The sequence below is a fragment of the Paracoccus sp. (in: a-proteobacteria) genome (assembly GCF_047973135.1).
Lineage (GTDB): Bacteria > Pseudomonadota > Alphaproteobacteria > Rhodobacterales > Rhodobacteraceae > Paracoccus.
Window position 1 is genome coordinate 1 of the sequence record NZ_JBKEBL010000195.1, and the last position, 55,667, is coordinate 55,667.

General features: G+C 64.3%; 56 protein-coding genes and 1 pseudogene (1 of these 57 running past the window's edge). 32 read left to right on the top strand and 25 right to left on the bottom strand.

Translation table 11 applies throughout. The annotated features are described in order from the left end of the window. Positions 1-65 precede the first annotated feature (65 nt). Complete coding sequence (locus tag ACK5L9_RS15030; RefSeq protein WP_416912351.1) at positions 66-434, top strand: transposase; 369 nt, start codon at positions 66-68, stop codon at positions 432-434. Between the two features lie 9 nt (positions 435-443). Here the strand turns inward: ACK5L9_RS15030 and ACK5L9_RS15035 are convergent, their stop codons facing one another. From ACK5L9_RS15035 to ACK5L9_RS15075, 9 genes are all read right to left on the bottom strand, one after another. After that, a complete protein-coding gene (locus tag ACK5L9_RS15035; RefSeq protein ID WP_416912280.1) occupies positions 444-1,136 on the bottom strand; it encodes a FadR/GntR family transcriptional regulator in 693 nt (230 codons plus the stop codon). Positions 1,137-1,138: 2 nt separating this feature from the next. After that, a complete protein-coding gene (locus tag ACK5L9_RS15040; protein ID WP_416912281.1) occupies positions 1,139-1,972 on the bottom strand; it encodes a sulfite exporter TauE/SafE family protein in 834 nt (277 codons plus the stop codon). A gap of 3 nt (positions 1,973-1,975) precedes the next feature. Further along, positions 1,976-2,722 (bottom strand): DUF1028 domain-containing protein, encoded by a 747-nt coding sequence (locus tag ACK5L9_RS15045; RefSeq protein ID WP_416912282.1) that lies wholly within the window; start codon positions 2,720-2,722, stop codon positions 1,976-1,978. Between the two features lie 3 nt (positions 2,723-2,725). After that, on the bottom strand, positions 2,726-4,516 hold the full coding sequence (locus ACK5L9_RS15050) for a gamma-glutamyltransferase family protein (protein ID WP_416912283.1): 1,791 nt from the start codon (positions 4,514-4,516) through the stop codon (positions 2,726-2,728). A gap of 9 nt (positions 4,517-4,525) precedes the next feature. After that, positions 4,526-5,392 carry an ABC transporter permease gene (locus ACK5L9_RS15055; RefSeq protein ID WP_416912284.1) on the bottom strand — a complete coding sequence of 289 codons (867 nt, stop codon included), beginning with the start codon at positions 5,390-5,392 and terminating at the stop codon, positions 4,526-4,528. Beyond that, the gene (locus ACK5L9_RS15060) at positions 5,392-6,336 is read right to left on the bottom strand and encodes an ABC transporter permease (RefSeq protein ID WP_416912285.1); all 945 of its coding nucleotides are present in this window, start codon (positions 6,334-6,336) and stop codon (positions 5,392-5,394) included. Before ACK5L9_RS15060 ends, ACK5L9_RS15055 begins: the two co-directional genes overlap by 1 nt. A 63-nt stretch (positions 6,337-6,399) precedes the next feature. Beyond that, positions 6,400-7,902, bottom strand: coding sequence for an ABC transporter substrate-binding protein (locus tag ACK5L9_RS15065; RefSeq protein WP_416912286.1), 1,503 nt, complete (start codon positions 7,900-7,902; stop codon positions 6,400-6,402). Continuing rightward, the gene (locus ACK5L9_RS15070) at positions 7,899-8,987 is read right to left on the bottom strand and encodes an ABC transporter ATP-binding protein (RefSeq protein ID WP_416912287.1); all 1,089 of its coding nucleotides are present in this window, start codon (positions 8,985-8,987) and stop codon (positions 7,899-7,901) included. The genes ACK5L9_RS15065 and ACK5L9_RS15070 overlap by 4 nt, the downstream gene beginning before the upstream one ends. Next, on the bottom strand, positions 8,984-9,985 hold the full coding sequence (locus tag ACK5L9_RS15075; protein WP_416912288.1) for an ABC transporter ATP-binding protein: 1,002 nt from the start codon (positions 9,983-9,985) through the stop codon (positions 8,984-8,986). Before ACK5L9_RS15075 ends, ACK5L9_RS15070 begins: the two co-directional genes overlap by 4 nt. Positions 9,986-10,414: 429 nt before the next feature. Here ACK5L9_RS15075 and ACK5L9_RS15080 point away from each other — a divergent pair, with 429 nt between their 5' ends. The 3 genes from ACK5L9_RS15080 to ACK5L9_RS15090 all read left to right on the top strand — a co-directional run bounded on the left by ACK5L9_RS15080 (position 10,415) and on the right by ACK5L9_RS15090 (position 12,736). Then, a complete protein-coding gene (locus tag ACK5L9_RS15080) occupies positions 10,415-10,669 on the top strand; it encodes a hypothetical protein (RefSeq protein WP_416912289.1) in 255 nt (84 codons plus the stop codon). A gap of 189 nt (positions 10,670-10,858) precedes the next feature. Further along, complete coding sequence (locus tag ACK5L9_RS15085) at positions 10,859-11,740, top strand: LysR substrate-binding domain-containing protein (protein WP_416912290.1); 882 nt, start codon at positions 10,859-10,861, stop codon at positions 11,738-11,740. 102 nt (positions 11,741-11,842) lie between these two features. Continuing rightward, positions 11,843-12,736 carry a LysR substrate-binding domain-containing protein gene (locus ACK5L9_RS15090; RefSeq protein WP_416912291.1) on the top strand — a complete coding sequence of 298 codons (894 nt, stop codon included), beginning with the start codon at positions 11,843-11,845 and terminating at the stop codon, positions 12,734-12,736. Here ACK5L9_RS15090 and ACK5L9_RS15095 read toward each other — a convergent pair. The 3 genes from ACK5L9_RS15095 to ACK5L9_RS15105 form a co-directional block, all read right to left on the bottom strand. Further along, entirely contained in the window at positions 12,733-13,356 is a 624-nt protein-coding gene (locus tag ACK5L9_RS15095) for a glutathione S-transferase family protein (protein WP_416912292.1), read from the bottom strand. The genes ACK5L9_RS15090 and ACK5L9_RS15095 overlap by 4 nt on opposite strands. Before the next feature lie 2 nt (positions 13,357-13,358). Further along, on the bottom strand, positions 13,359-14,534 hold the full coding sequence (locus ACK5L9_RS15100) for a muconate/chloromuconate family cycloisomerase (RefSeq protein ID WP_416912293.1): 1,176 nt from the start codon (positions 14,532-14,534) through the stop codon (positions 13,359-13,361). Positions 14,535-14,627: 93 nt separating this feature from the next. Beyond that, a complete protein-coding gene (locus ACK5L9_RS15105) occupies positions 14,628-15,500 on the bottom strand; it encodes a dioxygenase (RefSeq protein ID WP_416912294.1) in 873 nt (290 codons plus the stop codon). Positions 15,501-16,068: 568 nt separating this feature from the next. Between ACK5L9_RS15105 and ACK5L9_RS15110 the strand changes: the two genes are divergently transcribed. Then, a complete protein-coding gene (locus tag ACK5L9_RS15110; RefSeq protein WP_416912295.1) occupies positions 16,069-16,929 on the top strand; it encodes a pirin family protein in 861 nt (286 codons plus the stop codon). Positions 16,930-16,999: 70 nt separating this feature from the next. Here ACK5L9_RS15110 and ACK5L9_RS15115 read toward each other — a convergent pair whose 3' ends face one another. From ACK5L9_RS15115 to ACK5L9_RS15145, 7 genes are all read right to left on the bottom strand, one after another. Beyond that, positions 17,000-17,503, bottom strand: a complete 504-nt coding sequence (locus ACK5L9_RS15115; RefSeq protein ID WP_416912296.1) for a bactofilin family protein — start codon at positions 17,501-17,503, stop codon at positions 17,000-17,002. Next, positions 17,493-18,797, bottom strand: a complete 1,305-nt coding sequence (locus ACK5L9_RS15120; protein ID WP_416912297.1) for a DUF5930 domain-containing protein — start codon at positions 18,795-18,797, stop codon at positions 17,493-17,495. Before ACK5L9_RS15120 ends, ACK5L9_RS15115 begins: the two co-directional genes overlap by 11 nt. A gap of 182 nt (positions 18,798-18,979) precedes the next feature. Next, entirely contained in the window at positions 18,980-20,377 is a 1,398-nt protein-coding gene (locus ACK5L9_RS15125; protein ID WP_416912352.1) for a helix-turn-helix domain-containing protein, read from the bottom strand. 175 nt (positions 20,378-20,552) lie between these two features. Next, positions 20,553-21,749 (bottom strand): multidrug effflux MFS transporter, encoded by a 1,197-nt coding sequence (locus ACK5L9_RS15130; protein ID WP_416912298.1) that lies wholly within the window; start codon positions 21,747-21,749, stop codon positions 20,553-20,555. Further along, complete coding sequence (locus ACK5L9_RS15135; protein ID WP_416912299.1) at positions 21,736-21,999, bottom strand: DMT family protein; 264 nt, start codon at positions 21,997-21,999, stop codon at positions 21,736-21,738. Before ACK5L9_RS15135 ends, ACK5L9_RS15130 begins: the two co-directional genes overlap by 14 nt. Further along, positions 21,990-23,474, bottom strand: coding sequence for a replicative DNA helicase (locus ACK5L9_RS15140; protein ID WP_416912300.1), 1,485 nt, complete (start codon positions 23,472-23,474; stop codon positions 21,990-21,992). The genes ACK5L9_RS15135 and ACK5L9_RS15140 overlap by 10 nt, the downstream gene beginning before the upstream one ends. A gap of 173 nt (positions 23,475-23,647) precedes the next feature. Further along, positions 23,648-24,070 (bottom strand): MarR family winged helix-turn-helix transcriptional regulator, encoded by a 423-nt coding sequence (locus tag ACK5L9_RS15145; protein ID WP_416912301.1) that lies wholly within the window; start codon positions 24,068-24,070, stop codon positions 23,648-23,650. Positions 24,071-24,153: 83 nt separating this feature from the next. On the opposite strand from ACK5L9_RS15145, the gene ACK5L9_RS15150 reads away from it, so the two are divergent. After that, positions 24,154-24,594, top strand: coding sequence for a hypothetical protein (locus ACK5L9_RS15150; RefSeq protein ID WP_416912302.1), 441 nt, complete (start codon positions 24,154-24,156; stop codon positions 24,592-24,594). Here the strand turns inward: ACK5L9_RS15150 and ACK5L9_RS15155 are convergent. Then, complete coding sequence (locus ACK5L9_RS15155) at positions 24,591-25,262, bottom strand: orotate phosphoribosyltransferase (protein ID WP_416912303.1); 672 nt, start codon at positions 25,260-25,262, stop codon at positions 24,591-24,593. The genes ACK5L9_RS15150 and ACK5L9_RS15155 overlap by 4 nt on opposite strands. After that, positions 25,259-26,302, bottom strand: a complete 1,044-nt coding sequence (gene pyrC / locus ACK5L9_RS15160) for a dihydroorotase (protein WP_416912304.1) — start codon at positions 26,300-26,302, stop codon at positions 25,259-25,261. Before pyrC ends, ACK5L9_RS15155 begins: the two co-directional genes overlap by 4 nt. Positions 26,303-26,533: 231 nt before the next feature. Between pyrC and ACK5L9_RS15165 the strand changes: the two genes are divergently transcribed. Continuing rightward, positions 26,534-26,761, top strand: coding sequence for an antibiotic ABC transporter (locus ACK5L9_RS15165; protein ID WP_416912305.1), 228 nt, complete (start codon positions 26,534-26,536; stop codon positions 26,759-26,761). An 83-nt stretch (positions 26,762-26,844) separates the two neighbouring features. On the opposite strand, the gene gap is transcribed toward ACK5L9_RS15165, so the two are convergent. Next, positions 26,845-27,846: a type I glyceraldehyde-3-phosphate dehydrogenase gene (gene gap / locus ACK5L9_RS15170; protein WP_416912306.1), complete on the bottom strand. Its 1,002-nt coding sequence runs from the start codon at positions 27,844-27,846 to the stop codon at positions 26,845-26,847. A gap of 123 nt (positions 27,847-27,969) precedes the next feature. Next, positions 27,970-28,815 carry a bifunctional DNA-formamidopyrimidine glycosylase/DNA-(apurinic or apyrimidinic site) lyase gene (gene mutM, locus ACK5L9_RS15175; RefSeq protein WP_416912307.1) on the bottom strand — a complete coding sequence of 282 codons (846 nt, stop codon included), beginning with the start codon at positions 28,813-28,815 and terminating at the stop codon, positions 27,970-27,972. Between the two features lie 74 nt (positions 28,816-28,889). Here mutM and ubiE point away from each other — a divergent pair, with 74 nt between their 5' ends. Both ubiE and ubiB read left to right on the top strand, forming a co-directional pair. Beyond that, entirely contained in the window at positions 28,890-29,636 is a 747-nt protein-coding gene (ubiE, locus tag ACK5L9_RS15180; protein ID WP_416912308.1) for a bifunctional demethylmenaquinone methyltransferase/2-methoxy-6-polyprenyl-1,4-benzoquinol methylase UbiE, read from the top strand. A gap of 1 nt (position 29,637) precedes the next feature. Then, positions 29,638-31,170, top strand: coding sequence for a 2-polyprenylphenol 6-hydroxylase (gene ubiB / locus ACK5L9_RS15185; RefSeq protein WP_416912309.1), 1,533 nt, complete (start codon positions 29,638-29,640; stop codon positions 31,168-31,170). Positions 31,171-31,675: 505 nt separating this feature from the next. On the opposite strand, the gene ACK5L9_RS15190 is transcribed toward ubiB, so the two are convergent. Next, positions 31,676-31,933: a DUF2312 domain-containing protein gene (locus ACK5L9_RS15190; protein WP_416912310.1), complete on the bottom strand. Its 258-nt coding sequence runs from the start codon at positions 31,931-31,933 to the stop codon at positions 31,676-31,678. Between the two features lie 98 nt (positions 31,934-32,031). On the opposite strand from ACK5L9_RS15190, the gene ACK5L9_RS15195 reads away from it, so the two are divergent. The 23 genes and pseudogenes from ACK5L9_RS15195 to ACK5L9_RS15305 all read left to right on the top strand — a co-directional run bounded on the left by ACK5L9_RS15195 (position 32,032) and on the right by ACK5L9_RS15305 (position 55,259). Next, complete coding sequence (locus ACK5L9_RS15195; RefSeq protein ID WP_416912311.1) at positions 32,032-32,259, top strand: hypothetical protein; 228 nt, start codon at positions 32,032-32,034, stop codon at positions 32,257-32,259. Positions 32,260-32,311: 52 nt separating this feature from the next. Next, the gene (locus tag ACK5L9_RS15200; protein ID WP_416912312.1) at positions 32,312-32,737 is read left to right on the top strand and encodes a YeeE/YedE family protein; all 426 of its coding nucleotides are present in this window, start codon (positions 32,312-32,314) and stop codon (positions 32,735-32,737) included. Next, the gene (locus tag ACK5L9_RS15205; protein WP_416912313.1) at positions 32,734-33,150 is read left to right on the top strand and encodes a DUF6691 family protein; all 417 of its coding nucleotides are present in this window, start codon (positions 32,734-32,736) and stop codon (positions 33,148-33,150) included. The genes ACK5L9_RS15200 and ACK5L9_RS15205 overlap by 4 nt, the downstream gene beginning before the upstream one ends. Continuing rightward, positions 33,147-33,596, top strand: coding sequence for a D-aminoacyl-tRNA deacylase (dtd, locus tag ACK5L9_RS15210; protein WP_416912314.1), 450 nt, complete (start codon positions 33,147-33,149; stop codon positions 33,594-33,596). Before ACK5L9_RS15205 ends, dtd begins: the two co-directional genes overlap by 4 nt. A gap of 353 nt (positions 33,597-33,949) precedes the next feature. Then, positions 33,950-35,200 carry a DEAD/DEAH box helicase gene (locus ACK5L9_RS15215; RefSeq protein ID WP_416912353.1) on the top strand — a complete coding sequence of 417 codons (1,251 nt, stop codon included), beginning with the start codon at positions 33,950-33,952 and terminating at the stop codon, positions 35,198-35,200. Between the two features lie 129 nt (positions 35,201-35,329). Next, a complete protein-coding gene (locus ACK5L9_RS15220) occupies positions 35,330-36,556 on the top strand; it encodes an argininosuccinate synthase (RefSeq protein ID WP_416912315.1) in 1,227 nt (408 codons plus the stop codon). A gap of 106 nt (positions 36,557-36,662) precedes the next feature. Continuing rightward, positions 36,663-37,193, top strand: a complete 531-nt coding sequence (gene mog / locus ACK5L9_RS15225) for a molybdopterin adenylyltransferase (protein WP_416912316.1) — start codon at positions 36,663-36,665, stop codon at positions 37,191-37,193. Positions 37,194-37,298: 105 nt separating this feature from the next. After that, entirely contained in the window at positions 37,299-37,925 is a 627-nt protein-coding gene (locus ACK5L9_RS15230; RefSeq protein WP_416912317.1) for a glutathione S-transferase family protein, read from the top strand. A 399-nt stretch (positions 37,926-38,324) separates the two neighbouring features. After that, positions 38,325-39,332, top strand: a complete 1,008-nt coding sequence (locus tag ACK5L9_RS15235) for a glutathione S-transferase family protein (protein ID WP_416912318.1) — start codon at positions 38,325-38,327, stop codon at positions 39,330-39,332. A gap of 160 nt (positions 39,333-39,492) precedes the next feature. Continuing rightward, a pseudogene (locus ACK5L9_RS15240) lies at positions 39,493-39,936 on the top strand (ATP-binding protein); the annotation flags it as partial. A 1,604-nt stretch (positions 39,937-41,540) separates the two neighbouring features. Continuing rightward, the gene (locus ACK5L9_RS15245) at positions 41,541-41,714 is read left to right on the top strand and encodes a 2Fe-2S iron-sulfur cluster-binding protein (RefSeq protein ID WP_416912354.1); all 174 of its coding nucleotides are present in this window, start codon (positions 41,541-41,543) and stop codon (positions 41,712-41,714) included. Next, positions 41,695-42,120 (top strand): response regulator transcription factor, encoded by a 426-nt coding sequence (locus tag ACK5L9_RS15250; RefSeq protein ID WP_416912355.1) that lies wholly within the window; start codon positions 41,695-41,697, stop codon positions 42,118-42,120. The genes ACK5L9_RS15245 and ACK5L9_RS15250 overlap by 20 nt, the downstream gene beginning before the upstream one ends. Before the next feature lie 250 nt (positions 42,121-42,370). Then, positions 42,371-43,015: a helix-turn-helix domain-containing protein gene (locus ACK5L9_RS15255; protein ID WP_416912319.1), complete on the top strand. Its 645-nt coding sequence runs from the start codon at positions 42,371-42,373 to the stop codon at positions 43,013-43,015. Further along, the gene (locus ACK5L9_RS15260) at positions 43,012-43,512 is read left to right on the top strand and encodes a GAF domain-containing protein (protein WP_416912320.1); all 501 of its coding nucleotides are present in this window, start codon (positions 43,012-43,014) and stop codon (positions 43,510-43,512) included. Before ACK5L9_RS15255 ends, ACK5L9_RS15260 begins: the two co-directional genes overlap by 4 nt. Beyond that, positions 43,509-45,590: a hydantoinase/oxoprolinase family protein gene (locus ACK5L9_RS15265; RefSeq protein ID WP_416912321.1), complete on the top strand. Its 2,082-nt coding sequence runs from the start codon at positions 43,509-43,511 to the stop codon at positions 45,588-45,590. Before ACK5L9_RS15260 ends, ACK5L9_RS15265 begins: the two co-directional genes overlap by 4 nt. Beyond that, positions 45,590-47,242, top strand: coding sequence for a hydantoinase B/oxoprolinase family protein (locus tag ACK5L9_RS15270; protein WP_416912322.1), 1,653 nt, complete (start codon positions 45,590-45,592; stop codon positions 47,240-47,242). The genes ACK5L9_RS15265 and ACK5L9_RS15270 overlap by 1 nt, the downstream gene beginning before the upstream one ends. Before the next feature lies 1 nt (position 47,243). Then, complete coding sequence (locus ACK5L9_RS15275; protein ID WP_416912323.1) at positions 47,244-48,347, top strand: M24 family metallopeptidase; 1,104 nt, start codon at positions 47,244-47,246, stop codon at positions 48,345-48,347. Further along, positions 48,347-49,924 (top strand): hydantoinase B/oxoprolinase family protein, encoded by a 1,578-nt coding sequence (locus tag ACK5L9_RS15280; RefSeq protein ID WP_416912324.1) that lies wholly within the window; start codon positions 48,347-48,349, stop codon positions 49,922-49,924. The genes ACK5L9_RS15275 and ACK5L9_RS15280 overlap by 1 nt, the downstream gene beginning before the upstream one ends. A 25-nt stretch (positions 49,925-49,949) precedes the next feature. Next, on the top strand, positions 49,950-51,542 hold the full coding sequence (locus tag ACK5L9_RS15285) for an ABC transporter substrate-binding protein (protein WP_416912325.1): 1,593 nt from the start codon (positions 49,950-49,952) through the stop codon (positions 51,540-51,542). Between the two features lie 74 nt (positions 51,543-51,616). Further along, a complete protein-coding gene (locus tag ACK5L9_RS15290) occupies positions 51,617-52,651 on the top strand; it encodes an ABC transporter permease (protein WP_416912326.1) in 1,035 nt (344 codons plus the stop codon). Then, entirely contained in the window at positions 52,648-53,496 is an 849-nt protein-coding gene (locus tag ACK5L9_RS15295) for an ABC transporter permease (RefSeq protein WP_416912327.1), read from the top strand. Before ACK5L9_RS15290 ends, ACK5L9_RS15295 begins: the two co-directional genes overlap by 4 nt. A gap of 3 nt (positions 53,497-53,499) precedes the next feature. Next, positions 53,500-54,390 (top strand): ABC transporter ATP-binding protein, encoded by an 891-nt coding sequence (locus ACK5L9_RS15300; RefSeq protein ID WP_416912328.1) that lies wholly within the window; start codon positions 53,500-53,502, stop codon positions 54,388-54,390. Further along, complete coding sequence (locus ACK5L9_RS15305) at positions 54,387-55,259, top strand: ABC transporter ATP-binding protein (protein ID WP_416912329.1); 873 nt, start codon at positions 54,387-54,389, stop codon at positions 55,257-55,259. The genes ACK5L9_RS15300 and ACK5L9_RS15305 overlap by 4 nt, the downstream gene beginning before the upstream one ends. Here ACK5L9_RS15305 and ACK5L9_RS15310 read toward each other — a convergent pair. Beyond that, positions 55,208-55,667 carry the 3' portion of a LysR family transcriptional regulator gene (locus ACK5L9_RS15310; RefSeq protein WP_416912330.1) on the bottom strand. The gene runs 449 nt beyond the window's last position, so 460 of the gene's 909 nt are visible here — the last part of the coding sequence; the start codon falls outside the window, past its right edge — the gene reads right to left on this strand; the stop codon is at positions 55,208-55,210. The genes ACK5L9_RS15305 and ACK5L9_RS15310 overlap by 52 nt on opposite strands.

Genomic DNA, 55,667 nt, shown 5'->3' on the forward strand with positions numbered 1-55,667 from the left:
CCACAACCAAGCGCGCGCCGGACTTGGCACCCGTGGAGGGATGATCTGTCGACTATGCCCATATCCTGCGCGATCTGGCTGACATCCATTTCCCGGATGCCGAAAAGATCGTGCCGGTGCAGGACAACCTCAACACCCACAAACCGGCCTCGCTCTATCAGGCGTTCTCACCCGCAGAGGCCCGCCGCATCGCAGTACGGTTCGAATGGCATTTCACCCCAATACACGGGTCCTGGCTCAATATCGCTGAATGTGAACTCAGCGTTCTTTCCAGGCAATGCCTCGACCGGCGCATCCCGGACCCGGCCACGCTCGACGCCCAAATCAGTGCATGGACCCGAAACCGAAACACCGCAAACGCAAAGGTCAACTGGCAATTCTCAACCGAAGACGCCCGTGTCAAACTCATACATCTCTATCCGCAAGTAAGCTGAATCAAGGGACTAGCCTTCCGATGCCGGAGGCCTGCGGATTCGGCGGGCGACATAGTCCAGATGCTGACGGAGCTCGGCCCCGGCGGCGGCTTCATCGCGCGAGGCGATGGCGTCGAAAATCCGCCGGTGCTGTTCCGCAAGCACGCTGATGACCTGCGGAGAGTGAGTTTTTTCGCGCCTTTCGCGCCAGCCGGTATCGCGGCGCAGATCGCGGATCAGGTCGTAGATTTCCTGAAACAGCGGATTCCCCGCCAGTTCGGCGATGCGGAAATGGAACACCTCGTCGGCAAGATCGTAATCGCGGGCCGAACGGGCCTCGACCGTCTTGCGCATCAGGCGTTCCAGCTGTTCCAGATCCTCGGCCGTGGCAAAGCGGGCGGCAAGCTGGGCAAGATGCGGCTCGATTTGCAGGCGCACATCCATCACCTGTTCGGGGCTGGTGCGCCCGGCCAGCAGCCGGTTGCGGCCCCGGTCGGGATGCGGGGGCGGCGCGATGAAAGTGCCCTGCCCGTGGCGGCGAAAGATCACGCCGCGCCGTTGCAGGTGATCCAGCGCCAGACGCAGCCTGCGACGCGGCACGCCCAGCCTTTCGGCCAGCGCCCGTTCCGGCGGCAAGCGCGCGCTGCCCTGACTGGCGGCCTCGGTCAGGACGGGCTCCAGCGCTGCCAGAACCCCGGACAATTCGTCGGCATCCCGCGTCATTTTCATCCTTTCAGCAGGTCGATGAACATGCGGATCGAGGTCAGCAGCAGAAACGCGCCAAAGGAAAGCCTCAGCGCGCGGCGCGGGATCGAATGGGCCAGCCTGACGCCAAGCTGCGAGAAGGTCGTGGTCAGCGGGATGATCACGGCAGCGGCGACCAGATTGACATAGCCCAGGGACAGCGGCGGCAGCCCCTGAACCCCCAGCCCGGTCCCGGCATAGATGATCGCGCCGGGCACGCCGATCAGAAACCCGATGGCAGCCGAGGTGCCCACCGCGCGGCGGATGTCATAGCCCAGAAAGTTCAGCAGCGGCACACAGATGGTTCCGCCTCCGATCCCCATCATCGCGCTCAGCGCCCCGGCGATCACGCCGAAAAACGCCCAGACCGGTCGGGAAAAGGATTTCGGCTGCGGTTCCGCCTTGCCACCGCGCAGGATCATGTCCGCCGAGACGATCAGCGCCACACTCGCAAAAACCGCGACCAGCAACCGGCCCGAGACATATCCCCCCAGCAGACTGCCGCAGACGACACCCAGCAGGATCGAGGGTGCCCACAGCTTCAGCAGGACCAGGTCGATGGCCCCCCTGCGGTAATGACCGAGGCCGGATGACAGCGAGGTAAAGACGATGGTGGCCAGCGAGGTGCCAACCGCGACCTTCATGGTCAGATCAGGCTCCATTCCCACCAGCGTCAGGGCGAAATACAGCGCCGGCACGATCACGATGCCGCCGCCCACCCCCAGCAGCCCGGCAAGGATACCGCCCGCGATACCCGCGCCAACGGCGACGGCGGCCAGTTCCAGCAGCGCGAAAGACGAGGCGACTTCCTGCATGGATCAGGCCCCCGATGTTGCGAAAGAGGCGCTGATACGTCCCTCGGCCCGCCGCCGTTCCTCGGCCTCGGCGATCTCGCGGTCGATACCGCTGCGGTCGGGCGCGCCGGAAAAGCGCGCCTCGGTCGGCAGCGCCCTTGCCATGATCAGATAACGTTCCCCGGCCACGGCCAGCAGGCGGCGCAATTCGGCCAGAGGATCGGAATGGTCGTCGGCGCGCAGGTCCAGCCAGGGATGGGCCTCGCCGCGATGAATGCGCAGGGCCGCCGACTGCCTGCCCCGCTTGTCCCCGCCTGCGGCCTCGCCCGCCTCCATCGCGGTCAGCATGCGCTGCGGCAGGTCCAGATCGCGCCGTTCGGCAAAGACCTGCGCGGTTTCGGCCACGACTTGCGGCCCGGCCAGCATGTTGCCCGCCACCGACCAGTCATCGCCGGTCAGATGCCCCGCCCAGTCCACGCAGTCGCTGCCCGTATGCACCGCTATGCGGCCCTGGGCGTCGATCATATGTGCCTGCCGCTGCGCCGCGCCCGCGTCGCGAACCGCAAGATCGGCAATCACCGTCGCGGCGTCCTGCCCGGCCTCAAGCCGCGTCAACCCCTCGGTTCCCCAGACCGGGTTGACAAAGGCCTGTGTCGCCACCGCTGCCCGCCGTCCGATATGCACGACCAGCGAACCGCAGGCAAAAAAGCGGGTGGCGACAGCAATGCCGATGGCACCCGATCCGTCCCGCGCGATCAGAGACCATGTCATCGCCTACCGCCCCACCGCATAAGCCTGCATCAACCGGGGGGTTGCCGCCGCCGTCAGCATGCCGTCGGCTTCGCGCCGCGCCGCCGTCAGGCGGCCGATGGACCATGGCTCGGCCACCGTGACCTTGTGACCGCGCGCGCGCAGATCGGCGATGACCTCGTCGCCGAAATGCGGCTCTGCCAGCATCGCGCCGGGGCTGGCCTCGCGCGGGTAAAAGCTGCCCTGAAAATGCAGGCTGTGAAACAACGGGGAATCCATGCCCTGTTGCATCGGGATGCCGTGATTGACGTAGCGCAGGAACCAGATCAACTGCCACTGGTCCTGCTGATCGCCGCCCGGCGTGCCAAAGGCAATGCGCGTGCCGTCCTTTTCCGCCATGGACGGGGTCAGCGTCGTGCGCGGGCGCGCGCCGGGACGCAGGGACGAGGGCAGACCGTCGCGCAGCCAGAACATCTGCGCCCGGCTGTTCAGCGGAAAGCCAAGGCCCGGCACGACCGGGTTCGATTGCAGCCATCCGCCCGAAGGCGTGGCGCTGACCATGTTGCCCCAGCGGTCGATGACATCCAGATGAACTGTATCGCCCCGCCGCTCTGTCAGATGGGCCATGGTCGGCTCTCCGGCGCTGGCACCGCGCGCGGCCTGAAAGTCGGTGGCGGCGCGCCGGATCGCATCCTCGGCCAGATGTTCCAGCCCCGGCAGGCGTCCGGGACGCTGTTCCAGACTGGCGCGCGGGCCGATCAGCGCAGCCCGCCCGGCGGCGTAATCGTCAGACAGCAGCCGTCCCATCGGAATGTCGAAAAAGGCCGGATCGCCGTAATATGCCTCGCGGTCAGCATAGGCCAGCTTCATCGCCTCGGTCACGGTATGGACGAAATCGGCGCCATTCGGATCCATCGCCGACAGATCGAAATGCTTCAGGATTTGCAGCGCCTGCAACAGCACCGGCCCCTGCGACCAGGCTTGGGTCTTGTGGACGGTCCAGCCATGGTAATCCACGCTCAGCGTCGGTTCCCACGCGGCCCGCCAGCCCGCCAGATCAGAGCGGCTCAGCACAGCCGAATGCGCCGCGCCCGAGACATCCATGACGCAGGCATCGGCCAGATAGTCGCAGATCGCGTTGGCGACGAACCCCTCGGCCCAAATCGCGCGCGCCGCGTCGATCCGCGCCTCGCGCGTGTCGCCCTGCGCCTCATCGACGATACGCTGATACGCGGTGGCCAGGTCGGGGTTGCGGAACAACGACCAGGGCTTGGGCGCGACACCGCCCGGCATCCATGTCGCCGCGCTGCTTGGCCATTCGTCGCGAAAGAACCCGGCAATGCCTGCGATCGTGTTCGCGACGCGCGGCAGGACCGGGTGGCCGTCGCGCGCATAGGCAATGGCGGGGGCCATGACCTCGGACGGCTCCATGCTGCCATGGTCGCGCAGCATCAGCATCCAGCCATCGAACGCGCCGGGAATGACCGTGGCCAGCAGCCCGGATCCGGGGATCAGCCCCTCGCCGAAATGGCTGCGGTAATGGTCCATCGTCGCGCCCCGAGGGGCGGTGCCCTGCGCGCAAAGCACGCGGGTCTGGTCGCTGTCGGCCAGATGTACGATGGCGGGCAGGTCGCCGCCGGGACCGTTCAGATGCGGCTCGACCACCTGAAGGACCAACCCGGTCGCGACCGCCGCATCAAAGGCATTCCCGCCGCGTTCCAGCATCGCCATGCCGACCGCCGAGGCAATCCAGTGCGTCGAGGCAACCGTGCCGAAAGTGCCACGAATATCGGGGCGGGTCGTGAAATCTGTCATCTTAGCCTCTCAGTCTTCGCGGGGGTCAAGCGCGTCGCGCAGCCCGTCGCCCAGCAGGTTGAACCCCAGCACCACAAGAAAAATCGCGATCCCCGGCCACAGCGCCATCCATGGCGCCTGCACCATGAAACCCTTGGCCGTGTTCAGCATCGCCCCCCAGCTTGGCGCAGGCGGCTGCTGGCCCAGACCCAGAAAGGACAGCGACGCCTCGGCGATGATCGCGCCTGCGACGGTCAGGGTAGATTGCACCAGAACCGGCGGCAGGATATTGGGAAAAATATAGCGCGCAAGGATCACCGGCGTGGACAGGCCGATGGCATGGGCGCTTTCGACATAATCTTCGGCTGCGACATTGATCGCCTGCCCGCGCGTCAGGCGGATGAACACGGGCGTCGCGGCGATGCCGATGGCGATCATCGCATTGGTCAGCGACGGGCCAAGGAATGAGGCCAGCGCAATGGCGAGGATCAGGAACGGCACCGACAGCAGCGCCTCGGTGCAGCGGGAAATCGCCGCGTCGGTCCAGCCGCCGAAATAGCCCGCAACGATCCCCAGAGGCACGCCGATGACCAGCGCGATCAGCACCGACACAACACCGGCCAGCAAGGACGCCCGCGCCCCCCAGATCATGCGCGAGAACTGATCCCGGCCCAGTTCGTCCGTACCCAGCCAATGCGCCGCCGAAGGGGCCTGCCGGATCGCGCCCCAATCGGTCGCGGCGGGGTCGGCGATGGGCAGAACCGGGGCAGCCAGCGCCAGCGCAACGAAAACGGCTACCAGCCCCGCGCCGAACATGGCGGTACGATGCGCGCGCAGCTTGCGCCAGACCCGGCTTTTCGCGCGCGGCGGAACGGGATCGGTTGCGGCATCGGACATCAGCTTAACCTCAGGCGCGGGTTCAGCAGCGCGTTGGCGGTATCGGCCAGCAGGTTCATCAGGATGAACCCCAGCGCCGTCACCAGCACCACGGCCTGCACGACGGCGTAATCGCGGCTGAACACGGCATCGACCACCATCTTGCCGAAACCGGGAATGGTGAAAATCTGCTCGGTCAGGACGGCCCCGGCGATCAGTTCGCCGAACAGCAGCGCGGACAGGGTGACAACCGGGGTCAGCGCATTGCGAAAGGCGTGGCGCAGCACGACCTTGCGTTCCGGCAGGCCCTTGGCGCGCGCCGTGCGCACGTAATCCTGCCGCATCACCCCCAGCATGGCCGAGCGCGTATGCCGCATCAGCGATGCCGCAAGCCCCGTTCCCAGCACGAAGGCGGGCATCAGCATTGTCCGGATCGACTGCCATAAATCTTCCAGGGGAGGAACATAGCCGGATGCGGGCAGCAGGTTCCATTTCACCGAAACCAGCAGGATCAGCATGATCCCCAGCCAGAAATTCGGAATCGACAGCCCCGACAGCGCCACGACATTGGCCAGGTAATCCGTGACCGTCCCCTTGCGCACCGCCGAGACGATGCCGGCAGGAATGCCGATCAGCGCAGCAAAGATCATCGACATGACGGCAAGCTGGATGGTGACGGGCAACTTGGACAGGATCATCTCGCCGACGGGCACACCCGTGCGCACTGACATGCCCAGATCGCCCTGCACCACCCCCTTGGCCCAGATCAGATACTGCACCCACAGCGGATCGTTCAGGTGGTACAGATCGCGCAGCCGTTCCAGCGTCTCGGGGTCGCGATCCTCGCCCGCAAGGGCCAGAACCGGGTCTCCGGGCAGCATCTTTTGCAGCGCAAAGACAAAGACCGTGATCAGGATCAGCGTGGGAATCGAGATCAGGATGCGTCGGACAAGGTAAGACAACATGGGGTTCTCTGCGGCTCGGGTCGGAACGGGCCGGGCGGCGATGCACCCGGCCCCATGGTCACATCATTCGGTCAGGGTCACGCCCTCAAGGCGGATCATTCCGTCAGGCGTAGCCGTAAAGCCCTGCACCCGGTTCGAGACGCCATAGAGCCAGTCCAGATGATACAGATAGAACAGCGGCAGTTCCGCGTTCAGGATCACATTGGCCTGATGATACAAATCCTTGCGCGCCGCCTCATCGTTCCGGGTGCGCGCTTCGGCAAGGACGCGGTCAAGGTCGGGGTTGGAATATTTCCCGTCGTTAAAGCCGCCCCCGGTCGTCACGAAGCCGTAAAGATTGCCGTCAGGGTCGATCCGGCCCGACCAGCCGACCTGACTGGCCTGAAAATCGCCCGCCTTCTGATCGGCCAGTTGCGTCGCAAATTCCTTGGCAATCAGGTTGATGCTGATCCCCGCCTCGGCGGCCATGGCCTGAATCATCTGCACGACCTGCTGGCTTTCGGGCCGGTTCGGGAATTGCAGGTCCAGCGTCAGCCCGTCGGGATAACCGGCCTCGGCCATCAGCGCTTTGGCCTTCCCGACATCACGGGCGACCACCGGGAAGGCGGGGTCGTAATAGGGACTTGCGGCGGGCACGAACTGGCTGGCGGGCGCGTTCAGCCCGGAAAAGACCACCTGACTGATCGCCTGACGGTCGATGGACAACGACAGGGCCTGACGCAGGCGGGCGTCCTTGCCGAATGGGTTGTCGGCCTGCGTCCCGTTCATCGTGTTGAAGGTGATCCCCTGATAACCCAACCCGTCCGCCTTGGCGAAGGTCAGCCTGGAATCGGCCTCGACCGTCGGGGCATCGGTCGCCGCCAGCCGGTTGATCAGATCCAGATCGCCCGATTGCAGATTGGCCAGCCGCACGGTCGAATCCGGGATCGGCAGATAGGTGACAGCATCAACGCTGATCGCGTCGGCATTCCAGTAACCGGCGAATTTCTCAAGCTCGATCTTGTCCTGCGCGACGCGGCTTTTGAATTTGAACGGCCCCGAGCAGACCGGGTTCGCGGCCACATCGCCCGCAAAGCCGGCCGGCGACAGCATCATGCCCGCACGATCAGCCAGTTGCGCCAGCAGCGGCGCGTCGGCGGCGGACAGGTGCATGCGGATATGGGTAGGGTCCACCACCTCGACCGATTCGATGGAACTGATTTCCGATTTGCGGACACTGTCCTCAAGCATCTGCGAACGTTCGATATTCGCCTTGACCGCCTCGGCGTCAAAGGGGGTGCCGTCATGAAACACCACCCCCTCGCGCAGGGTCATGTCCAGCAGCTTGCCATCCTCGCTGAAGGACCATTCGGTCGCCAGTTGCGGCACCAGTTGCAGATCGGCGGTAACATCGATCAGCTTGTCGCACAGCGCGGTGAACACGATGCGGCCAACGAAGGTTCGGCTGCGGTCGGGGTCCAGCGCGTCGGGGTCGCTTTCCAACCCGATCCGCAGGGTCTGGGCCTGAGCACCAAGAGCCGTTCCACCCAGCAAGGCGGCAAGCAAAAGCATTCTGCCGGTGTTCATTCTGCAATCTCCTGTTGGTTCCGTTTGTCATGGGTTCCTGCCAGCGCCTGACGATACAGCCGGAACCGCGCCCCGGCGGCGGGGGTCCGGTCCGGGGGCGCGGGCAGCGCGGCGGGCGGGCCGTCGATCTCGCGCCAGCGCAGGCAGGCAACCTCGGCTCCGTCGCCGGTCTCTTCGACCAGCGGGCGGGTGGTGGCACAGCGATCCTGCGCATGGGGGCAGCGGGCGCGGAAATGACAGCCCGAGGGCGGGTCGATGGGACTGGGCGTTTCGCCCGGCACAGCGTCATCGTCGCGCTGACTGCCCGGAATCGCGGCCAGCAGCGTGCGGGTATAGGGATGGCGGGGCCGCGCAAAGACCTGATCGGTCGGCCCCGTCTCGATCACGCGGCCCAGATACATCACCGCCACGCGATCGCTTATCTGGCGAATGATCGCAAGATCATGGGCGATGACGATCAGTGTCAGACCAAGACTGTCGCGCAGATCCGAAAGCAGGTTGACCACCTGGGCCTGAACGCTGACATCCAGCGCGCTGACCGGTTCGTCGCCGATCAACACCCGAGGCCCCGAGGCCAGCGCGCGGGCAATGCCGATGCGTTGCCGCTGGCCGCCGGAAAATTCATGCGGATAGCGGTCCATATGCTCGGGCCGCAGCCCGACCTGTTGCAGCAGCCGCGCGACCTCGGCCCGGCGCTGGCGGGCGTTCATATCGCGGCGATGCGCCTCCAGCGGCTCGGCCACCAGCCGCGCCACCGTCAGCCGCGGGTTCAGCGACGAGAACGGATCCTGAAAGATGAACTGCACGTCACGCCGCAACTGCTGCAACTGTGCCCCCGAGGCCCCGGCAATGTCGCGCCCGTCGATCAGGATCTGCCCCGATGTCGGTTCCAGCAGGCGCATCAACAGCCGCGCCAGCGTCGATTTCCCGCAGCCGGATTCGCCGACGATGGCAAAGGTTTCACCCTCGCGCACAGACAACGAGACGCCGTCCACGGCATGCAGCAGCCGGGGCGTTTTGAGAAACCCGCCGCCGATCTCGAACCGCTTGGTCAGGCGGATGGCCTCGACGATGTCATGGCTCATGCGGCACCTGTCAGGTTCTGGTCCAGCGGCGCGAAATGGCAGGCGGCGGCATGGCCGGGGGCCAGCCGGGCCAGCGGCGGGGCGGTGCCGCGGCAGGGCGCGGCGGTAAAGGGGCAGCGCGTCGAAAAGCGGCAACCATCGGGCATGGTCTCGATCGAGGGCACGATCCCCGGAACCGTCGCCAGCCGGTCGCGGGGACCACTCAGCGCCGGGATCGAGGACATCAGCCCGATGGTATAGGGGTGTTGCGGATCGGCGAAGATCGCATCGACGGGGCCGGTTTCCACGATGCGGCCCGCATACATCACCGCCACCCGCGTCGCCACCTCGGCCACGACGCCAAGATCATGCGTGATCATGATCGTGCCCATGTCGCGTTCGGCCTGAAGCCGGGCGATCAGCCGCAGGATCTGGGCCTGAATGGTGACGTCCAGCGCGGTCGTGGGTTCATCGGCGATCAGCAGCGCCGGGTTGTTGACCAGCGCCATCGCGATCATCACCCGCTGCCGCATGCCGCCCGACATCTGATGCGGATAGTCGCGCATCCGCCGTTCCGGCGCCGGAATGCCGACCAGACGCAGCATATCCAGCGCCTGCACCTTGCCATCGCCGGAATTGTGCTGCCGCCACGCCTCGGCGATCTGGTCGCCGACGCGATAGGCGGGGTTCAGGCTGGACATCGGTTCCTGAAAGATCATCCCGATCCGACGCCCCCGCAATCGGGCCAGCGCCGCGTGATCGCGCATGTCGATTTCGGCACCCTCGAAAGTCAGCCTGCCCTGAACCCCGGCATTCAGCCCCGGAGCCAGCAGCCCCATGACCGCCAGCGAGGTCAGGCTTTTGCCGCAACCGGATTCACCCACGATGCACAGGGTTTCACCACGCGCGACGGAAAAGGACAGGGAATCCAGCAAAGGCGCGGAATGCCCGCGCACCCGCAAAGTCAGATCGTCAAGCCGTAGCAGCGTGTTTTCCGGATCCGATAAACCTGTATCCATACATCTGTACCAATTCGTGATTGGTTCACGATAGCCGATTTCACGTTTCTGTCAACGCGGTCCTGCCTCAAGGCCCTGCGCGACGGTTGCTGAATTCGGGTCATTCGGTACAGTTTTTAGGAGGCGACTTCCCCATGATGAGCTTTGAACATTTGGGTTTCACGGCACAAGTCTTTCCCGTTGTGGTTGTTTAATACCGCCGCCAAACTGTCGCGATGCGCCGCGCTAACCCTCTGCCGATCACGATTTCGACAAATGCCTGACAGAGTTAATATAAATTGACGCCGTCAAGACGGGCAACAATCTGTGATTGTCCCATCATCTCGAACAGAGAAAGCGACAAATTACATCTAATTGTCGGTTATCCACATCCCTATTTCTGATGAGACGAGACGTTACGTCACACCCCTCAAAGAAAGGTTAAATGTCATGAAACACGTTGCAGTTGCTTTGATTGCTCTGGGTCTGACAGCAGGAGCTGCCGCAGCCGCGAATTTCGACGGGCTGCCGGACCGGTCCGGTCCCGCGGCGCAGCCGGGGCAGGCACTGGAGACCGTCGAGGTCCGCGCCGATTCCGTGATGACCGCCACCGAATTGCATCGCGCCGGCCTCAAACCCGGCGACATGATCACCGTCACCAACTTTCCTTCGGCCGAGCGCAGCGCGCTGGTCTATGAACGGTGAGCAAAATCCGCCGAGGCGTCCGGGTCAGTCCGGGCGCCTCTTGAAGATCACGTCCCCAGACCCCAATCTTTCCATATGGATGCCGCCTTCCTGCATCGGGAAGGCGTTTTTCGTGTCGCTCCCGGCACATGGTGGCTGGCCTTTCCCAAGGTCGGTGTTACAGGTTTCAACACGATCCCAGATGGACAGATGGATATTCCCGCTCTACGCACTTTCGTCGCGGTCATTGAGGAGGGAAGCTTTGCGGCTGCGGCCCGGCGACTTGGCATCTCGCGCAGCATGTGCAGCAAGCATGTCGCCGATCTTGAGGCCGATCTGGGCACGCGCCTGCTGAACCGCACCACCCGGTCGGTACGTCCGACCGCGCTGGGGCTGGAATATGGTGACAATATCCGCGAGGTGCTTGACCGGCTGGACATCGCCAATGACTCCGTCCGGACGGCCGCAGGCAATCCCGCCGGGGTGCTGAAGATCGGGGCACCCATCTCTTATACGCTGAAGATTCTGCAACCGCATCTGCTGCGCTTCATGGAAGAATATCCCGGCATACGGCTGGAAATGGTGCTGGACGATGGCACCGCCGAAGTCGTGGGCGACGGGTTCGATGCGGTGGTCCGGATCGGCGATCTGGCCGATTCGACGATGTACGCCATCCATCTGCACGATGCGATGATCGTGATGGTCGCTTCGCCCGACTATATCGCCCGGCGCGGCCAGCCGCAGAAACCCGCCGACCTGCTGCATCACGATTGCCTGCACTATACCAATCTGCGCGGTGCCGAGACCTGGCCTCTGCGCCAGAATGGCGAGATTATCTATCAGAAAATCCAGCCGGTCTTTTCGTCGAACAATTCGGACATGTTGCATTCCATGGCCATCAACGGCCGGGGAATCACCCTGATGCCGGAACTGGCCATCACCGAAGATCTGACAAGCGGCAGGCTGGCCCGGCTGATGCCCGAATATAGCGTGAACAACCTGCCGGTCCATCTGGTCTATCCTTCGGGCAAGCTGATGACCGGGGCGATGCGGCACTTTCTGGACTTCTGCGCCCGCTTGCGCCTGACCTGATCCGCTGCACCATCTGCATGTCGTCCTATCTGATACCTAAAAGGTATCAGATACCGGTATATACGCCCTCAAGCCAGTTTAACGACCAGCAGAGGAACGAGGATGGAGATTCGGCGGCTGAAATATTTCCTTGCAGTAGCAGAAGAGCTGCATTTTGGCCGGGCGGCGGCGCGGCTGGACATGGCGCAACCGCCTCTGTCACGGCAGATCGCGGTGCTTGAGACCGATCTTGAGGTACAACTGTTCGACCGCAGCCGCAGCCAGATTCGCCTGACCCAGGCCGGCGAGGTGCTGCAAACCCATGCCCGCCAGATCCTCGACCGAATCGACGCCGCCACGCGCGAGACGCGGGCAGTCGGGTCTGGCGGCGCGGGACGGTTGCGGATCGCCTTTGTCGGATCCGCCTCGCACGGGGTGCTGCCTTCGCTGATCAAATCCTTCCGCTCGTACTATCCGGCGGTTGAACTGGCGCTGTCGGCGATGAACAATGCCGAATTGCAGCGGGCGCTGGTTCAGCGCGAGATCGACATCGCCGTCGCCCGCCCCGAGCTGCGCGACGATGAATTCCGGCGCGTACCGCTGTACCGCGAAAAGCTGATCCTGGCGCTGCCCGACAACTCGCCCCTTGCCAGCCGGTCCGAAATCCGCTTTGCCGATCTGGATGATCAGACCTTCATCCTGTACCCGCGCCATCCCCGCCCCAGCTATGCCGATGTGATCCTTGGGATCTGCGAACGCGAGGGGTTCACCCCGGCGGGACTGGAACTGACACAGGATTTTCAAAGCGCGATCTCGCTGGTCTCGGTTGGGGTGGGGTTGTCGGTGGTGCCGGAAACCGTGGCCGGAACGCAACGGCCCGGCGTCACCTACCGGCCCTATACGGGCGACAATCCGGGCACCGGGCTGACAGTCCATGCGCGGCTGGACAATCGCGCGCCGCAGGTGATGAATTTTCTGGAAGTCACCCGCAAATTCGCCCGCACCGCGCCGGGTTAGACCGGTCGCGGGTCATCACGAAAGGCGGTGGCCTGAACCGATGGCCGCGCACAGAACCCCTCGTGCCAGTCAGCCAGCCGGGGCCGGTCCCTGCGCCAGTCAAGCGTGCCAAAGCGGAAATCCAGATAACACAGCGCCACCCCGATGCTGAGATGGCCAATATCGAACCGCCTTTCCCGCAGCGCGGTGACGTGGCCCTCCAGCCAGTCGGCAATGCGCATCACCTTGCTGTGATAGACATCGATCATGGCATCCGAGCGCTGCGCCTCGGGGCGCATGTTGCGTTCGACCAGCCAGGGCAGCGCAATGTCCAGCAGCCCGGTCCCAAGCGCCTCGTCGCGTTCGGCCAGTTGGTCCTGCGGAAACAGCACCGGCCCCGAAGGGCCGGTACGGTCCGCCCAATGGCAGATCACATGGCTGTCGAACAGGACAGTGCCGTCCTCCAGCTCCAGCGTGGGGATCTTGGACAGCGGGTTGATCCGCATCAAATCCCGGTGCGGGATCATCGGGTCGGCATGGGTCCGCATCGTGCGGACGCTATCGGCCAGCCCCTTTTCATGCAGCGCGACCATGACCTTGCGGACATAGGGCGATCGCGGAGACCAGTGCAGCAGCGCCATGATCACGCCTTCCGCGCCAGCGAACGCAGCGCGTCCCGGTTGACCGTCACGCCAAGGCCCGGCCCATCGGGGCAGTGGATATGGAAATCGCGGAACAGGATCTCGCCATTGGTCAGGTCGGTCCTGACGATCCGCGGACCGAAATGTTCGCAACCCCATTCCAGCCGGGGCAACGTCCGGAACAGGGCCAGATGCGCGGCGGCGCCGATACCGGTTTCCAGCAGACAGCCGCCGTAAAGTTCCAGCCCGCAAGCCGAGGCGATGCCCGCCGCTCGCTTCATCTCGATCAACCCGCCGCTTTTGACCAGCTTCAGCGAATAGACGCTGCCGGCGGCGGCGGTCGCCTGTGCGACGATCTCGGGGCCGGTGAAGGCGGCCTCGTCGGTCATGATTGGAACGGTACTGCGGGCGGCAATCCGGGCGGTGGCCTCGACAAGGCCGGGGCGCAGCGGTTGTTCGATCAGCACCACGCCCAGTTCAGCCAGGCGCGGCAGAAAGCGGATCGCCACCGCCTCGGACCAGCCCTGATTGACGTCGCAGACGATTTCACAGCCGGGCAATGCCTCGACGATCCGCTGCAGACGGGCCATGTCATCGGCGGGCGCGTGAAAACCCAGCTTGATCTTGAAGCGCCGGTGCTGACGCGCCGCAAGCCGGGCGCGGGCCTCTTCGATTTCCTGATCGGCATCGCCCGAGGCCAGCGCCCACAGAACCTCGATCCGGTCACGAACCGTACCACCCAGAAGCTGACTGACCGGCAGCCCCAGCGATTTGCCCGCCGCGTCGAACAACGCGCTATCCACCGCCCCGCGGGCCGAGTTGTTGCGGCTGGCCGATTTCTGCATGGCCAGATTGTTCGCCTCAAAGGCCAGCGCGGAATGGCCCAGAACGGCGGGGGCAAGATAGCTGTCGATATTCGCCTTGATCGCCTCGACGCTTTCTTCGGCCCAACGCGGACCGCCCAGCGTCGCCGCCTCGCCATAGCCTTCGGTGCCATCGGCCAGCACGACGCGGACAATCACATAGGACTGAAAGCTGACCTCGGTATTGGACAGGCGATGCTTGCGGATCGTGGGAACATCGACGATCAGCGTCTCGACCGCCGCGACCGAATGTCCGGGCCGGATCTCTTGCGGATCCGCCACAAAGGCCAGTTCGCTGTTGCCGGGAGTATTCACGTTCAGGCTCCTTTTCCGGTGCTTCCCGGGGTGATTTCCGGTGCGGGCGGGGGCCCTGCCGCACGCTGACACGCGCGGCAGGACGGTTGCCGTTCACTCGGCGGCGACACGTGCGGCCTCGGTCCGGGGCAAAACAAAGTCGAAACGCAGGACCAGATCGGTATCGGCACCCTCGGGGGCCTTGCGGAATTCGCCGATCAGTTCCTCTTTCACCGCAAAGACGGAATCGTCATCCAGATGCGCGCTTTCGGAATCGAAAATCTGCGAGATCAGCGGACGATACCCCTCGCGCGTGACCATCATGTGCAGATGACCCGGACGCATGCAGTGATGGCCCATAAAGCGGATCAGCTCGCCCGCCGTTTCATCGCCGGGGATCGGATAGGCCACGGGGCGGATGCCGCGAAAGGCGTAGTGGCCATTCTCGTCGCTTTCGAACCGGCCGCGCAGGTTGTAGTCCGGCTGGCCGGGATCGTGGTTCTCGTAAAGCCCGTTGGGCGCATCCTCCCAGACATCGATAACCGCACCGGCGACGGGATTGCCATCCATGTCGCGGATGTAACCTTCGACATAGACAGTTTCCTGACCCTCGAATTCCTTCTGCACGGTCGAAGCCCCCTTGGGCATGACCGGCGCATTCTCGCGGAAGAACGGGCCAAGCACGGTCGAAATGGTCTCGTTCCCCGCAACGGGGTTCGACAGCATGTCCACCAGAACCTCGACGCCCAGAATATCGGCCAGAAGGATGAATTCCTGCCGCTTGTCCGAACAGATCGCGCCCGCCCGGCCAAGGAAATCGCAGGCGACAAGAAATTCGCTGTGGTTCAGGTTCACTTCCTTGCAAAAGCCGTGCAGATGCCGGATCAGCGATTCCATGATCTCGCGCTGGCGTGCCGGGATCTGCTGGTGCTGGCCAAGCGATCTGATGACGGTATCGGTGACATTGTCCACGGTGACGTTCCGCATGACGTTCTCCTCCTCACTGGTAATTTCGGGCCGCAGTGGCGGGCTGCACACCACGGGCATGAGCCTGAACCTGCATCTTCGCGGGGCCTCGCGCCAGTAGTGCCGGCGGTATGGTGACATACCCGCAGGCGCGGGCTGCGGAGGCGCTGCATCGGCTGTTCGCGCAACGGCTGTTCCGCCGGGGCGGGCGAAACGCCCGGCAAATTCCGGGGACGGGGCGCTCTGGCCCTGTAGCGCCGTCGCGCACTGCCGGGATCCGTGGCGTGATGGCACCGCCGGATGATTTGCGTCCCGCGATGGCCGGGGGGCTGTGCGCCCCCCGGACCCCCTGCAAAAGCCTGCGGCGAACCGGTAGCAGATGCGTTGTTATAGCTGACGGAAGCCAATTTGATCATCAGATTTGCTTTCGTCAGCTATCCGGTGCGATCCTTCATGCATCCACAAAAGCCGACGCCGCCCGGAACCGGCGTTCGGGAAAACCGAACGCCGCAAGGCTTGAGATTTCGCTGTCTGCAACCATCTTTCGGGCAACGGCGGCTGGTCCGCCCCCTCAGCAAGGAGCTTTTCGATGCGCAAGATCGTATCCACCTCTGCCGCGCCCCGTGGTCACTGGGTGGGCGACGGCTTTCCCGTTCGTTCGCTGTTTTCGCATATGTCCGGCGGGCGGGAACATTCGCCCTTCCTGATGCTCGACTATGGCGGCCCGCATCGCTTTGACCCGGCCGACCGGCCGCGTGGCGTCGATGTGCACCCGCACAAGGGGTTCGAGACCGTCACCATCGTCTATGATGGCGAGGTCGAGCATGGCGATTCCACCGGGCGCGGCGGCGTGATCCGCGAAGGCGATGTGCAATGGATGACCGCCGGCAACGGCATCCTGCACAAGGAGTTTCACAGCCACGATTTCACCGCGCGCGGCGGCGATTTCGAGATGGTCCAGCTTTGGGTGAACCTGCCCGCAAAGGACAAATCCGCCGCGCCCGGCTATCAGGGGATCGAGGCGGGGCAAATCCCCGCAGTCGATCTGCCGGACGGTGCGGGCACGCTGCGGGTGATCGCGGGCGAGTATGAGGGGGCGAAGGGTCCGGCAAAGACCTTTACCCCGCTGGATGTCTGGGATTTGCGGCTGAACGCGGGCAAGGTGGTCACACTGACCCCGCCCGAAGGGTACAACGTCATCGTCGTTGCCCTGTCGGGCGATGTCGTGCTGAATGGCGGAACGCGGCTGTCCGGCCCCTCGACCGCGCATCTGTCGCAGGATGGCGGCGCGGTTGTGATCGAGGCCACAAGCACAGCCAAGCTGCTGATCCTGGCGGGTCAGCCGATCGACGAACCCGTTGCGGCCTACGGCCCCTTCGTGATGAACAGCGACGCCGAAATTCGGCAGGCGATCACCGATTTCCAGTCGGGTCGGTTCGGCAGGCTGTGACACGGCGGCGGCATCGAAGAAACGACAAGGCCCGCGCTTGCGGGCCTTGTCACATGAACGTCCGGCAGGTTTACTCGGATGCCGGGGGGGCCGCCTTTTTCACACCGCCATTGGCCAGCGGATCCTCTTGCCGCTGAACCGAGCCTTCGAAATGCGCACCCGATTCGATGGCGATCGTCTTGTGGATAATGTCGCCCTCGACCCGCGCGGTCGCGGTCAGACGGACCTTGAGGCCGCGCAGGCGACCGACGACGCGGCCATTGACGATGACATCATCGGCAACGACCTCGCCCTTGATGGTGGCGCTTTCTCCGATGGTCAACTGATGGGCGCGAATGTCGCCCTCGACCGTGCCCTCGATCTGGATATCGCCCTGCGTCTTGACATTGCCTATGACCGTCAGGTCCGTCGACAGGATCGACGGAGCCGTACGCGCGCGCGCCGGGGTTGCCGCCGTCGGTGTTTCGCCGGTGCCGGAACGCTCGGTCGCCGGGGGGGCGCTGCCTTCCGGCTGAGGCGGCGTGGCGGGGGTTTGCTGAGGGCGGTTCTCAGTCACGCGGGTCTTAGAAAACATTGTTTGCTGCCTTGATGAAACGCATGGGATCCACAGCCCGACCATTCATGCGCACCTCGTAATGAAGATGCGAGCCGGTCGAGCGTCCGGTATTTCCCATATCACCGATCACGTCGCCTTGCGACACCCTTTGACCAACCTTCACGCGAATTCGTGACAAATGGCCATAACGGGTTTCGGTTCCCAATGCGTGCTGGATCTTGATCAGGTTGCCATAACCGCTTTGACGACCGGCAAAGGTTACGACACCATCACCCGGCGCATAAATCTTTGTGCCGACCGGAGCCGCCATGTCGATGCCCGCATGCATCCGCCCCCAGCGGCGGCCAAAACCCGAGGTATAGCGGAACGCGCTTTTGACCGGCATCGCCAGCGGCAGTTTCTCGATCGCGATGCGATAGGTGTTCATTTCGTCCAGTGTGACGATGATCTTCCTCGATTTCACGTCGCCCAGACTCAGCGAGGCATCGCCACTGGTCGAATGGGACAGGGGCGTCAGCGGGCCACCCTGACCGGAATAGCCGCTGCGGATGGTTTTCAGCACGTCATCCGGGTTCATCCCGACCGAGCGGAAGACATTGTTCAGCGGCGCGACGGAAACCGTCACCGCGTCTTCGATCTGATCCAGAATCTCGTCATTGCGGGCAATGATCAGGTCACGCTCGGCCTTGAGTTGCTCGGCGGTCTGCCGGGCCTCGTCAGCATCTTTCAGGGCGGCGCTGCGGGCCTCGGCGGTGTCGCGCAATTCGCCCGACAGAATGTCCAGCGCAACGGAAAATTCCTGCGACCGGTCACTGCCAGCCGCTGCACCTGCCGCCCCGGCATTGGCCTGAACCGCCGCCGCGTCACGGTCCGACATCGCGTCGCGCAGGCTGGACTGTACGATGCCAAGACCGGTCTGCAATTCGCGGCGCTTGTCCTCGGACGCCAGCAGTTGCGACTGCATGATGGAAACCTGTTCCAGCGCCACGGCAAAGCGATCCTGCGCGGCCAACGCCTCGGCGGCGCGGGCATCGCGTTCCTGCGACAGATGGTTCAGCCGATCCTCGAAGGACGATTGGGCACGGATCATCTGCTCTCGCGTGCTGCCCGAACTGATGGCGTCGATCACAAGGATCGAACTTGCAATCAGCGTCCAGCCAAAAAGCAGGGTCGCGCCGCCAATGCCGACAAGCTGGGTCAGGGGACGAAGACGAACAAAGCGGGTCGCCTCGTCCGAGCGCAGGAACAGGCGCTGCTCGGGCAGCCAGCGTTCCAGCGATGAGTTAAGGCTGTCCAGCAGTCGCTTCGGCAAAAGATGTCCCCCGGTTCGGCGCGTTCGTTAAGGCAGCCGCGCTTATGGTTTCGGTCGTCCATGCGTAATACTGCCCTGTGCCTTCTTGGCAACAGAAAGGCTGCCTCTGGTTGCGCAGGTGGGCGGATACGCGCCCCTTACGGCAACTTTCCGCCGAACCAAATGCCGGGAACGGCAAAACATCACGCAATTTCATACGGCAAGGGCCCATCCCGATCCGCCGGGATTCGCAGCGGCCGGTCGATGGGCGGAACGGATCGCTGATGGCAATCCACGCGCGGACAGATTCGGCAGGAAATACCAATCGGTTCAAAGACGCGGGGCTTGGTCAGGTCCAGTCCGTCGGCATAGACCATCTGATCGGCATGGGTGATTTCGCAGCCCAAACCAATGGCAAAGCGGCGCACCGGGGCATTGAACGCGCCCGCATGTTTCGACACATCCTTGGACAACAGCAGATAGCGGACCCCGTCCGGGGTTTCGGCAAGCTGACGCAGAAAGCTGCCGGGCTGTTCAAAGGCCTGATGCACATTCCACAGCGGGCAGGCCCCGCCGAATCGGGCAAATTGCAGCCGGGTGGCCGAATGCCGCTTGGTAATGGTGCCGGCCTGATCGACCCGAACAAAGAAAAACGGCACACCCTTGGCCGTCGGTCGCTGCATGGTTGACAGCCGGTGCGCGACCTGTTCCAGCGACGCGCCGAACAGATGCGACAGGCGTTCCAGATCGTGCCGTTCAGCCAGCGCGGCGGCCTGAAAGGCGCGATAGGGCATCAGCGCGGCACCCGCAAAATAATTGGCCAGCCCGATGCGGGCGATGTCTCGGGCGGTCGGGCTGCGGAATCGGGCCAGATCCAGTGTGGCATCCAGCAGATCCGCACGTGTCTCAAGCGCCACCAGGTGCAACAGTTGGAAAACGCGTGTCGGGGTTCCGGCTGCGGCATTCACCAGAAGCTGACCGCCCTCGCGCCGAAAGACGGAATGTGCGGGCATTTCGACCACCGAGACCCGGATGTCCCGGCGTTGCAGCGCAGCAACCGCCAGAAGCCACGGATCGCCACGCGTCCCATCGGGGCAGGCGAATCGTTCCGCAGCGCGATCCACCGCGTCGATGTAATTGTCGCAATAGTGGAAAAAGTCGCGCACTTCTTCCCACGGAGTCGAGATGGCGTTCTGGCCCGCCGCGCCAATCGCCTCGTCCAGAGCTGCCAGCCGTTCCTGCCCCTGCCGGTGGGCATGGTACAGATCCAGAAAGGCACGGGCCAGAATCGGCGCATTGGTCGCCGCCAGCCGCAGATCGGCCAGCGGCGGGGCGGCGTCGAACAGCGGATCGGCCAGCGCCTCTTGCATGTCGATGACCATACGCTCGGCATCGCCCGCCGACAGCGTGGTCAGATCGACACCAAATTCCTGCGCCAGCCGCAGCAATACCCCGGCGGAAATGGGGCGATGGTTGTTTTCCATCTGCGACAGATAGGGCAGCGACACGCCCAGCCTTTCGGCAAAGACCCGCTGCGTCAGATTCGTCCGCGCACGCGTTTCGCGCAGCGACGTGCCGGCATAGATTTTCTGCGTCGCCATGGCTTCCCTGTCGTTTTGCAAATCCTGCTGTACCTTTTGCAAAGCCATCGCCGCAAGTGTCAGCACAAGCGCGATGGTCAGGGCAAGCAAGGCAAGCGTGCGTGGCAAGAGGCTGCGGGTCAACATATCCACAGCCTGCGGCAAAATGCTTAAGATATGATTGATCCAGAAATGGTCAGCCGCTGCGGGCCAGATAAGCCTCGCGGCGCAGCACCCACAGGATCGCAAGCAAGGCCCCGAAGGCCGAAGCCGTCATGATCGCCAGCAGCGGCGTCGCGCCCGATTCCGGTGTCAGCAGCGCCCCTGCCAGCGCCGCCATCAGCGCCCCTCCGGCAATGGTCAGGGCACCGCCCAGACCGCTGGCGGTACCGGCAAGCTGGGGGCGCACGCTCATGATACCGGCGTTGGCGTTGGGCATGGTCAGCCCGTTGCCCAGCCCCATCGCGGCAATGGCACTGAAAAAGATCCCCTGATGCACCTGCCCCAGCAGTGTCGTGACCAGCGCAAAGCCCAGCGTCACGACGCAGACCAGCGACCCGACAAGGATCATCCGGTTCATGCCGAAACGCGCGGAAAAGCGCGCCGAGATGAAATTTCCGGCCATATAGCCGACCGAGGGCGCAGCGAAGAAATAACCGACTTCAGCCGGAGACAGGTCAAAGACATGTTCGCCGACAAAGGGCGCTCCGCCCAGATAGGCAAAAAAACAGCCCGAGGTCGTGGTCGCGGACATGCAGTAACCCCAGAACCTGACCGAGCGGAACAGCACCGGATAGGTGGCAATCTGCACGCGCATAGGCACGCCTCCGGCGCGGATCGTCTCGCCCAGGTCGCGCCATGACAGGATGCCGACCACGGCCGCCAGCCCTGCCATGACGGCGAAATTCGCGCGCCAGCCAAGGGTTTCGTCCAGCGTGCCGCCAATCACCGGGGCAATCATCGGCACGACCGCCATGCCCATCGTGACATATCCCAGCATCGCTGCGGCGCGGTTGCCGTCATAAAGATCGCGCACCACCGCGCGCGGCACCAGCATGCACACCGTGATCACCGACTGGATCATGCGGAACACCAGAAACGTCCCCGCATCCTGCGCCAGCACGGTACCGATCGAGGCCAGCAGAAAGATCATGATCGAGCCAAGCACCAGCGGGCGCCGCCCGAACCGGTCGCTGATCGGCCCGGCCAGCAACTGCAACGCCGCGCTGACCCCGATATAGGCCGAAACCGACAGTTGCATCACCGCGTAATCGACGCCGAAATCCCGTGCCATGCCGGGCAGCGAGGGCAGGAACATGCTCATCGACAGGGCCGAGGTGCCCGACAGCGCAACCAGCGTCAGAATATGCGGCGGTGTTTTAGCCCCAGTCATGAAAGACGAACCACGCACCCAGACAAATCAGAGAAAACCCCACCCCGTGCTGCCATGTCAGGCTTTCTCCCAGATAGACCCACGAGAACAGCGCGAAAACCGACAAGCTGATGACTTCCTGAATGGTCTTTAGCTGTGCCGCCGAGAAATGGCCATAGCCGATGCGGTTCGCGGGCACCTGCAATGTGTATTCGAAAAAGGCGATCAGCAAGCCGATGGTGACGACCGGGACCGGCAGGCTTAGTCCCATTGGCTTTGGCGATCCTTCGCAAGGTTGCCAAAGCGGGTGAACTGACCCTCGAAGGACAGTTCGACCGTTCCGATGGGGCCGTGGCGCTGCTTGCCCAGAATGACCTCGGCCTTGCCATGGCAGGCCTCCATCTTCTGTTGCCAGTCGGCCATTTTGTCCAGCTCGTGATCGGCGGGCTTTTCGCGTTCTTTGTAATATTCCTCGCGAAAGACGAACATGACGATGTCGGCATCCTGTTCGATGGACCCCGATTCGCGCAAATCCGAAAGTTGCGGGCGCTTGTCATCGCGGCTTTCGACCTGACGCGACAATTGCGACAGGGCGATGACGGGGATGTTCAGTTCCTTGGCGATGGCCTTCAGGCCCTGTGTGATCTCGCTGACCTCATTGACGCGGCTGTCCTTGGCGGATGCGGCCTTCAGAAGCTGAAGGTAGTCCACCATCAGCACATCCAGCCCGTGCGTTCGCTTCAGCTTGCGCGCGCGGGCAGCAAGCTGGTTGATCGGCAGGGCGGGGGTGTCATCAATATACAGCGGGCAGTTCTGCAACGCATGCGCCGCCTCGACAAAGCGGCGAAATTCGCTCTCGTCCATGTTGCCGCTGCGGATACGTTCGCTGGGAACCTCGGCCGCCTCGGACAGGATCCGGGCGGCAAGCTGTTCAGCCGACATTTCAAGACTGAAAAACCCGACGACGCCGCCTTCGACGGCGCCTTCGGTGCCATCGGGGCGTTCGCCGGTCTTGTGGGCCTTTGCGATATTGAAGGCGATATTCGTCGCCAGCGAGGTTTTCCCCATCGAGGGGCGCCCGGCCAGAATGATCAGGTCGGAATTGTTCAGCCCGCCCATCTTGCCGTCAAGATCGACCAGCCCGGTGGAAATGCCCGACAGCTTGCCATCGCGCTGATAGGCGGCGTTGGCGGCCTGAACCGCACCGGTCACGGCCTTGAGAAAGCTTTGAAAACCGCGCTCGGCGACGCCCTGCTCACCCAGCTTGTACAGGGTCTGTTCGGCGGATTTGATCTGTTCTTCGGCATCGTCCTCGACCTCGACGGTCGAGGCGCGGGCCGAAATGTCCTGCCCAAGCTGGATCAGTTCGCGGCGCAGGGCAAATTCACGGATCATCTGGGCATAATCCCGCGCCGCATAGGCCGAAATCGCTGCCCCTGCCAGCCGCGCCAGATAAGGCGCGCCACCCAGTTCCTTCAGCCCCTCGTCACCGTCCAGAAATGCCTTGATGGTGACAGGGCTGGCCAGCGCGTTGCGGCGAATCCGTTCGGAACATATCTCGAAGATGCGGGCGTGAACGGGGTGATAGAAATGTTCGGGCCTGATCACCTGGCTGACACGGTCGAACACGTCGTTATTCGTCAAAAGCGCGCCCAGAAGCTGTTGTTCGGCCTCTAGCGAATAGGGAACCGACTGCTTTTCGTCCTGAGCGCCCTGCCCCGGAATGATCGCGTGTACGCTGCTCATCTGCCCCAGCCTCTTTTGATTATCCCACTGTCATAGCCGAAACGCGCGCAACGGGGAACTGTGCACAGCCAGAAAGCGGGGGGCGATTCTGTGGACATGTTGTGGATAACTGCGGGCCGATCCGCCGGATATGGGGTGATGCGAACCGTTCCGTATTTCTGCGGGGCCGGACGCTATGCGCCGGAAATCACCCGTTGAACAAGGGTGATGAACTGCTGCTGCTCGACCATGGACAGCGGCGACAGGATCGCGGCATTCACATCGGACGCGGCGCGGGTCGCCTGATCGTGCAGGTCGCGCGCTTGATCGGTCAGCCAGATGCGCTGAACCCGCCCGTCCGTATCGTCCTTTTTGCGCCGGATCAGCCCGTCGCGCTCCATCCGGGTCAGGGTATTGGCCATGGTCGCCTGTTCGATGTCCAGCCGTTCGACCAGTTCCTTCTGCGTCAGCCCGTCGGTTTCCCACAGTTCAAGCAACGCGGGAAAGGTGCCGGTGGTCAGCCCCAGCGGCCCGATCCGAGCGGTCAGGGCCCTGGCGAACAGCCGCGCCATGTGGTTGGCCAGATACCCGGCGGATTGATCCTTTTTGAACGTCATGCCGGTTCCTAGCAGTTGCATAGCATGCTATGCAATATTACATAGCATGCTATATTAATATCCCCATGAGAAGGAGCCGATCCATGATCAAGGTGATCCATCCCCTTGCGGGCGCTGTCGCCCTGTTGATGATCGCGGTTTTCTGGCTGTCTACGGCGCTGTCCGAACTGTTCGCCGGGCCAGCCAGCATCACCGCCGTCAAAACGCTGATCCCGTGGGGTTTCCTGATCCTGATCCCGGCCCTGATGGCGGCGGGCGGAACCGGCTTCCAGCTTGGCAAGCGGATGCGGGGCACGCTGGTCGCGGTAAAACGCAAACGCATGCCCTTTATCGCCGCGAATGGCATCATGGTCCTGATCCCCTCGGCGCTGTACCTGTCGGCCAAGGCGCAGGCCGAAGCATTCGATACGGGGTTCTACGCCGTGCAGGCGATCGAACTGATCGCCGGAGCCATCAACCTGACGCTGCTGGGCCTGAACATGCGCGACGGATGGCGGCTGACACGCCGCCGCCACAGCACCTAACCGTTCGCTGCCTGCCAGGCGCGCGGGTCGGTCAGGAAGGTTTCGACCTCGGCCAGCGTCCGGTCGTCGAAATCCTGCCGCGCCCGCGCCTCGGCCAGAACATCCCACCAGGTGCATAGAAAATGCAGGGCTACGCCATGATCGGCAAGGCGCTGCGTGGTTTCCGGGAAGATGCCGTAATAGAAAACCACCGCCGTATGCGCGCAGCTTGCCCCCGTCTCGCGGATGGCATCGACAAAGGACAGCTTGCTGCCGCCATCGGTGGTCAGATCCTCGACCAGCAGCACGCGCTGCCCCTCGGTCATCACGCCCTCGATCCGGGCGTTGCGGCCATAGCCCTTGGGCTTTTTGCGCACATAGGTCATCGGCAGGGCCAGCCGTTCCGCCATCAACGCGGCAAAGGGGATGCCCGCCGTCTCGCCGCCTGCGATATTGTCGAACGCCTCGAACCCGGCATCGCGCATGACTGTCGCGGCCAGAAAATCCATCAGCGTCTGGCGCACGCGCGGAAAGCTGATGATCCGGCGGCAATCGACATAGGTCGGCCCCTTCAGCCCCGAGGCATAGGTAAAGGGCGTTTCGGCGTTGAAATCCACCGCCTTGATATCCAGCAGCATGCGGGCGGTCAGCCGGGCGATTTCCTCGCGCGCGGGGTAAGGCAGGGTCATGCGTTCTCCTGATGCCAGTACAGCGGAAAGCCGGGGTCAAAGACGGTCACGACCTCGTCCCCCGCCCCGATCTGCGCCGGATATTCGGCGGGCGTATCGCGGCGGGTCAGGCGGATACGGTCCTCGTTCGGGGGCAGGCCATAGAAAGCCGCGCCGTTCAGACTGGTAAAAGCCTCCAGCCGGGGCAACGCGCCCTCTTCGTCGAATACATGGGCAAGGATCGACATGGTGTTCGGCGCCGTAAAGCAGCCCGCGCAACCGCAGGGTTGCAGCTTGGCGCTGTCGGGATGCGGCGCGCTGTCAGTGCCCAGAAAGAACCGCCCCTCGCCGCTGGTCGCGGCCGCGCGCAGGGCAAGGCGGTGGCTTTCCCGCTTGGCGACGGGCAGGCAGTAATAATGCGGACGAATGCCACCTGCCAGAATGGCGTTGCGGTTGATCACCAGATGATGCGTGGTAATCGTCGCGCCCAGATCATCGCCGCCGGACCGGGCATAGGCCACACCCTCGGACGTGGTGATATGTTCCATGACTACCCTCAGACGGGGCGTTGCGCGTCGGATCGGGTCCAGAACGCGGTCGATGAACACGGCCTCGCGGTCAAAGATGTCAACCGCCGGGTCGGTGACTTCGCCATGCACACAAAGCGGGATACCCGCCTCTGCCATCGCCTCGAACACCGGACGGACGCGGTCGAAATCGGTCACGCCGCTGGCGGAATTGGTCGTTGCCCCCGCCGGATACAGCTTGACCGCGCGGATGATTCCGTCGCGATGCGCGGCGATCACATCGGCGGAATCGGTCGCATCGGTCAGATACAGCGTCATCTGTGGCTGAAATGCCGCACCCTCGGGCAGTGCCGCAAGGATGCGATCACGATAGGCTGCGGCCTGCGCGCCCGTCACCACGGGCGGCACCAGATTGGGCATGATGATGGCGCGGCCAAAGCCAGCAGAGCAAGGCGCAACCGCCATCAGCATCGCGCCGTCGCGCAGATGCAGATGCCAGTCGTCAGGGCGTCGGATCAGGATGCTGTCGGTCATGGTTCGCCTCTATACACGGCGGGCGCGGCTTGCCAAGCCTATCCCGAAAATCCCGCAGGATCATTCGGCTGCGCCCTTGTATTAATGCAGTCAAATGTAACATTCTGTCGCGGGGGGCGAGACCGAGCGCATAAGGAAAACATTGTGAAGAAAAAGAACCTCCCCCTGTCCGTGCTGGGATCCCCGATTCGGATTTGGGCACAAATGGCGCGAATTGCGATTGAATCCCAGATGGTTATCAGCCTGCGCCTGGCGGGCATGCTGGGCGTCGTGGCGCAATCCCCCGGCGAGCCGTTCCGCATGGTCGCCGAAAAACAGGCCGCCGTGTCCGAGTCGCTGTTCGCCATGGCCCGCGCAGCCAGCCGGGGCGCGCCCGCCGACCGCGTGGTCTCGGCAGGTCTGCGTCCCATCGGCAAGCGCACCCGCGCCAATTCGCGCCGTCTCGCGGGCCGACACTAAGCCCCGGCGCGGCAGAGAACCGCGCAACAGAAAAAAGGCGGCGAGTCGCGACCCGCCGCCTTTTTCTGTTCACGCCGGGCTGATCAGATCAGCTTGCCCATCGCGACGGCCGTATCGGCCATCCGGTTCGAAAAGCCCCATTCATTGTCATACCAGGTCAGGATACGGCACAGCTTGCCCTCCATCACCTTGGTCTGATCCATGTGGAAAACCGAGCTGTGCGAATCGTGGTTGAAATCCGACGAGACCAGCTTTTCCTCGGTATAGCCCAGAACGCCTTTCAGCGGGCCATCGGCAGCGGCCTTGATGGCGGCGTTGATTTCCTCGACCGAGGTGTCGCGCCCGGCCTCAAAGACCAGATCGACGACCGAAACATTCGGCGTCGGCACGCGGATCGCAACGCCGTCCAGCTTGCCCTTGAGTTCCGGCAGCACCAGCCCCACCGCCTTGGCGGCACCGGTCGAGGTCGGAATCATCGACAGCGCGGCGGCGCGGGCGCGGTACAGATCCTTGTGCATCGTGTCCAGCGTCGGCTGATCGCCGGTATAGCTGTGAATGGTGGTCATGAAGCCCCGGCTGATGCCGATGGAATCGTTCAGCACCTTGGCAACGGGCGACAGGCAGTTCGTCGTGCAGCTTGCGTTCGACACGACGATGTCGCCTGCGGTCAGCGTGTTGTCATTGACGCCGAACACAATGGTCTTGTCAGCATTTTCGCCGGGGGCCGAGATCAGCACCCGCTTGGCACCGGTTTGCAGATGCGGCTGGCATTTTTCCTTCGAGGTGAAGATGCCGGTGCATTCCATGATCACATCGACATCGCCCCAGGGCAGGTCCGCCGGGTTGCGGATCGCCGTGACCTTGATCGGACCGCGGCCCACATCGATGCTGTCTCCGCTGACCTTGACCTCGGCGGGAAAGCGCCCGTGCACGCTGTCATAGCGCAGCAGATGCGCGTTGGTTTCGACCGGCCCCAGATCGTTGATGGCGACCACCTCGATATCGGTGCGTCCCGATTCGATGATGGCGCGCAGCACGTTGCGTCCGATGCGACCGAAACCGTTGATGGCGACTTTGACAGCCATGGTTCATTCTCCCGACCAGATGACGTTCGGCACCCCTCTAACGCGGCTGCGGCAGCGATGCAAATCCCCAGAACGCGAATCTTTCGGCGAATCCGGTCCGGACGGAAGAATGTTGCCGGACCGTCACCGCTGACAGGCCGGGCAGAAAAAGCTGGAGCGGCCGGATTGCACGATGCGGCGAATTGTCCCGGTACAGCCGGGGGCGGGGCAAGGCGCGCCCTCGCGGTCATAGACGCGAAAACTGTGCTGGAAATAGCCCAGCTCGCCCGTTGCCTGCCGGTGATCGCGCAGCGACGAACCGCCCGCCGCGATCGCCTCGGTCAGGACATCGCGGATATGGCCCGCCAGCGCGGCAAGGCGCGCGACCCCGATGCGGCCTGCCGCCCGGCGCGGGTCGATGCCCGTGCGGAACAGCGCCTCGCTGACATAGATATTCCCCAGCCCCGCCACGATCTTCTGATCCAGCAGCGCCTGCTTGACCGGCAGCTTGCGCCCTGCAAAGGCCGCCGCCAGATAGCCGGGGGTGAACCCCGCGTCGAAAGGTTCTGGCCCCAGATGAGCCAGCAGCGGGTGATCCGCGCCCGCGCGGATCAGATCGACCATGCCAAAGCGGCGGGCATCGTTAAAGGTGATGGTCGTGCCCGCTTCGGTCACGATGACCACATGGTCGTGGCGCGGCAGAATCGACGGGTCGCGGTGAAACCCGGCCAGCCCTGCCCCCTCGACCAGCATCCGGCCCGACATGCCCAGATGCAGCAGCAGCGTCGCGTCGCGGTCCAGATCGGCCAGCAGGTATTTCGACCGCCGCCGCAGCGCGGTCACGGTCGCGCCGGTCAGCATCTGCACCAGATCGGGTGGCAAGGGCCAGCGCAGATCGGGCCTGCGCGCCTCGGCGCGGGCGATGCGCTGGCCTTCCAGATGCGGCTGAAGGCCACGTCTGACGGTTTCGACCTCTGGCAGTTCTGGCAATCCCGGTCCTTTCGCTGCATTGTGCGCAAAACGCGCCTGACTTTTCTGGCGTGCGGGACAGCGGACGGCAAGCGATGAGTGACAAGAAACAGACCCATTTCGGTTTTCAGACCGTGGACGAGGACGCCAAGGCGGGCATGGTTCACGGGGTCTTTTCGCGCGTGGCCTCGCGCTATGACCTGATGAACGACGTCATGAGCGCGGGCATCCACCGGATCTGGAAGAACGCCATGATGGACTGGCTGGCCCCGCGAAATGGCCAGCATCTGCTGGATGTGGCGGGCGGCACGGGCGATATCGCCTTTCGCTTTCTGGACCGGGCACCCGAGGCGCAGGTGACGGTCTGCGACATGACCGAATCGATGCTGGTCGAGGGGCGCAAGCGCGCCGGGGCGGCGGCAAGGGCCGACCGGCTGGCCTGGGTGACGGGCGATGCGATGGCCCTGCCATTTGCCGATGACAGCTTTGACCGCTATACGATCAGCTTCGGCATCCGCAACGTGACCCGCATCCCCGACGCCCTGTCCGAGGCGTTTCGCGTGCTGCGCCACGGCGGGCGGCTGATGGTGCTGGAATTCAGCCGGTTGCCGGTTCCCGCGATGCAATGGGCCTATGACCGCTACAGCTTTAACGTGATCCCGGCGATGGGGCAGGCCGTGACCGGGGATCGCGACAGCTATCAGTATCTGGTCGAATCGATCCGCAAATTCCCCGATCAGGACAGCTTTGCCGCGATGATCCGCGAGGCGGGCTTTGGCCGCGTGCAATGGCGCAACCTGTCCATGGGCATCGCCGCCCTGCATTCGGGCTGGAAGCTGTAACATGCGTGGCCCCCACAACATCCTGCGCCTGATCCGGACAGGTGCCACGTTCGAGCGTACCGGCGCGATGGGGGTGGCGCTGGATGCCCTCGATGCGCCTGCGGGCCTTCGGATCGCGGCGCGGATCATGGGCTGGCCGTTCCGCTGGATGGGATACCGGGGTGATCCGAACCTGCCGCCGGTGACGCGCGCCATTACCGCGCTGGGGCCGGCCTATATCAAGTTCGGCCAGATCCTGTCCACGCGCGGCGACGTCGTCGGCACCGAACTGGCCGAACAATTGCGCATGTTGCAGGACCGCCTGCCCGCCTTTTCGACCGAAATCGCCAAGGAAACCGTCTCGACCGAGCTGCGCCAGCCCGTCGATGAGCTGTTTTCCGAATTTTCGGAACCGGTCGCGGCGGCCTCGATCGCGCAGGTCCATCGTGCCCGCATCCGCGACAGCGGACGCGAGGTCGCCGTCAAGGTGCTGCGCCCCGATATCGGTGCCGCCTTCCGCCGCGATATCGACGCCTTTCACTTTGCGGCGGGCTTCATCGAGCTTCTGTCCCCCGGCATCCGCCGCCTGCGCCCGCGCGATGTGGTCAGCCATTTCGAAAGCGTGGTCATGGGGGAACTGGATCTGCGGCTTGAGGCGGCCTCGGCCTCGGAATTTGCGGAAAACACCAGCGAGGACGCGGAATTTCAGGTGCCGCGACCGCATTGGGGCCTGTCGGGACGCCGCGTGCTGACGGCGGACTGGGCCGAGGGCATTCCCCTTGGGGATCGCGACGCGCTGGTCGCGGCGGGCCATGACGTGAACCATATCGCCACACGGGTGATCCAGCTTTTCCTGCAACATGCCCTGCGCGACGGCTTTTTCCACGCCGACATGCATCACGGCAACCTGAAGGTCGCGGCGAATGGCGATGTGATCGCCTATGATTTCGGGATCATGGGCGAGATCGACGAATATACCCGCCGGGTTTATGCTGAAATCCTGATGGGGTTCATCAAGCGCGATTACCGCCGGGTGGCGCGGGTGCATTTCGAGGCGGGCTATGTCCCCCGCGACCGCGACGAGGCGCAATTCGCCCGCGCCCTGCGCGCCGTGGGCGAGCCGATCTTCGGCGCGGATGCCAGCCGCATCTCGATGGCCAATCTGCTGGGCTATCTGTTCGAGGTGACGGAACGCTTTGGCATGCGCACCCAGACCCAGTTGATTCTGCTGCAACGCACCATGGTCGTGGTCGAGGGCGTCGCACGCTCGCTGGACCCAAGGCTGAACATCTGGGACGCGGCCAAGCCGGTGGTGTCGGATTACATCCGGTCCAGTCTGGGACCGAAGGCGATGGCCAGTGACGTGGCGCGGATCGTGCAGACGGTCGGGCGCTATGGCCCGCTGCTGCCGCAGGTCGTGGAACAGGCGCTGTGGGACCGCGCCCACCCCGAAGCGCGCCCCGCCCTGCGCGGCGAGGGCAGCAGGCGGCGCAAATGGCTGGTCGTGCTGCTGTCGCTGGCGGCAGGCACGGCACTTGGGCTGACGCTGCACTGACCCACGAAGGCCGGGCCGCGGAAATTCCGGCGCCCTGCCGCCGGAGGTGACACCAACGGCCCCATGTCTTGGCCTCTCTGGCCTGCTCGCTGTCAAAGATTGATCTGACGCGATCCAGGCCGCTTGCGAAGACGTTTCCTGCATCGTGATGGCAGACAGTATAGCTGACGGAAGCCAATTTGATCATCAAATTGGCGCAGCATCAGCGTAAAATCAAATGGTTATAGCCTGACAACATAATCAAAAGAAAGTCGTCAGGCAATAAAGTCGATCACCGCGAATACCGGCCGCACGCCGCAAACGCCGAATGATAAAGCCAGACGACTTTTATCTGATCATGTTGTCTGGCTATGGCGGTTCAGATGTGATCCGACAGTTTGCCGTTTTTCCTGCGGCAACATGAGCACCAATGTGGCCCCACCTCTTCGCACGTCCTGCGACTCTTTGTGTCAGACAACACGGGGGGAACGTGCCGGGGCAGGTTCGCGGCCCCGGCGCGGCGCGGTCAGGACATGCCAAGGGCCTGCTTGTACATCTCGACGATGGCCTCTTCCTCGGCCAGGTCATTCGGCTCGCGTTTGCGGATTTTCAGGATGGCGCGCATGGCTTTGGCGTCGAAGCCGCGGCCCTTGCTTTCGGCGAAAACCTCTTTGATCTGGTCGGCGATGTCTTTCTTTTCTTCCTCAAGCCGCTCGATCCGTTCGATGAACTGGCGCAGTTCGTCGGATGTCACGTTATAGGAAGCGTCCGGTCCGTCGTTCATATCTACCTCGTCGCTTGCGGTCGGCCCAAGGCTTTAGGCGCTCTTGTCGCGGGGTGCAATCGGCGCTAGGGGCTTGCTGCGGCAAGGAAAGGCTTGGGATGGGTATTTTCGACATGCTGATCTGGGGGGGCGCTGCGCTGACACTGGCGGGGCTGGCCACGCTGGTCTGGTGCATCGTCGCAGTGGCGCGCGCCCGCCGGGCCAGCCAGACGGACGAGGCGTTGCGGGCCACCATGCGCCGGGTGCTGATGGTGAACATGGCCGCACTTGGGGTATCGGCACTGGGGCTGATGACGGTGGTACTGGGAATCGTCCTCGGGAATTGACATATATAAATTCGGGAATATATCTGCCGTCATAACATTCAAGAGGCGAGATATGAACCCGGACTGGATCGCTGGCCTGACCGGCGGCGTGATGATCGGATGCGCGGCGGCGCTGTACCTTCTGGGCAATGGCCGGATCATGGGGGCCAGCGGCATTCTGGGCGGGCTGGTCGATGGCACCGGTCGGGCGAATGCGGGCGAAAGGCTGGCGCTGGTCCTTGGGCTGGCGCTGATGCCCGCGCTGCTGGTGCGGCTGGGGCTGGGGCTGGCCCACGCCCCGGCCGCCGGCACGGGAACGCTGATTCTGGGGGGGCTGCTGGTCGGCTTCGGCACAAGGCTTGGCAATGGCTGCACCTCGGGGCATGGTGTCTGCGGCATTCCGCGCCTGTCCCGGCGCAGCATTGTTGCCACGGTTGTTTATCTGCTGGCGGGTGGCGTGGCCGTCCTGCTGGTCCGGGCCCTGGGGGGGCAGGCATGATGCGGATCGTGATCGCCGCGCTGACCGGCGCGTTGTTCGGAGCGGGGCTGCTGGTGTCCGGCATGACCGACCCCGCGAAGGTGCAGGGCTGGCTGGATGTGTTCGGCAACTGGGATCCGACACTGGGTTTCGTGCTGACCGGCGCGATGATCCCGATGCTGATCGCATGGCGCGTGGTGCGCCGCCGCAGCGCCTCGGCCACGGGGTTGCCCTTTCCGCCTGCTCCCCCGGCCCGCATCGATGCCCGGCTGATCGCGGGTTCGGCCCTGTTCGGCCTTGGATGGGGGGTGACGGGCCTGTGTCCCGGCCCCGCCATGGCCTCTCTGGGCATCGGCGGGGCACCTTTCCTGATTTTCTTTGCGGCAATGCTGGCGGGGATGTTGCTGTTCGCCGCCTGGAACCGCCGCGCATGAGGGCGCTGGTCCAGCGCGTCGCCGAGGCGTCGGTCGAGGTGGATGGCCGCATCGTCGGCCAGACCGGGCCGGGGCTGCTGGTGCTGGTCTGCGCCATGCAGGGCGATGACGAGGCCGTCGCCGCCAGGCTGGCGGGGCGCGTGGCCCGGCTGCGCATCTTTCGCGACGATCAGGGGCGGATGAACCGGTCGCTGACCGATGTTCAGGGCGGCGCGCTGGTGGTCAGCCAGTTCACGCTGGCCGCCGATACGCGCAGCGGCAACCGCCCCGGCTTTTCCACCGCCGCCGCGCCCGAAGACGGGCGGCGGCTGTACGAGGATTTCGCCGCCTGTCTTGCCGGGCAGGGTATTCCGGTTGAAACCGGGGTGTACGGCGCGGATATGAAAGTCAGGCTGCTGAATGACGGCCCCGTGACGATCTGGCTGGACACGACTGATCGCGCTTGACTTTCGCGCAAGGATGCCCCATCTGCACCACGTCGCCGCCTGCTGCCGCGTGAGCAGCCGCGAAAAATCGCCTGTGGCGCGACGCTATCCAGTTTCCCATTCACGCGGGGAGGCTTGCGGGCAAACTCGTATCTGGCCCGCACCCCTGCTGATCGCCGCGCCGTGACGCGCGGCCCCTGCCTTGCGCCCGATACGGGGGGCGCGGGGACCGAAAGTTGTTTATGGAACAGAAGAACTCTCGCCGCCGCTTCGGTCGCGACAAATCCCGGCCGCGCGGGCCGCATCATGCCGCCCCCAATCCGGGCCGCCGCGCGCCCGCGCGCGATCCGCTGCCGACCGGCCCCTTTGCCGATATGGGCATCGACCCCCGGATCAACGCCAATATCGCCGCGATGGGCCTGAGCCGCCCGACCCCGATCCAGGCGCAGGCGATCCCCGCAGTGGTCGAGGGGCGCGATGTGCTGGGGCTGGCGCAGACCGGCACCGGCAAGACGGCGGCGTTCGGCCTGCCGATGCTGACCCGGCTGATCAAGTTCGGCAGCAAGCCCGATCCCAAGACCTGCCGCGCGCTGATCCTTGCGCCGACCCGCGAACTGGCCACCCAGATCGCGCAGAATATCGACTCCTATGCCGAAGGTACGCCCATCCGCAGCTTCCGGGTGGTCGGCGGTGCCTCGATCAATGTCCAGACCGAAAGGATGGCGCGCGGTGTCGATGTGCTGATCGCGACGCCGGGCCGGCTGATCGACCTGATCGAACGCCGTGCCGTCGATCTGTCGGCGACCACCTATCTGGTGCTGGACGAGGCCGATCAGATGCTGGATATCGGCTTTATCCATGCGCTGCGCCGCATCGCGAAGATGCTGCCGCCCGAACGGCAGACGCTGCTGTTTTCGGCGACCATGCCCAAGCTGATGTCGGAACTGGCCGAGACCTATCTGACCGATCCGGTCAAGGTCGCCGTGAACCCTCCGGGGCAGGCGGCGAAAAGGATCGATCAGGGCGTGCATTTCGTCAGTCAGGGCGACAAGGCGACCCTGCTGGCCGAATATCTGTCCAAACATCCGGGCGAGCTGGCCATGGTCTTTGGCCGCACCAAATACGGCAGCGAAAAGCTGGCCAATCTGCTGGAGAAATGGGGCTTCGCCGTTGCCGCCATCCATGGCAACAAAAGCCAGGGTCAGCGGGAACGCGCGCTTCAGGCCTTCCGCAAGGGCGAGACGCAGGTGCTGGTGGCGACCGATGTGGCGGCGCGGGGCCTTGATATTCCCGAGGTCGCGCATGTCTATAACTACGACCTGCCGAATGTGCCGGAAAACTATGTTCACCGCATCGGCCGCACCGCACGCGCGGGCCGCGACGGTCGCGCCGTCGCCTTCTGCGCCCCGGCCGAGTTTTCCGACCTGCGCGCCATCGAACGCGCAATGAAGGCCGACATCCCGGTCATTGGCGGCGAGGCTCCGGCCGCGCCCGCGCCTTCGGGCCGTGGCCCGCGCGGACGTGGCAAGCCGGTCAAGACGGCGGCAGCAGCAGGCGGGGGTGGCGACAAGCGCCCGGCGCGCCGCCCCTCGCGCCGTCCCGGAAACCGGCAGGCCAAGGGCTGACCGACGCAAGGCCGCAGGAGACATCCTGCGGCCTTTTTCGACCGGGCTGCGGCCCGGCGGCGGACTTGCCCTTGTGACAGGCGGCGATTGGCCCTATTCCCTGCGGAAATTCGATGAAGGGTTATCTGCATGACTGACGCGCCGAAGAAAGTCGTTCTGGCCTATTCCGGGGGGCTGGACACCTCGATCATCCTGAAATGGCTGCAAACCGAATATGGCTGCGAGGTCATCACCTTCACTGCCGATCTGGGCCAGGGCGAGGAACTGGAACCCGCCCGCAAGAAGGCAGAGCTGCTGGGCATCGCCCCCGGCAATATCCATATCGAGGATCTGCGCGAGGAATTCGTCCGCGATTTCGTCTTTCCGATGTTCCGCGCCAATGCGCTGTACGAGGGGCTGTACCTGCTGGGAACCTCGATCGCGCGCCCGCTGATTTCCAAGCGTCTGGTGGAACTGGCCCATCAGCACGGCGCGGATGCGGTTGCCCATGGTGCCACCGGCAAGGGCAACGATCAGGTGCGGTTCGAACTGTCGGCCTATGCGCTGGACCCGGCAATCAGGGTAATCGCTCCGTGGCGGGAATGGACCCTGTCCAGCCGCACCAAGCTGCTGGAATTCGCCGAACAGCACCAGATCCCCATCGCCAGGGACAAGCGCGGCGAGGCACCGTTCAGTGTGGACGCCAACCTTTTGCACACCAGCAGCGAGGGCAAGGCACTGGAGGATCCGGCGGTCGAGGCCCCCGACTACGTCTATCAGCGCACCGTCCATCCCGAGGATGCGCCCGATCAGCCCGAATATATCGAAGTGACCTTTGAACGCGGCGATGCGGTGGCCATCAACGGTCAGGCCCTGTCGCCCGCCACGATCCTGACCGACCTGAACGAATATGGCCGCAAGCACGGCATCGGGCGGCTGGATTTCGTCGAGAACCGCTTTGTCGGGATGAAGTCACGCGGCATCTATGAAACCCCCGGCGGCACCATCCTGCTTGAGGCGCATCGCGGCATCGAACAGATCACCCTGGACAGCGGCGCGGGCCATCTGAAAGACAGCCTGATGCCGCGTTATGCGGAACTGATCTATAACGGCTTCTGGTTCAGCCCCGAACGCGAGATGTTGCAGGCGCTGATCGACAAAAGCCAGGAACATGTCACCGGCACCGTGCGGCTGAAACTGTACAAGGGCAGCGTGACCTGCGTTGGCCGCTGGTCGGATCATTCGTTGTACAGCGAGGCGCATGTCACCTTCGAGGATGACGCCGGAGCCTATGACCAGAAAGACGCGGCGGGCTTTATCAGGCTGAACGCACTGCGGCTGAAGCTGGTGGCAAACCGGAACGCGCGGGTGAAATAAGCCGCGCCGGACCGCCACGCCGAATGACGGTTCGGCGTGGCCGCGCGGCCTTTTCTTTCCGCCGCCGCTCGACCACATTGGCCCCCGGCAACAGAAAGGCCCGCCCATGACCCGCCCCGCCCGCATCGCCATCCTGACCGTCAGCGACCGCGCCGCCAGTGGCGAATACGAGGACAAGGGCGGCCCCGGCGCGGAAGGCTGGCTGCGCGACGTGATCACCTCGCCGGTCGAGATCGTCCGCCATATCGTCCCTGACGGTCGCGCGGTGGTGGCCGCCAAGCTGCGCGAACTGGCCGACAGCACCGACCTGATCCTTGTGACTGGCGGCACCGGCCCCGCCCCGCGCGACCAGACGCCCGAGGCGGTGGCCGATGTGGCCGAACGCGAATATCCCGGTTTCGGCGAGGAAATGCGCCGCGCATCCTTGCGCGAGGTACCGACCGCCATCCTGTCGCGACAAACGGCGGTCAGCCGCGGCGCGACGCTGATCATCACGATCCCCGGCAAGCCCTCGGCCATCGCCACCTGCCTGAACGCCGTTTTCGCGGCGGTCCCCTATTGTCTCGACCTTCTGGGCGCGGCCCGGATCGAGACCGACCCGACCCGGATCGCCGCCTTTCGCCCCGCCGCAAAGTAGCCCGCTATCGGGGGGAATGGACGCCGTCGCGGACATGATTTAGCCTTCTCCCCGGCAACGTGGCCGGCATCTGTGCCGCGCCATTGCAGCGGCCCGGAGGATGAAATGACCACGCTTTATTATGCTGTCGGGGCATGTTCGCTTGCGCCCCATATCGTTTTGGAATGGATCGGTGCGCCCTATGAGGCGGTAAGGGTACAGTTCGGCTCGAAAGAGCTGCTGGCTGTGAACCCGGCAGGTGCGGTACCGACGCTGCGCGAGGATGACGGCTGGCTGCTGACACAGGCCGGGGCCATCCTGGATTATCTGGCGCAGAAACACCCCGAGGCCGGGCTTTCCGGCGGCGATTCCCTGCGCGACAAGGCCGAGGCGCATCGCTGGTCAGCCTTCTTCACATCGGACATGCACGCGTCCTTCTGGCCCGTATTCACGCCGCAGCGTTACACCACCGACCGCGCGCCCGAGGCGCGGCAGGCCGTGGTCGCGGCCGGGCACAAGCTGGTGCAAAAACAGATGTCCATCCTTGACGCGCATCTTGACGGGCGCGACTGGGTTCTGGGTCCGGGACGCGGCGCACGCTCGGTCATCGATGCCTATGCCTTCCCGATGCTGCGTTGGGGGGCCAAAATGCTGCCGGATGGCATTGCCGCCTATTCCCATATACAGGCCCTGCACGACCGCCTTGCCGCCGATCCCGGCGTGCAAAAGGTGCTTGCGGACGAGGCAAGCTAAGCCGGGTTGGGGCGCGGCATAGTTACCGCATTCGCGGCATCAGCCATAAGCTGCTTTCCTGACAAAGGTTGGTCTGTGCAACCAGACTTTCCCGTCAGGGTGCCATTCCCGCCAACGGCAGCGCCCCTCTTGCTTCAGCAGGTTCCTTCAGTCCCCCATTATGGCTGTTGGGAAAAACCTGAATCGCCCTGACAACTTGCATTATGGTCCTGGACGATCATCATTTAGCCAAATGCGTTCGAAATTATCATGTTGTTTTGCTATAACCTTTTGATATCACGCTGATGCCGCGCCAATTTGATGATCAAGTCGGCTTCCGTCAGCTATAACAGCTCGGTCAGGATTCGCTGACCGGCCCGCCCGGGGCCTCTGGCCACACACGACAGGAAAGGAACAGCCATGGGACAACTGGTTGACGGCGTCTGGACGGACGCCTGGTATGATACGGCAAGCACGGGCGGGCGGTTTCAGCGCGTGACGACCGCGTGGCGCAACTGGGTCACGCCCGAGGGTGCGCCGGGGCCGTCGGGAACGGGCGGTTTTGCTGCCGAAGGCGGGCGCTATCACCTTTATGTCTGTCTGGCCTGCCCCTGGGCGCATCGCACGCTGATCTTTCGCGCGCTCAAGGGGCTGGTGCCGCATATCGGGGTCTCGGTCGTGCATCCCGACATGCTGTCCGATGGCTGGACCTTTGCGACGGATTATCCTGATGCGACCGGCGACACACTGTTCGGCAGCCGCTTCATGCGCGACATCTATCTGCGCGCAGATCCTGCGGCCTCGGGCCGGGTCACGGTGCCGGTACTGTGGGACAAGGCGCAGAATACCATCGTCAGCAATGAAAGCGCCGAGATCATTCGCATGTTCAATTCGGCCTTCGACGGGCTGACCGGCAATCGCGACGATTATTATCCCGCCGATCTGCGCCCGCAGATCGAGGCCCTGAACGCGCGCATCTATGACACGGTGAATAACGGCGTCTACAAAGCTGGCTTTGCCACCTCGCAAGAGGCCTATGACGAGGCCGTCGCTCCGTTATTCGACAGTCTCGACTGGCTGGAGGACATCCTGTCGCGCAACCGTTATCTGGCGGGCGACCGGCTGACCGAGGCCGACTGGCGTCTGTTCACCACTGCGATCCGCTTTGATCCGGTTTATCATACGCATTTCAAATGCAATCGGAAATGGCTGCGCGAATATCCAAACCTCTGGGGCTGGACGCGCGAACTGTATCAGATGCCGGGCGTGGCCGGGACGGTGAGTTTCGACCATATCGTACGGCATTACCACTTCAGCCACGACCGGATCAATCCGCAGAGGATCATCCCGATCAACCCGGTGATCGACTGGACCGAGCCCCATGGACGGGGCCGGAAGCGCGCCGAACCTGAACAGGACGTTTCGTAAATGCCGCAATAACAGGCTGCAAAACGGCCTGCGGGCGTTCCATTCTGTGACCCGATTGACATAGTCTGTCACCGCGGCATGGGCGAATCGCCGGGGAGGTGTGCTTTTGACTGGTAACGGGCGACAGGCTCCGGGGGACCGTACGGTCATGCCGGCGGGGATGGTTCTTGCGACCACGCCACCGCGTGAACAGTTCAATCTGCTGGAACGGCCTCAGCTCAGCGTGGCCGATGGGCGGCTGCGCGACGCGCCCGCGATATTGCTTCAGGCCGCGCCGGGCTATGGCAAGACGACCATTCTGGCGCAATGGCGGCGCGAAAGCCTGAAACAGGGGCGGATTGTGCTGTGGTTGTCCGCACGCGCCGACGACACACCCGCCGCACTGATCCAGAGCCTGACGCTGAGTTTCCGCGAGGCGGCCTGCCAGCCGGCCTTTGGCCATACGCTGCTGGAGATGCTGGACGCCTCGCCCGTCAACGATCTGGGTGCCTTGACCGGCTGGCTGGCCGAATGCGCCCGGACCGGGCGGGACACCGTGGTGATTATCGACGAGGCCGACACGCTGTCGCCGCGCTCGGCCCTGGCGCTGGAATATCTGCTGCACAACCTGCCGCCCAACCTGCGCGCCTATATCGGCCTCAGGGGCGAGGGGCAGATCAGGCTGGACGATCTTGTCGCGCATGGTCAGTGCGAGGTGCTGCGCTCTGCCGATCTGCGCTTTGCCATCGACGATACCGTCGCCCTGCTGCGCGCCCGTACCGGCGATGCGCTGGATCACGAGATTGCGGCCCATCTGCATGATGTCACCGAAGGCTGGCCGCTGGGGGTGCAGCTTGTCGTGTCGCTGATGCAGCGCAGCCGCGATCCGCGCGCGGCGGCGACGGCGGTACTTGCGCAACGCGGCAAGGGGCGCGGCCAACTGGTCGCGGGGCTGCTGGGCGATCTGGATGCGGCGGACAAGGCGTTGCTGACACGGCTTTCCGCACCCGAGGCAATCACCCCCGATCTGGCGGCAGCGATGACCCGAGATCCCGGCACCGCCGCCGATGTGCGGCGTCTGGCCACGATCACGCCGCTGCTTGCCCCGCAAGAAGAAGGTGACTGGCTGCGCCTGCATTCGCTGGTCCATGACGAATTGCGGCGCCGTTTCGACGCTCTGCCCGGCAAGGAACGGCAGCAACTTCACCGCCGCGCGGCGGATTGGCTGCTGGACCACCGGATGCCCCTGCATGCGGCGCGTCATGCGCTGGCGGCGGGCGATACCGACCGGGCCAGCGATCTGGCCGAACACAGCCTTTATGACACGGTCATGCGTCAGGGCCGCCTGACCGAGGCCGAGCCGTGGCTGCATCTGATCCCGCAAGAGCAAATCGACGCGCGGCCGCAACTGCTGATCGCGGGGGCGTGGTGCCTTGCCTTGGGCGAAAGGCACGAAGAAGCCGGGCGCATGATCGCGCGCATCGTACCGGGCGATCCGCAGATGAAGCTGGAATGCGCGCTGATCGAGGGGGCCGCCGCCGTTCTGGCCGATCAGCCGGACCGCTTTGTCGCGCTTTACGACGGCTGGGGGGCCAATCCGCCGCTGAACGATCCGCTGCTGTTGCAGGTCTATGCCAACCGCTCGGCCTATCGCGAATTTCTTCTGGGCGAACCGGCACGCGCGCGGCTGCATCAACAGACCACCGCGCCGCCCGGTTTTCGCCCCCCCGCCTATATGCAACGGTGGAGCGACTGGATCATCGGGCTCAGTTATTTCTGGGAGGGACAGGTGCGCCTGGCCGAGATGATCCTGCGGCCCGCCTCGGTCCAGTCGGATGTCGAACTTGGGCGGCGGCATCCGTTTTCCGCGACACTGGCGGCGTTGCTGGCGGCGGCGCAATGGGAACAGGACCGCCCGGACGAGGCATGCGTCACCCTTGCCAACCGCCTTGACGCGCTGGAACAGGACGGCCTGCCCGAGGCGGTGCAGCTTGGCTATCGCACCCTTGCGCGGGCGGCGGCGGCCGACGGGCAGGAACACCGCGCAATGGAACTGCTTGAGGCGCTGGACGCCATCGGTCAGCGGCGCAGGTTGCCCCGGCTGCGCATCATCTCGATGACCGAACAGGTGCGGCTGCACGCCCGCAGCTTTCGCGCCGTGACCTGCGCCGAACTTGTCGCGGCCATCAACGCGCTGCTGGCCGGAGATGACATTCCCGACGGGCCGATCTGGCGCAAAAGCATCAGGTTCCACATCCTTGTCGCGCAGGGCTATGCGGCCTGTGCCGCGCGCGACTGGGAAAAGGCGACCGCGCCTTTCAACGAAGCGCTTCAGATCGCCCGCGCCGCCCGCAAGGACCGCCTCAAGATCGAGCTGTTGGGCATGCTGGCGCTGGTCCATGAACGTCTGGGCGATCCGGGCGCGAATGCGCTGCTGGACGAGGTCTGCGGTCTGGCGCGGATCTACAAGCTGAACCGCGTGCTGCGTGACGCGCATCCGCTGCTGGACAAATTGGCGCGACGGCACGAGGCGGGCAGGACCGGGGACGAGGCCGTGCCGCCGCAACCATCTCTGCCGCAACCAGGCCCCGCCGCCGCACGCTCGGGTGTGCTGACGCCGAAAGAGGGCGAGATCGTCGATCTTCTGTCACGGAACCTGTCAAACAAGGAAATCGGCAGGGCGCTGGACATTCACGAAGACACGGTCAAATGGCACATGAAAAATCTTTTCGCCAAACTGAATGCCGGATCGCGCAAACAGGTCGTGACCCGCGCCCGCCTGCTGGGCCTGCTGCCCACGGACGGATAACACCTGTATATCGCTGACGGCAGCAGGTTGAAATCCGGCCAGGAATAGCCAAAAGCGCACGCTTTTTACGCCATGCGGAACCGGATTATCCTGCCGCAACCGTGGCGGAATATTGCGCCGACGTTCTCGGGTATCGGTAAACGCTGATTCTGCTGCCTCCGCGCAAGTCAAGACTTGATTTGCACAAAATTTTCTGAAAAGTGAAGCCACACTTCAAATGAAGTCAGGCTTCAAATTTCTGGAGGGGGATTTGGACGGGATCGCAGAGGACCAGACTGCCCCCGAGGGCGTTGGCAGCAGGCTGCGGGCGTTGCGCAAGGCGCGCAAGGTTCCCATGCGCAAGATTGCCGACGGTACCGGGCTGTCCATCAGCTTTATCAGCCAGATCGAACGGGGCGTCAGTGCGCCCTCGCTGACATCGCTGCGGGCGATCGCGCAGGTTCTGGGCGTCGGCATGCCCGATCTGCTGCCCGAAACCCTGCCGGTTGCCCAGGCGACACGCAGTCTGGACCGCCCGCTGCACCGGCTGCGGCTGGCTCCGGGTGCGGCCCACAGCTATGAGCGTATCACGACGACCTTTCCCGGATCGCGGCTGACCGGGGTCATCATCCATGAACCCGCCGGTGCCCGGATCGAGCCGCAAAGCCATGACGGCGAAGAAATCATCTTTGTCCTTGAGGGCAGTCTGACCGTGGAACTGGATACCGAGACGATCACCCTGTCGCAGGGCGATACGCTGCATTTTTCCTCGGCCCGCCGTCACGCCACCTGGAATCACACCAGTCAGCCTGCGGTGATCCTGCATATCTGCACGCTGGACGTGTTCGGCGACCAGATCTCGGATCTGCCGGGGGTCTATGCGGGGCATCGGAACAGTTTCGAGGAAAGCCGATGACCGCATGGCGTGATTTTGCCGCCGCCATCGCCGCGCCTGGCGGTGAAGCTGCCTGCATGGCCGCGCTTTGCGCGCTGACGCAGCAGGAAATCGGCGCGGTGCTGTTCACGGTAATGACCTTTGACGAGGCAACGCGCTGCGCCACGCGAATCTGGTCGAACATGCCGGATGCCTATCCGGCGGGCGGCACCAAGCCGGTCGGGGAAACCGCCTGGGTCGATCTGGTGCTGAACCGGCATCAGCCCTTCGTGGCGAACAATATAGACGAAATCGCCGCGCATTTCGGCGATCACGACCTGATCCGCAGCCTGGGCTGCGAAAGCTGCCTGAACCTGCCCCTTGTCATCGCGGGCCGGGTTCCGGGCACGCTGAACTGTCTGGATGTGGCGGGGCATTACACGCCCGAACGGGTGGCGCGGGCGGCACGGTTGATCGCACCCGCCGCGCTGTGCCTGCAACGGATGAACGACACCAGCAAGAGGGGGAAACCGGCATGACCGGCAAGACGATCCGGGTCGCGACCGATGTGGGTGGCACCTTTACCGATCTGGTCTGTTTCGAGACCGACAGCGATACCGGTATCTCGCGCGTGCGGACGGCGAAATCCGACACCACGCCGCCGGATTTCGAACGCGGCGTTCTGGATGTGTTGCGCAAGGGCGGCGTCGATCCGGCCAAGGTCGGGTTCATGGCCCATGGCACCACGGTGGTGATCAACGCACTGACCGAACGCAAGGGCGTGACCGTGGGCCTGATCACGACCGAGGGTTTCCGCGACACGCTGGAAATCGCGCGCGGCAATCGCCCCGATTTCTTCAACCTGCATTACGAAAAGCCCAAGCCCTTTGTCCGCCGCGCGCTGCGCCGCGAGGTGCCGGGGCGGATGAATTATCTGGGGCAGGAAACGCAGCCGCTGGAACTGTCGGGTCTTGCCGGGATCGTGCAGGATTTCCGCGATGCAGGGGTGGGCGCGGTGGCGGTGTCGCTGCTGCATTCCTATGCCAACCCCGCCCATGAAGAGGCAGTTCTGGCCGCGCTTGCCAAGCTGTGGCCCGAAGTACCGGCCGTAGGCTCGCATCAGATCAGCCGCGAATGGCGCGAATATGAACGCAGCAATTCCGCCGTGCTGTCTGCCTATGTGCAACCAGTCGCCGAACGCTATCTGCGGCGGCTTGAGGCGGGGCTGAAGGACAGCAATTTCGACGGCCAGCTTTACGTGATGCAATCGAACTGCGGCGTGGACAGCCTGTCGGCGACGGCCCGGACCCCGATCACCATGGTCGAAAGCGGCCCGGCCTCGGGGTTCTGGGGCGCGGCGGAACTGGGCAAGCTGATCGGCGAACCCGATGTGCTGGCGCTGGACATCGGTGGGACCACCGCGAAATGTTCGCTGATCCAGGGCGGAGAGGTCCGGATCATGACCGATTACTGGATCGAACGCGACCGCAGCTCGGCCGGGTATCCGATCATGGTGCCGGTGGTCGATCTGGTCGAAATCGGCAATGGCGGCGGCTCGGTCGCATGGGTGGACGATTTCGGCAAGCTGCATGTCGGGCCACAATCGGCGGGGGCCTCGCCCGGCCCGGCGGCCTATGGGCGCGGCGGGCAGGACGCGACGACGACGGATGCGAATCTGTGGCTGGGGCGGATCAACAAGGACTATTTCTGCGGCGGTTCCGTGCAGGCCGACATGCCGGCAACAGGCGCGGCACTGACACGTGTGGCAGACCGGCTGGGCATCGGGCGCGACGAGGCCGCGCGCGGCATTGTCCGCATCGCCAACAACAACATGGTGAACGCGCTGAAACTGGTGTCCCTGAACCGGGGCCACGACCCGCGCGATTTCGTGCTTTTGGCCTTTGGCGGCGGGGGGGCGATGCATGCAGTGGCGCTTGGGCAGGAACTGGGCGTGAAAAAGGTGGTCATTCCCACCGGGGCCTCGGTCTTTTCGGCCTGGGGGATGATGATGTCCGACCTCAGGCGCGACTATTTCCTGACCGCACTGGCCGATCTGGGCGATGGCGCGGCAGCGGGGATCGAGGCGCGCTTTGCCGGGATCGAGGACAAGGCCCGCGCGCAATTCGCCGATGAGGGCGTCGATCCCGCGCAGATCAGGTTGCGCCGGTTCGGAAAGTTTCGCTATCAAAATCAGGAACACACGGTCGAGGTTCCGGTCGATGGCCCCGTGACCGGGGCCGGGCTTGCCACCATCGCGGACGATTTTCACCGCGCCTATGAAAGGGAATATACCTATCGTCTGGATGCCCCGGTCGAGATGGTCGGCCTGCATGTCGTCGCCTCTGCCGAGATGGGCAAGCTCAAGCCCGTCGAACGCCCGCTGACCGACGCCCCCGCCAGCGCCGCGCAAAAGGGTCGGCGCAGGGTCGATTACGCGACCGATGGCATTCACGAGGCCGATATTTATGATGGCGACCTGTTAGAGCCGGGCATGAGCTTCGCCGGCCCCGCCATCGTCGAGGATCCCGGCACCACCATCGTCATCCATCCCGGCAACCATGTCGAGATGGACCGCTGGGGCAATCTGCATATCATCCTGCGGAAAGGGGGCGCGTGATGAGTGTCGATCCGATCACCAGCGAGATCATCCAGAACTCGCTTCAGGCCGTCGCGGATGAGATGTTCGTGGCGATGCGGAAAACCGCGATGAGTTCGATCATCTACGAGGTGCTGGACATGGGCACCGGGATCACGGACGCGGCGGGCGAGATCGCGTCATCAGGGGCCGGGATCCCGGCTTTTGTCGGCGTGCTGGACAAGGCGGTCAAACAGATGGTCGCCAAATTCCCCGCCGATACCATCAGGCCCGGCGATGTATTCGCGGTCAACGATCCGTTTCACGGCGGAGTCACGCATCTGAACGACATCATCGTCGCCATGCCGGTCTTTGCCGGCGGCAGGCTGGTCGCGTGGACGGCGAATATCGCGCATAATTCCGATGTGGGCGGCATGGCACCCGGATCGCTGACCGGCGAGGCGACCGAGATCTTTCAAGAGGGGCTGCGCCTGCCACCCATCCGCCTGATCGAGGCGGGACAACCCGTCGCCCCGGTCTTTGACATCATCATCGCCAATTCGCGCATGCCCGACGTGCTGAATGGCGATGTCTGGGCGGCGATTTCCTCGGCCCGTGTTGGCGCGCGGCGCCTGGAAGAGATCGCCTCGAAATACGGCGTCGATACATTCGAAACCGCCTTGCGCGACTTTATGGCCTTTGGCGAGGCGGTGACGCTTAAGGCGCTTGCCGAACTGCCGAAAGGCAGGTTCGAACTAAGCGAGGAACAGGACGATGGCAATGTGTTCAACGTCAGGATCACGCTGACCGGCGACAAGTTCATCGTCGATCTGCGCGACAATCCCGATCAGGTGGCCGGGCCGGTCAACGCCTGCCGTGACGGAGTGATGATCGCCGCGCAGATGATCCTGAAATCGCTGACCGATCCGCGCGGGCCGGCGAATGGCGGCTCGTTCCGGCCGATCGAGTTGCTGACCCGGCCCGGCTCGGTCTTTGACGCGCAGGAACCCGTGGCGATGGGGTTCTATTACGAGATCGAACTGCGCGCCTATGACCTGATGTGGCGCTGTCTGGCCCCGCATATGCCGCAGCATCTGGGCGCGGGTCATTTCGCCAGCGTCTGTGGCACCTTCATCGGCGGCATTCACCCCGATACGGGCCGCCAATACACGATCATCGAACCCCAGGTCGGCGGCTGGGGCGCAGCGCGCGGGCGCGACGGCAATTCGGCGATCTTCTCGGCCTTCCACGGCGAGACCTATAATTGCCCTGCCGAGATCAACGAGGCCCGAAACGGTGTCATCATCGACCGGATGGAGCTGAACACCGAACCCGGCGGCGAAGGGCGCGAGACTGGCGGGCGCGGCGTCGTCATCGACTATCGCACCCGCGCCGAGGATGGTTATCTGACCGTGGGCTATACCCGCTCGCGCTGTCCGGCATGGGGGCTGGATGGCGGACGCGACGGCAGCCCGAACTACGTGCGCTTTATGCCGCGTCAGGGCAAAGCGCAGGAATTTGCCTTTGTCTCGGGGCTGCGCACACAGCCGGGCGACGTGATCCGGGTGATCACCGGGAACGGCGGCGGCATGGGCGATCCGACGGATCGCCCGGCAGCAAGGATCGCCGGGGATATTGCCGACGGGCTGATCACGCCCGAACGTGCGAAACAGGTTTATGGCTATGAGGCTTGAAATGACCAACAAGGCAACGGAAACACGCATCGCGCGGCTGCGCGACAGCCTTCGCCAGACCGGCAATGACATGATCGTGCTGGGAACCGGCCCGCATATGCGCTGGCTGCTGGGGTTTCAGCCCCATGGGGATGAACGGTTTCTGGCGCTGCTGGTCACGCAGGCGGACGCGGTTTTCGTGATGCCCGCGCTGGAGGCCCCGGCCTCGGGCCAGCATACCGACCTGCCGATGTTCAAATGGAAGGATGCCGACGGCCCCGGCGATGCGCTGGCGCAGGCGCTGACGGCAGTGGGCGGCGCGGATGCGCGCGCCGTGGTCATCGACGAAACGATGCGCGCCGATTTCGCGCTGACCGTGCTTGACCTGCTGCCCGGCATGCGCCGCAGCTTTACCGACGCGACCATTGGCCGGTTGCGGATGTGCAAGGACGCGGGTGAACTGGCGGCGCTGAAGGAAAGTGCGCGGCTGGACGATCAGGCGATGCGTGCAGCCTTTGCCGCGATCCGGCCCGGCATGACCGAATCCGATCTGGCGCAGGTCGTGCGCGATTGCTTTGGCCGGGCCGGGGCCGAGCCTCTGTTCACCATCGTCGGCACCGGCGGCAACGGCGCCTTTCCGCATCACCACACCGGCGACACGGTACTGAAACGCGGCGATGCGGTGGTGATCGACATCGGCGCACGGCTGAACGGCATGCCGTCCGACATCACCCGCATGGCGGTGGTGGGCGACAAACCCGAAGGCTATGACGAAATCCACGCCATTGTCGAAGGTGCAGTGCAGGCGGCGATGGCCGCCGCGCGGATCGGCGCAAGGGCGCATGAGGTGGACGCGGCCGCCCGCAACCACATCGCGGCGCATGGCTATGGCGATTGCTTCACCCACCGGACCGGGCACGGTCTGGGCGTCGAGGTCCACGAGCCGCCCTATATCAGCGGTTCCAGCCAGACCGTGCTTGAGGAAGGCATGGTCTTTTCCATCGAGCCGGGGATCTATCTGGAAGGGCGGTTCGGGCTGCGGCTGGAAGATATCGTTTATATGACCGCCGATGGCCCGGTACGCCTGTCCGAATTGCCGCGCGATGTGTTCGTGGCGGGCACCTGATGGCCCCGCCCGATCCCTTTACCCGGTCGGTCATTCAGGCAGGGCTGATAGCCGCCGCCGATGAAAGCTTTGCGGTGCTGAAAAAGACCGCGATGAGCCCGATCATCTATGAGGTGCTGGATGTCGGCACCGGGGTAACGGATGCGCGGGGCGAAATCATGTCCTCGGGCGCAGGGATACCGGGCTTTATCGGCGTGCTGGACAAGGCCGTGAAACGGATCATCGGGGTCCATGACGGCACCATCCGCGACGGCGATGTCTTTGTGACCAACGATCCCTATTGGGGCGGGGTGACGCATCTGAACGATGTGGTGGTCGCGCAGCCGGTCTTTCATGACGGGCGGCTGCTGGCCTGGACGACCTCGATTGCGCATTGGAACGATGTTGGCGGCATGACCCCCGGTTCCATCGCCGCCGACGCGACCGAGATCTTTCAGGAAGGGCTGCGCCTGCCCTGCCTGCGCCTGTTCGAGGCAGGGCGCAGGCAGGATGCGGTCTTTGACATCATCGCGCTGAATTCGCGCCTGCCGGATTTTGTGACCGGCGACCTGTGGGCGCAGATTTCCGCGGGCCGCCGCTCGGCCCTGCCGATCCTGTCGATGGCGCGGGCCTATGGCCCTGATGCCATCGAGGACGCGGTTCTGGCCGCCTTTGCCGAAGGCGAGGCGCGCAGCTTGCAGGGCTTGGGCAGGCTGCCGCACGGGCGCTTTCCGGTCGCGATGGAACAGGACGAGGGCGATACATGGCACGGCACGGTCGAGATTTCGCCCGACAGTTTCACCGTCGATCTGCGCGATGCGCCGGATCAGCGGCGAGGACCGTTCAACACTTCGGCTGACGGGACACGGATTGCGTGTCAGTTGATCTTCAAGGTGCTGACCGATCCGACACTGTTCGCCAATGCCGGGTCGTTCCGCCCGCTGCGGGTGCTGACGCGCAAGGGTTCGATCTTTGATCCAAACCCGCCTGCGGCTCACGGGTTCTATTCCGAAACGCGGATCCGGCTGGCCGACATGCTGTGGAACGGGCTGTCCCGCGTGATCCCCGACCGCCTGCCCGCCGGGCATTTCTCGTCCATCTGCGGCACCGTGATCGCGGGGATCCATCCCGATAACGGTCGCCTTTACACCATGGTCGAGCCGCAGATGGGCGGTTGGGGCGCAACGGCGGATCGCGACGGGCTGGACGCGATGTATTCGACCAATCACGGCGATACCTTCAACTGCCCGGTCGAGATCTGCGAGGCGCGCTATGGCATTGATGTCGGCTGGCGGCGGCTGTCGGACAGCGAAGCGGGGCGTGGCCTGCATCGCGGCGGGCGCGGCCTGTCGATCTGTTACCGCCCGCGCGGCCCGGCCACGCTGTCCGCCGGGTTCTCGCATACAAGCGTGCCTGTCTGGGGCGCGGCTGGCGGCGATCCTGGCGGGCATAACGCGATCCGGGTCCACCGCGCCGATGGCCGCAGCGAGGGCTTTGCCTTCGCCTCGGGCATCCGAATCGGGCCGGGCGACGCGGTTCACATCGAAACGGCGAATGGCGGCGGCTGGGGGCCGGCGCAGGAACGAAAGCAAGGATAACAATACCTTACCAACGGAGGTGACGATGATAAGCAAGCTTATGGGTGCGGCGCTGGCAGGCCTTGTCGTGGCAAGCGCCGCAACGGCGCAGGAACGTCCGCTTCGGCTGGATGAATCCGCCGTGGGCGAGATGGACCCGGCCAAGGGCACGGATTACGCCGATACCGTTCTGGCGGTGAACCTGTATGAAAGCCTTGTCTATCCCCGGCCGGGCGGCGGCGGGGTCATTCCATGGCTGGCCACCTCGTGGGAAATCGACGGCCTGACCTATCGCTTTACCCTGCGCGATGGCGCTGTTTTCGCGTCGGGCAATCCGGTGACAGCGGCAGATGTGGTCTATTCCTTCAACCGGCTGATGGCACTGGGTCAGGGAAATTCATCGCTGTTTGCGGGCCGTGTCGCCTCGGTCGAGGCGGTGGACGACAAGACCGTCGCCTTCGCCCTGACTGAACCCTTCGCCCCGTTCCTTGCCGCAGCTTCGCGGCTGTGGGTGGTGGACAGCGCCGTGGCGAAGGAACATCAGGCCGAAGGCGGCAATGGCGAATTCGGCGACTACGCCTCGGACTGGCTGTCGGCGAACAGCGCGGGTTCGGGGGCCTATGTCGCAACCGCCCATGATCCGCAGATCGAAACGGTGATGGTGCCGAATCCGAATTACGGCGGCCAACCGGCGGACGCCATGGCACCCGATCAGGTGACATACCGCTATTCGCTTGAGGCATCGACCGTGCGGGCGCTGATGGCGCGGGGCGAGCATGACATATCCTCGGTCTGGCTGCCGCCCGAAGTGCTGAAGGCGATGGCGGACGAGGGGTCGGTTCATCTGGAACAGGAACCCGGCGCGACCGGCGAATACATCAAGCTGAACACCGCCCGCCCGCCTCTGGACGATGTGCATTGCCGCCGCGCGCTGATGTTCGCCTATGATTATGCCACCACGCTGAAGCTGCTGACGGTGACGCCGGATGTGGCGCAGGGCTTTCCGATGAAGGGCGTGCTGCCGCAGGGGCTGACCGGGGCCGATATCGACGCGCCGGACTATGCGCAGGATATGGACAAAGCGAAAGAGGAGCTGGCGCAATGCCAGTACGATCCGGGCGAATATCCGCTGGACATCGCCTGGATCGCCGAGGTTCCCGCGCGCGAACGTCTGGCCCTGCTGATGCAGGCGACCTTCACGCAGCTTGGCTTCAGGGTGAATGTCATCCGCACGCCCTGGGCGCTGATCACCGAACAGGTCACGAAACCCGAAACCGCGCCCCATGCGATCGAGATCGCGATCAACGCCATGACGCCGGATCCGGATTCGCTGCTGTTCAACATGTACAGTTCGACCCTGCCGCCGACATGGATGTCATCCTCTTACCTGAAAAGCGCCGAGGTGGATAACCTGCTGGTCGCCGGACGGATGCAGACCGACCCGGACAAGCGCGCGCCAATCTATCGCGACCTGAACCGGCTGTTGCGCGATTTGTCGCCCGACATCGTCGCCTACGAAACCAACGGCGTCTATGCGGTGCGCAATGGCGTCGAGGTGCCCAACCTTGCCCAACCGGAACGGCGCTATCCGATCAGCGCCTATTCGATGCTGTTCAAGGATATTCAGGTGAACGACTGATGCCGGACAGGCGGGGCGGGCCAGATCCCGCCCCGCCCAGCCCCGCCCACGCAACCAAGCTGGAGGTCCGAACCATGAACCCGGTCCTGCGCCTTCTCATTCACCGGCTGCTGATTTCGCTGCTGGTGCTGGCTGGCGTCTCGATGCTGATCTTCTTTATTGCCCGGATCGTGCCGGGCGATCCGGCGCGGATCGCCCTTGGCCCCAATGCCACGCAAGAGATGATCAACGCGCTGCGCGAGAAACGGCACCTGAACGACCCGATCATCGTGCAGTACGGCTGGTTCCTGCGCGATCTGCTGCATGGCGATCTGGGCACCTCGCTGTATACCCGCCGCCCGGTGGCGCAGGACATTGCCGCCTATCTGCCCGCCACGCTGGAACTGGTGTTCATGGCGGGAACGATGATGATCCTGATCGGCCTGCCTCTGGGGCGGCTGGCGGCACGGCATCAGGGGCGGGGGCCGGATCATCTGGCGCGGCTGTTGTCGGTGCTGGCGGTCTGCACGCCCGCCTTTGTCTGGGGCGTGATCCTGCAATTGCTGCTGGCCTATATCTGGCCGGTCTTTCCACTGGAGGGGCGGCTGTCCGCCGGCATCGCCGCGCCCCCGCCTGTGACCGGCTTTTACACGCTGGACGCGCTGTTTTCGGGGCGCATCGGGACGTTTTTCGACGCGCTGTATCATCTGATCCTGCCTGCGACCGCGCTGGCGCTGGCAGGAATCGGGCAAACCGCGCGGCTGACCCGATCCTCGATGATCGAGGTTTACCGAAAGCCCCATATCGACATGGCCCGCGCCTATGGCTTCCCCGAAGGGCAGATCGCCCGCCGCTATGCCTTTCGGCCCGCGCTGATCCCGACGTTGACAATTCTTGGCCTTGATGTCGCGGCGATGCTGGCCAATGCCTTTCTGGTCGAACGGGTCTTTGTCTGGCCCGGCCTGTCGCGTTACGGGGTCGAGGTGATCCTGCGCAAGGATCTGGACGCCATCGTCGGCACGGTCATGGTCATTGCCGCGATGTTCCTGCTGACCAATCTGGTCGTCGATGTGCTGGTCTCGATCATCAATCCCCGCATCCGCCTGTCGCAACAAAGGCCAAAACCATGAGCGCGCGCCCCCCGTCCATTGCCTGGACCGAGTTCCGGTCGAACCCGTTATCCATATTCGGCCTTGTGCTGGTGCTGTTCTGCGTCGGACTGGCGGCATTGGCCAATGTGATCACGCCCTGGCCCGATCATGTCGGTCCCATCGGCGATTTTACCGCCATCAATCAGGGCCCCTCGGCGGCGCATTGGTTCGGCACCGACACGATTGGCCGCGACCTGCTGACGCGGATCGTCTTTGGCTTTCGTCTGTCGCTGATCATGGCGGTGCTGGTGCTGTCGATCTCGATGCCGCTTGGGGTGGTTCTGGGGCTGTTTGCGGGCTATCGCGGCGGCTGGACCGAATTTGCCATCATGCGGCTGACCGACATCTTTCTGGCCATCCCGCCGCTGGTTCTGGCCATGGCGATCATGGGTTTCCTGCCCGCCACGCTGACCAACGCGATGCTGGCCGTCACGGTGATGTGGTGGCCCTGGTACACGCGGCTGGTCTATAACGTCGTCCGCGCTGAGGCACGCGAAGGTTATGTTCTGGCGGCCGAGGTGATTGGCGCATCCTCGCTGCATATCATGTTCCGCGAGATCCTGCCCAATTGCGCGCCCGCCGTGCTGACCAAGCTGACGCTGGATGTGGGGTTTGTGGTGCTGATGGTGTCCTCGCTCAGCTTTCTGGGTCTGGGCGTGCAGCCCCCGACGCCCGATCTGGGGTCCATGGTGGCCGATGGCGCGAAATACATGCCCGATGCATGGTGGCTGTCGGTCTTTCCGGCGCTGGCGATCATGGTTCTGGTGCTGGGTTTCAACCTGCTTGGCGACGGGTTGCGCGAAGCCTTTGACGCAGAGGTGTGACAGATGCGGGATCCGGTTCTTGCCATTCGCGATCTGAAACTGTCCTTCCGCAAGGGGCGGCAGGTGGCGGATGTGCTGCATGGTATTTCGCTGCATGTGAACGCGGGCGAAAAGGTGGCGCTGGTCGGCGAAAGCGGATCCGGCAAATCGGTGACGGCGCAGCTTGCACTGGGGCGGTTGCAGCAGATGCGCGGCACCCAGGTATCAGGCACAGTGCGGGTGGCGGGTATCGACGCGACGCGCGACAGGGATGCCATCGCCGCCGCGCGCGGCCATCGCGTGACGATGATCTTTCAGGATCCGACTTCGGCCCTGAACCCGGTTTTTCGCATCGGCGAGATCTTTGCCCAGGTGCTGCGCGCCGGAGGCCGCCGGCTCTCGGGGGCCGAGGCCCGCGCCCGCGCCATGGCCGCGCTGGCCGAGGTGCATATCCCCGACCCCGCCCGTGCGCTGGACAGCTATCCCTTCCAGTTGTCGGGCGGCATGAATCAGCGCGTGATGATCGCCATGGCGCTTGCGAACGAGCCAGAGCTGCTGTTGGCCGACGAACCCGGCACGGCGCTGGATGTGACCGTGCAGGCGCAAACCCTGCGGCTGATGGACGATCTGGTGGGCCGACACGGCACGGCGGTGCTGTTCATTTCGCATAACCTGTCGGTGGTCCGCGAATTTGCTGACCGGGTCTATGTCATCTATCGGGGGCGGCTGGTCGAACACGGGCGGGTGGATCAGCTTTTCCACGATCCGCGCCACCCCTATACGCGGGCGCTGCTGGCGGCGGCGCCGAAGCTGGTAGGCGGTGGCCTGCCCGATCTGCCCGAACACGCGCCGGCCTTTCTTGATCCGCTGATCGAACATCAGGGATGCGGCGAAACGCAGGAGATGCGGTCATGAGCGACGACACCCTGCTGCGTGCCACCGGGCTAAGCAAGACCTTCAGCGTCGGCGACCATCGGATCACTGCGCTGGATGGTGTCGATCTGGATGTCCGGCGCGGCGAATGCCATGCGATCGTCGGGGAAAGCGGCTCGGGCAAATCGACGCTGGCGAATATCGTTCTGGGGATTTACCCCGCGACCGCCGGTCAGGTGATCTTTGACGGCGCGCCGCTGTTGCAGGCCCGGCCCCGCGCGCTGAAACGGCGCATCCAGCTTGTCCAGCAAAACCCGCTTTCGGCGCTGAATATCCGCCGCCGCATCGGCGCAAGCATCCGCCTGCCGCTGGACGTGCACGGCATCGGGCCGCGCGGCGGGCGGAATGCGCGTGTGGCAGAGTTGCTGACCGAGGTGGGGCTGGAACCCGATATGGCACGCCGCACACCCGCATCCCTGTCAGGCGGACAGCGCCAGCGCGTCGCCATCGCCCGCGCTTTGGCCGCCGATCCCGATCTGATCGTGCTGGACGAACCGACCTCGGCGCTGGATGTGCTGGTGCAGGCGCGGGTGCTGAACCTGCTGGACAGGCTGCGACGGGAACGCGGGCTGACCTATATCTTTATCACGCATGATCTGGCCGTAGTCCGCGCGCTGGCCGACCGCATCAGCGTCTTTGTCAGCGGGCGCAAGGTCGAAACCGGCACGACCGACCGCATCTTCAGCATGCCCGAGGCCAGCTTTACCCGCGCCCTGATCGGTTCGGTCCCCGTCGCCAGCGACGAGGAAGAGGCGCTGCGAACCGCGATCCGCGACCAGCGCGGGGAACAAGCGCCCCGTCACCCGGCCCCACCGCGAAACAGCGACACCACGGCCCTGCGCAGCCATTGATGCGCCCGGTCGTTTCGGTTGCGCGGGTGCCAGCCCAGATGCGCGGCAAGGGGGGCAATGTCGATCGGCAAAGCTGCCTCGGCCAGCCCCGCGCCGTCGATATCCAGCAGGATGCGCGGCACCACTGCGATCAGGTCCGAGGCGCGCAGCAGCGCCGGGGCCAGCACGTAATTGCTGACCGAGGCACTGACCACACGCCGCAGGCCCTGCACCTGCAAAACCTGATCGACCGGCCCCTGCAACCAGTCCTCGAACGGGCTGACATGCAGATGCGGCAGGGTACAGAACTGATCCAGCGAGATGCCCCCGGCAAGCTGCGGATGGTCCTGCCGCCAGATCACCCGGTATTCGGCCTCGATCAGCCTTGTGCTGTGAAAGGATTGCGGCATCCGCTCGGCCGAAGTGACG

What these genes read in the sequence shown, in the direction of transcription:
- ACK5L9_RS15035 (WP_416912280.1), bottom strand. Translation starts at nt 1,136, where the DNA reads ATGACGCGGGATGCCGACGAATTGTCCGGGGTTCTGGCAGCGCTGGAG.
- ACK5L9_RS15040 (WP_416912281.1), bottom strand. Translation starts at nt 1,972, where the DNA reads ATGCAGGAAGTCGCCTCGTCTTTCGCGCTGCTGGAACTGGCCGCCGTC.
- ACK5L9_RS15045 (WP_416912282.1), bottom strand. Translation starts at nt 2,722, where the DNA reads ATGACATGGTCTCTGATCGCGCGGGACGGATCGGGTGCCATCGGCATT.
- ACK5L9_RS15050 (WP_416912283.1), bottom strand. Translation starts at nt 4,516, where the DNA reads ATGACAGATTTCACGACCCGCCCCGATATTCGTGGCACTTTCGGCACG.
- ACK5L9_RS15055 (WP_416912284.1), bottom strand. Translation starts at nt 5,392, where the DNA reads ATGTCCGATGCCGCAACCGATCCCGTTCCGCCGCGCGCGAAAAGCCGG.
- ACK5L9_RS15060 (WP_416912285.1), bottom strand. Translation starts at nt 6,336, where the DNA reads ATGTTGTCTTACCTTGTCCGACGCATCCTGATCTCGATTCCCACGCTG.
- ACK5L9_RS15065 (WP_416912286.1), bottom strand. Translation starts at nt 7,902, where the DNA reads ATGAACACCGGCAGAATGCTTTTGCTTGCCGCCTTGCTGGGTGGAACG.
- ACK5L9_RS15070 (WP_416912287.1), bottom strand. Translation starts at nt 8,987, where the DNA reads ATGAGCCATGACATCGTCGAGGCCATCCGCCTGACCAAGCGGTTCGAG.
- ACK5L9_RS15075 (WP_416912288.1), bottom strand. Translation starts at nt 9,985, where the DNA reads ATGGATACAGGTTTATCGGATCCGGAAAACACGCTGCTACGGCTTGAC.
- ACK5L9_RS15080 (WP_416912289.1), top strand. Translation starts at nt 10,415, where the DNA reads ATGAAACACGTTGCAGTTGCTTTGATTGCTCTGGGTCTGACAGCAGGA.
- ACK5L9_RS15085 (WP_416912290.1), top strand. Translation starts at nt 10,859, where the DNA reads ATGGATATTCCCGCTCTACGCACTTTCGTCGCGGTCATTGAGGAGGGA.
- ACK5L9_RS15090 (WP_416912291.1), top strand. Translation starts at nt 11,843, where the DNA reads ATGGAGATTCGGCGGCTGAAATATTTCCTTGCAGTAGCAGAAGAGCTG.
- ACK5L9_RS15095 (WP_416912292.1), bottom strand. Translation starts at nt 13,356, where the DNA reads ATGGCGCTGCTGCACTGGTCTCCGCGATCGCCCTATGTCCGCAAGGTC.
- ACK5L9_RS15105 (WP_416912294.1), bottom strand. Translation starts at nt 15,500, where the DNA reads ATGCGGAACGTCACCGTGGACAATGTCACCGATACCGTCATCAGATCG.
- ACK5L9_RS15110 (WP_416912295.1), top strand. Translation starts at nt 16,069, where the DNA reads ATGCGCAAGATCGTATCCACCTCTGCCGCGCCCCGTGGTCACTGGGTG.
- ACK5L9_RS15115 (WP_416912296.1), bottom strand. Translation starts at nt 17,503, where the DNA reads ATGTTTTCTAAGACCCGCGTGACTGAGAACCGCCCTCAGCAAACCCCC.
- ACK5L9_RS15125 (WP_416912352.1), bottom strand. Translation starts at nt 20,377, where the DNA reads ATGGCGACGCAGAAAATCTATGCCGGCACGTCGCTGCGCGAAACGCGT.
- ACK5L9_RS15130 (WP_416912298.1), bottom strand. Translation starts at nt 21,749, where the DNA reads ATGACTGGGGCTAAAACACCGCCGCATATTCTGACGCTGGTTGCGCTG.
- ACK5L9_RS15135 (WP_416912299.1), bottom strand. Translation starts at nt 21,999, where the DNA reads ATGGGACTAAGCCTGCCGGTCCCGGTCGTCACCATCGGCTTGCTGATC.
- ACK5L9_RS15140 (WP_416912300.1), bottom strand. Translation starts at nt 23,474, where the DNA reads ATGAGCAGCGTACACGCGATCATTCCGGGGCAGGGCGCTCAGGACGAA.
- ACK5L9_RS15145 (WP_416912301.1), bottom strand. Translation starts at nt 24,070, where the DNA reads ATGACGTTCAAAAAGGATCAATCCGCCGGGTATCTGGCCAACCACATG.
- ACK5L9_RS15150 (WP_416912302.1), top strand. Translation starts at nt 24,154, where the DNA reads ATGATCAAGGTGATCCATCCCCTTGCGGGCGCTGTCGCCCTGTTGATG.
- ACK5L9_RS15155 (WP_416912303.1), bottom strand. Translation starts at nt 25,262, where the DNA reads ATGACCCTGCCTTACCCCGCGCGCGAGGAAATCGCCCGGCTGACCGCC.
- pyrC (WP_416912304.1), bottom strand. Translation starts at nt 26,302, where the DNA reads ATGACCGACAGCATCCTGATCCGACGCCCTGACGACTGGCATCTGCAT.
- ACK5L9_RS15165 (WP_416912305.1), top strand. Translation starts at nt 26,534, where the DNA reads ATGGTTATCAGCCTGCGCCTGGCGGGCATGCTGGGCGTCGTGGCGCAA.
- gap (WP_416912306.1), bottom strand. Translation starts at nt 27,846, where the DNA reads ATGGCTGTCAAAGTCGCCATCAACGGTTTCGGTCGCATCGGACGCAAC.
- ubiE (WP_416912308.1), top strand. Translation starts at nt 28,890, where the DNA reads ATGAGTGACAAGAAACAGACCCATTTCGGTTTTCAGACCGTGGACGAG.
- ubiB (WP_416912309.1), top strand. Translation starts at nt 29,638, where the DNA reads ATGCGTGGCCCCCACAACATCCTGCGCCTGATCCGGACAGGTGCCACG.
- ACK5L9_RS15190 (WP_416912310.1), bottom strand. Translation starts at nt 31,933, where the DNA reads ATGAACGACGGACCGGACGCTTCCTATAACGTGACATCCGACGAACTG.
- ACK5L9_RS15195 (WP_416912311.1), top strand. Translation starts at nt 32,032, where the DNA reads ATGGGTATTTTCGACATGCTGATCTGGGGGGGCGCTGCGCTGACACTG.
- ACK5L9_RS15200 (WP_416912312.1), top strand. Translation starts at nt 32,312, where the DNA reads ATGAACCCGGACTGGATCGCTGGCCTGACCGGCGGCGTGATGATCGGA.
- ACK5L9_RS15205 (WP_416912313.1), top strand. Translation starts at nt 32,734, where the DNA reads ATGATGCGGATCGTGATCGCCGCGCTGACCGGCGCGTTGTTCGGAGCG.
- dtd (WP_416912314.1), top strand. Translation starts at nt 33,147, where the DNA reads ATGAGGGCGCTGGTCCAGCGCGTCGCCGAGGCGTCGGTCGAGGTGGAT.
- ACK5L9_RS15215 (WP_416912353.1), top strand. Translation starts at nt 33,950, where the DNA reads ATGGGCATCGACCCCCGGATCAACGCCAATATCGCCGCGATGGGCCTG.
- ACK5L9_RS15220 (WP_416912315.1), top strand. Translation starts at nt 35,330, where the DNA reads ATGACTGACGCGCCGAAGAAAGTCGTTCTGGCCTATTCCGGGGGGCTG.
- mog (WP_416912316.1), top strand. Translation starts at nt 36,663, where the DNA reads ATGACCCGCCCCGCCCGCATCGCCATCCTGACCGTCAGCGACCGCGCC.
- ACK5L9_RS15230 (WP_416912317.1), top strand. Translation starts at nt 37,299, where the DNA reads ATGACCACGCTTTATTATGCTGTCGGGGCATGTTCGCTTGCGCCCCAT.
- ACK5L9_RS15235 (WP_416912318.1), top strand. Translation starts at nt 38,325, where the DNA reads ATGGGACAACTGGTTGACGGCGTCTGGACGGACGCCTGGTATGATACG.
- ACK5L9_RS15250 (WP_416912355.1), top strand. Translation starts at nt 41,695, where the DNA reads ATGCTGGCGCTGGTCCATGAACGTCTGGGCGATCCGGGCGCGAATGCG.
- ACK5L9_RS15260 (WP_416912320.1), top strand. Translation starts at nt 43,012, where the DNA reads ATGACCGCATGGCGTGATTTTGCCGCCGCCATCGCCGCGCCTGGCGGT.
- ACK5L9_RS15265 (WP_416912321.1), top strand. Translation starts at nt 43,509, where the DNA reads ATGACCGGCAAGACGATCCGGGTCGCGACCGATGTGGGTGGCACCTTT.
- ACK5L9_RS15270 (WP_416912322.1), top strand. Translation starts at nt 45,590, where the DNA reads ATGAGTGTCGATCCGATCACCAGCGAGATCATCCAGAACTCGCTTCAG.
- ACK5L9_RS15275 (WP_416912323.1), top strand. Translation starts at nt 47,244, where the DNA reads ATGACCAACAAGGCAACGGAAACACGCATCGCGCGGCTGCGCGACAGC.
- ACK5L9_RS15280 (WP_416912324.1), top strand. Translation starts at nt 48,347, where the DNA reads ATGGCCCCGCCCGATCCCTTTACCCGGTCGGTCATTCAGGCAGGGCTG.
- ACK5L9_RS15285 (WP_416912325.1), top strand. Translation starts at nt 49,950, where the DNA reads ATGATAAGCAAGCTTATGGGTGCGGCGCTGGCAGGCCTTGTCGTGGCA.
- ACK5L9_RS15290 (WP_416912326.1), top strand. Translation starts at nt 51,617, where the DNA reads ATGAACCCGGTCCTGCGCCTTCTCATTCACCGGCTGCTGATTTCGCTG.
- ACK5L9_RS15295 (WP_416912327.1), top strand. Translation starts at nt 52,648, where the DNA reads ATGAGCGCGCGCCCCCCGTCCATTGCCTGGACCGAGTTCCGGTCGAAC.
- ACK5L9_RS15300 (WP_416912328.1), top strand. Translation starts at nt 53,500, where the DNA reads ATGCGGGATCCGGTTCTTGCCATTCGCGATCTGAAACTGTCCTTCCGC.
- ACK5L9_RS15305 (WP_416912329.1), top strand. Translation starts at nt 54,387, where the DNA reads ATGAGCGACGACACCCTGCTGCGTGCCACCGGGCTAAGCAAGACCTTC.